The sequence below is a fragment of the Mesorhizobium sp. P2_A8 genome (assembly GCF_056404935.1).
The window spans coordinates 394556-437994 of record NZ_JBFUDB010000009.1 but is presented as its reverse complement, the minus strand read 5'-3'; the positions used below and the strand labels follow the sequence as shown (position 1 = coordinate 437994).

The following is a 43439-nucleotide window of genomic DNA, read 5'->3' as shown; positions in this document are numbered from 1 at the left end:
GGATGACATTGAGGCCGATGCCGCCGAGGCCGAAGACGACGGCGGTCGCGCCTTGCTCGACCTTGGCCGTGTTGATGACCGCACCGATGCCGGTGGTGACGCCGCAGCCGATGTAGCAGATCTTGTCGAAGGGCGCGTCGGGATTGACCTTGGCCAGCGCGATCTCGGGCAGCACGGTGAAGTTGGAGAAGGTCGAACAGCCCATATAGTGAAAGATCTTGTCCTTGCCGATCGAGAAGCGCGACGAACCGTCGGGCATCAGGCCCTGGCCCTGGGTGGCGCGGATCGCCGTGCACAGGTTGGTTTTCCGCGACAGGCAGGACGGGCACTGCCGGCATTCGGGCGTATAGAGCGGGATGACGTGGTCGCCCTTGTTGACGCTCGTGACGCCCTTGCCGACATCGACGACGATACCGGCGCCCTCATGGCCGAGGATGGCCGGAAACAGGCCTTCGGGATCGGCGCCCGACAGCGTGAACTCGTCGGTGTGGCAGATGCCGGTGGCCTTGATCTCGACCAGCACCTCGCCGTCGCGCGGACCGTCGAGGTCGACCTCCATGATCTCCAGCGGCTTTCCGGCGGCGACTGCGACTGCGGCGCGGGTTTTCATCAGGCAATTCCTCCAAAGGCGATTTTTGCGCAAGCTTTCAGGTTTTGTCTTGGCGATCAACAGCTAGCTGGTTCCAGGCATGGGCCAATACGGAGAATTTTAATCCCAAATCGATTGAAAGGTCGCGATTGACCCGGCCGGCTTGACCGCGCCGACACAGGCCATAAAAGGAACGGCCGACCCGAGGGATGACATTCCGCATGTTCACCAAGATCCTGATCGCCAATCGCGGCGAGATTGCCTGCCGTGTCATCAGGACGGCGCGCAAGATGGGCATCGCCACGGTTGCGGTTTATTCCGATGCCGATCGCGATGCCGTGCATGTCGAAATGGCCGACGAGGCGGTGCATATCGGGCCTTCGCCTGCCGCGCAGAGCTATCTCGTGCCAGAGAAGATCATCGCCGCCTGCAAGGAGACGGGTGCGCAAGCCGTGCATCCCGGCTACGGGTTCCTCTCCGAGCGGGCGGCCTTCTGTGAAGCGCTGGAAGCGGAAGGCATCGTCTTCATCGGCCCGAAACCACGGGCAATCAGGGCGATGGGCGACAAGATCGAATCAAAGAAGTTCGCCAAGGCCGCCAAGGTTTCCACCGTGCCCGGCTGGCTCGGCGTCATCGAGAATGCGGACCATGCCGAGAAGATCGCCGGCGAGATCGGCTATCCCGTGATGATCAAGGCCTCGGCCGGCGGCGGCGGCAAGGGCATGCGTATAGCCTGGAGCCAGTCGGAAGTGCGCGACGGTTTCGACCGGGCGCGCTCGGAAGCCAAGAGTTCGTTCGGCGACGACCGCGTCTTCATCGAGAAGTTCGTCGTCGATCCGCGCCATATCGAGATCCAGGTGCTGGCCGACGCGCATGGCAACGCGGTCTATCTCGGCGAACGCGAATGCTCGATCCAGCGCCGCAACCAGAAGGTCGCCGAAGAGGCGCCATCGCCGTTCCTCGACGCCAGGACACGTAAGGCCATGGGTGAGCAGTCGGTGGCGCTGGCCAGGGCAGTCGACTATCAGAGCGCAGGCACCGTCGAGTTCATCGTCGACAAGGACAAGAACTTCTATTTCCTTGAAATGAATACACGATTGCAGGTCGAGCACCCGGTGACGGAGCTCGTCACGGGTATCGATCTGGTCGAGCAGATGATCCGCGTCGCCGCCGGCGAAAAGCTCGCCTTGAAGCAAGGTGATGTGAAGCTGAACGGCTGGGCGGTGGAAAGCCGGCTGTATGCCGAAGACCCGTACCGCAATTTCCTGCCCTCGATCGGCCGACTGACGCGCTACCGGCCGCCGGAGGAAGGACAATTCGGCGACGTCGTCATCCGCAACGACACCGGCGTCACCGAAGGCTCCGAGATCTCGATGTTCTATGATCCGATGCTGGCCAAGCTGTGCACCTGGGCGCCAACGCGGCTCGCGGCCATCGACGCCATGTCGGAAGCGCTCGACAGTTTCGTCGTCGACGGCATCGAACACAACATCCCGTTCCTCGCCGCCCTGATGCAGCATCCGCGCTGGCGCGAAGGGGTGATATCGACCGGTTTCATCGCGGAGGAATACCCCGACGGCTTTGCGCCAATCGTGCCGAGCAACGATGAGAAAGCCGTGCTGGCATCGATTGCGACTGCGGTGGAACTGCTGCGCCGCGACCGGCTCGACCGGCTGGGAGGGCGGTTGGCGCCGCATTCAGGGGCGCTGAAGCGCGACTGGGTGGTGAAGATCGGCGAAGACTATCTGTCGGCGTCCATTCTCGAAGGCATGATTTCCATTCCGATGGAAATCGATCTGTCGATCGAGGGCGGCAAGGCGCTGACCGTTTCGTCCGACTGGCGGCCGGGCGACCTGATCTGGCGCGGCTCGGTCGGTCAGCGCAAGGTTGCCGCTCAGGTCAGGCCGGTTGCCAATGGCTTTCGCATTGCCTGGAAGGGCATGTCGGTGACCGCGCGCGCCATGCTGCCGCGTATCGCCGAACTTGAGAGGCTGATGCCGGAGAAAGTGGCCCCGGACACGTCGAAACTGCTGCTGTGTCCGATGCCCGGCCTGGTTGTGTCGATCGCCGTGTCCGAAGGCCAGGAGGTCAAGGCCGGCGAGACGCTGGCCGTGGTCGAGGCGATGAAGATGGAAAACGTGCTGCGTGCCGAACGCGATCTCGTCGTGTCGAAACTCAACGCCAAGCCGGGCGATAGCCTGGCGGTGGATGCGGTGATCATGGAATTTGCGTAAGGCGAGCCAGGCAGGGCACGGCAAGCCTGTGGTCGGCGGTCGTTTGTGCTGGACTGGCATCGCCGGGTCCCGGACAATATATCTCCATCGACTCAGGACCTTCACGCAGCATCATGGCCGACGAAAAACTTCCACGCGATCCCCTGAAGCGCGAAGCCGCGATCGCGGCCGCGCGGCCGGAGGCGCCGACACGGCCCTTCGTCCATCTGCGCGTGCATTCGGCCTATTCGCTGCTGGAGGGCGCCTTGCAGATCGGCAAGGTGGTGGCTCATGCGGTCAAGGATGAAGCCCCGGCGATTGCCGTCACCGACACCAACAATCTGTTCGGCGCGCTGGAATTCGCGCAGAAGGCGGTGAAGGACGGCATCCAGCCGATCATTGGCTGCCAGATCGCGCTCGCCTTTTCCGGCGAGAACAGCGATGGCCAGCGCGACCGCCGGCGGCAAGGTCCGGATATGCGGCCGGTCGTCCTGATAGCGGCGACCGAAGCCGGCTATTCCAATCTGGTCAGGCTGGTCAGCCGCGTCTACCTCGAAACACCGCCCGGCGAGGCGGTGCACCTGACCACCGAAATGATTGAGGGTTTTTGTGACGGGCTGATCTGCCTCAGCGGCGGGCCGCGCGGACCGATCGGCATTGCGCTCAAGGAAGATCGCCGCGATCTGGCCGAGGCACGGCTTTTGACCCTCAAGACGATGTTCGGCGACCGGCTCTATGTCGAGTTGGACCGGGTTTCCGGTTATGATCGAATGATCGAGAAATCCTCGATCGATCTCGCCTATGCCCATGAATTGCCGCTGGTCGCCACCAATGAGGCGTTCTTCTCGGCGCGCGACGATTATGACGCGCATGACGCGCTGATCGCGATCGCCGAGGGCTCGGTCGTTGCCGCCGACAACCGCCGGCGGCTGTCGCCGGACAATTTCCTGCGCAGCCAGGCCGATATGGCCAGGCTGTTCGCCGACCTGCCGGAAGCAATCGACAACACGGTCGAGATCGCGCTGCGCTGTTCCTACTATCCGAAGAACCGCAATCCGATCCTGCCGCGCTTCACCGGCGGCGACGTTGCCGACAATGACGCCGCCGTGCAGGCGGAAGCCGACGAACTGGCCCGCCAGGCGCATGAGGGGCTCGACGCGCGGCTGGCCGCGCACGGCCCGACCGCCGGCTACACGGTCGAGCAATATCGCGAGCGGTTGAATTTCGAGCTCGGCATCATCACCAAGATGAAGTTTCCCGGCTACTTCCTGATCGTTGCCGACTTCATCAAATGGGCCAAGGCGCAAGGCATTCCGGTCGGGCCGGGCCGCGGTTCGGGCGCAGGCTCCCTGGTCGCCTATTCGACGACCATCACCGACATCGACCCGTTGCGCTTCTCCCTGCTGTTCGAGCGCTTCCTCAATCCCGATCGCGTATCGATGCCCGACTTCGACATCGACTTCTGCCAGGATCGCCGCGAGGAGGTGATCCGCTACGTCCAGCAGAAATACGGTCGCGACCAGGTCGGCCAGATCATCACCTTCGGGACGCTGCAGGCCCGCGCCGTGCTGCGCGACGTCGGCCGCGTGCTGCAGATGCCCTACGGCCAGGTCGACAAGCTCTCCAAAATGGTGCCGCAGAACCCGGCCAATCCGGTCAAGCTCGCCGACGCCATCGCCAACGAGCCGCGCTTTGCCGAAGAGGCCGAGAAGGAGCCGATCGTCCAGACGCTGCTCGACATGGCGCAGAAACTGGAGGGCCTCTACCGCCACGCTTCGACACACGCCGCCGGCATCGTCATCGGCGACCGGCCGCTGTCGGAGCTGGTGCCGATGTACCGCGATCCGCGCTCGGACATGCCGGTCACCCAGTTCAACATGAAATATGTCGAGCAGGCCGGGCTGGTGAAGTTCGACTTCCTCGGCCTGAAGACGCTGACGGTGCTGGAGACGGCGGTCAAACTGATCCGCCGCCGCGGCATCGAGATCGACCTGGCGACGATCCCGCTCGACGATCCCGAGACTTACGCCATGCTGTCGCGCGGCGAAGTGGTCGGCGTGTTCCAGGTGGAAAGTGCCGGCATGCGCAAGGCGCTGATCGGCATGCGGCCCGACTGTATCGAGGACATCATCGCCCTGGTGGCGCTCTACCGGCCGGGGCCGATGGAGAACATCCCGACCTACAACGCCAGAAAGCATGGCGAGGAGGAGATGGCGTCGATCCATCCCAAGATCGACCATCTGGTAAAAGAGACGCAGGGCGTCATCGTCTACCAGGAACAGGTGATGCAGATCGCGCAGGAGCTTGCCGGCTATTCGCTCGGCGAAGCAGATCTTTTGCGCCGCGCCATGGGCAAGAAGATCCGCGCCGAGATGGACAAGCAGCGCGAGCGCTTCGTCTCGGGCGCGGTCGAACGCGGCGTCGCCAAGCCGCAAGCCGACTTCATTTTCGATCTGCTGGCCAAGTTCGCCGACTATGGCTTCAACAAGTCGCACGCCGCCGCCTATGCGGTGGTCTCTTACCAGACCGCCTATCTGAAGGCGCATTATCCGGTCGAGTTCCTGGCGGCGTCGATGACCCTCGACATGGGCAACACCGACAAGCTTGCCGATTTCCGCCAGGATGCGCTGCGCCTCGGCATCGAGGTTCTGGCGCCGTCGGTGATATCGAGCTTTCGTCCCTTCGAGGTCGGCGAGAACCGCATCTACTATTCGCTGGCCGCCCTAAAAGGCGTCGGCGACGCAGCGGTCGAGCACATCGTTGCCCAGCGTGGCGAAAAGCCGTTCAAGAACCTCGCCGATTTCTGCGAGCGGGTCGATCCCAAGATTGTCGGCAAGCGTGTCTTCGAAAGCCTGGTCATGGCCGGCGCGCTCGACTGTTTCGGCCATGACCGCGCTTCGATGATGGCTGGGGTGGAGCGGATGATGGGGCTGGCGTCGCTGGCGCAGCAGAATGCGGTCTCCGGCCAGCACGATATCTTCGGCGCCTCGCTCGGAGCGCAGTCGCAGGCGCTCAATCTGCCGGCGACGGACCCGTGGCTCGCCGCCGACCGGTTGCACCGTGAATTCCAGGTGGTCGGCTTCTATCTCTCCGCCCATCCGCTCGACGAATACAAGGCGGCCCTGCAGAAGATGCGGGTGCAGAACTGGGCCGAGTTTTCGGCGGCCGTCAAACGCGGTGCCGCCGCCGGCCGGCTCGCCGGCACGGTCACCACCAAGCAGGAGCGCAAGACGCGCACCGGCAACAAGATGGGCGTCGTGGCCTTTTCCGATACATCCGGCCAGTATGAAGCCGTGCTGTTTTCCGAAGGACTGGCGCAGTATCGCGACCTGCTCGAGCCCGGACGTTCCGTCGTCATCACCGTCGCGGCCGAGGACAGGCCGGAAGGCGTCAATCTGCGCATCCAGACGGTGCAATCGCTGGAGGACGAGGCAAGCCGCATCCAGAAAGCACTGCGTATTTTCGTGCGCAACGCGACGCCGATCGGCACGCTGGCCAGCCAGCTTGCGGTCAGGGGCGAAGGCCAGGTCAGCTTCGTGCTGATCAAGGAAGATGGCGAGGGGGAAATCGAGATCGAGCTGCCCAATCGCTACCGGATCTCACCGCAGATCGCCTCGGCGATGCGTGCCGTGCCGGGCGTGGTCGAAGTGGAGCTGGTGTGAACCCCGCCCTTGCGGGCCGGCGGCAGTCCGCCGCGTGGCTCTTGCCGCGAACGCCACCGCAATCGTCATGAAAGCGGCGGACAAGGACGGGTTGCCAGACAATTCAGCAATGGCGCGGTTACGCGACAAGCTGCGCAAGCTCTATCACGGACGCACCCCGGCGGCTTTCCGGTTCCAACTGGTATCTGTTGTCATCGACCTCGCGATCATTGCTTTCTTCATCGCGACGCCGGTTCTTCAGGACAAGCCGTCATTCCTCTGGCTCGACTATGCGGTGGCGGCGCTGGTCGCCGCCGACATGATTGCCCGGCTGCTGGCCTCCAACGACATGCTGCGGCTGATGAAACAGCCGACATCGTGGATCGATGCCTTCATCCTGCTGACGCTACTGATGCCGACCGCGCTGGCGAGCCTCGGCTTCCTGCGTATTCTGCGACTTTGGTCGCTGTCGCGCAGCGGATCGCTATGGCGGCATTTCGAGATGCGCGGCGTCAAGAAATGGCGCGAGGCAAGCCAGGCGGTCATCAACCTGTTGACCTTCCTGTTCGTCATCACCGGCTTCGTCTACACCTTCTTCTTCCGCACCGGGGCGGGGCTCGAGAACTATATCGACGCGCTCTATTTCACCGTCGCTACCGTGACTACGACCGGCTTTGGTGACATCGTCCTGCCCGGGATCGCAGGCAAGCTGACCGCGATCGCCACCATGATCATCGGCATTTCGCTGTTCGTCAGGTTGGCGCAGGCGCTGTTCCGTCCCAGCAAGGTATTCTTTCCCTGTCCGCAATGCGGGCTGCAACGGCACGAGCCCGACGCCGTCCATTGCAAGGCCTGCGGCCACCTCCTCAACATACCCGACGACGGCAATTGACCGGCTTGAGACCCATCCCGCCGGAGTACACAGGTTATCCGCTTAAAACTGCGGGCCACCTATCTGGCTGTAGTTGACGCCGCCGAAGCTGATGCCCGTCAGGCCGGGAGCCGCCATCTTGCGCTTGTGACCATCGCGGCAGTCGAACACGGGCCACTCCGTCTGTTTGCAAGGGATCTCGCGGCACATTCGGCTCAGGCAATCGCCCTCGGTGAGCAAGAACAGGCTGTTGCCAAGGCGCCGAACGGTACTTCCGTCATCGGAACGCCAAGTCCAGGGAATGCGCAGCGAGGAAATGAATTCGCCGACAAGGCCATCACTGGCAGAATGCGCGCCCAGACTTGTTCGATAATGCGACATGGACGCAGAATAGTCCGCCACAATTGTCGGGTTATAGCGGGAAGCCGCAGGATTATCCGACGCTAGAAGGTGCGTTCCCGCTTCGGCCTCCGCTTCGCCGGTGGCTACCAGCGCCGACATCAACAAAACAGCGACGATCACAAGAGGCATCGTTGCACCATCTCACGCTTGCTCTCTGTCTCCAGGAGCGTCTCATCCCGCCGCCCAGCTACAGGCAGCAACGTCAGATCAGGGCACGAAACTCTCGTAGACTCAATCTCTACCAGACCGGATCATGCTTTAGGACGCGGCGATCTTCGCCGGTTGTGGCGCTTTTCGATGCAGATTGAGCAGATTGCCCAGCAGGATCAGCAGTGCGCCACCGGCGGTGAAGGCGTCTATCCGCTCCTGATAGAGCAGCCAGCCGATCAGCGCCGACAGCGGCACGCGCAGGAAATCCATCGGCGAAATGACGGTGGCGTCGGCATAGGCAAGCGCCCGGGCCATGCAGAAATGCGACGACATGCCGGTAAAGGCGATCAGCAGGATCCATGGCCACAGCTCCAGCGCCGGGTTGCGCCACTCATAGAGCGCCGGGATGAGGCCGAGTGCCGATTGGATGATCAGCATCCAGAAGATGATGCGCACGACGCTGTCCGTGCGCGTCAGCGACTTGACCAGCACCAGCGATATGCCGAAACAGACGGCGGCACCGAGCACGACGAGGTGTCCCGGATCGACCGAGCCGACGCCGGGGCGCACGATGATCACCACGCCAATCAATCCCAGCACGATCGCTGCAAGCCTTGGCCGGGAAAGTCTTTCCCCGAGAAAAGTCACCGCCAGGATCGCCGTCCAGATCGGTGTGGTGAATTCGATCGAGATCAGCACCGCCAACGGGATCAGTGTCAGCGCGTAAAGCCAGGCCGCCTGGCCGGTATAGTGGACAACGTTGCGGGCCATGTGGGCAATGGGGCGCTGCGTTCGCATGGCTGCAAAGCCGCCGCTCATCATCACCAGCGGCAGAAGAATGAAAAAGCCGATCACCGAGCGCAGTTCCAGCACCTGGAAGACGTTAAGCTCGGCCGTCGTGGCGCGGCCGGCGACCGACATCGCCAGGAACGAGGCGATCGACAGTGCCATCCAGAACGCGGCCTTGGGGATGGAGGGGGTAGGGACCATGCCCGCTATCTCGCAGGCCGGGGCCCTTGCCGCAATTGCTAGCCGCTGCATTCTTCTAGGCCAGTCGCGATGCCTGGATGTTGCAAAACAGTCATGTTGCGATCGGAACCCTATACGGCAACAGGCGTTGAGCCTGGAGACTCTGCCGTGCCTTGCCTTGCAGGCCGTCCTGCCTTTTCCAAATCGACAAGGAGAGCTTCGATGAGATCATTCGCGCAATTCGGGCTTGCTGGCTGTCTGTTGGCCGCGGCTGGCACGGCACATGCCGACGAGGCCAAGTTTCTGCAGTCGTTCAATGGCAATTTCGCTGGCAAGGGCACTGTCCAGGTAACCACCGATGTGCCGAACGTTAGTGTATCCTGCAACTTCAAGTCGAATGCGACCTCAACCTCACTCTCGCTGGATGGCAACTGCCGCGGTCTCGTGCTGGTAACGCGGGCCATCAGTGCCAACTTGAAGGTCACGGGTGCGAAGTACAATGGCATCTATGTCGGGTCTCGCACCGGGCCGGCACAGCTGAATGGCAGCCGCTCGGGCAACGCGATCAATCTCGGCATTGGCTGGGCCAAGGAGGTCAACGGTGATCGAAAGGCGCGGATGACGGTTGAGAAGAACGGCGAGAACGGCATCCGGCTTACGGTCACCGACACCGACCCGAAAACCGGCAAGAGCGTGGTGACGAGCAGGATCGATCTGCAGCGTACCTGACCAGGGCGTTGTCGATATTCAGATGATGAGGGCCTCAAAATAGCGGGTTTCTGCGCTTCCGGTGCTCACGCGCCGGAAAGTACGCGCCGCCCCCGGTTCTCGAAACCCACCACTCTTGGCTCGGACTGATATGAAACTCAGTCCTCAAGCGGTTCCGGCGGATCGGCGTCACGGCCCTTGCCGAATGTATAGCCGGTTTCCACAGCCTTGCGGCCGAACTTGTCGCGCAGGGCATCGATGGCGCTTTCGGCCATGGCGCGTTTGCGCGACTGAACGTCCACCAGATCGGGGGGGTCGGCCTTGTCGTCGTCCGAGAGGTCGCTGACGCCGATGCCGAGCAGCCGATATTTCGTGCCGTCGGTTTCCTTGCGCAGAAGCTCCACCCCGGTCTGAAAGATTCGATCGGCGAGCCGGGTGGGGTCGCCGAGCTGCCGGTTGCGCGTGCGCAGCTTGAAATCCTGGGTCTTCAGCTTCAGCACCACGGTGCGCCCGGCGATGCCGGATTTCTTCAACCGTGCCGAGACCTTCTCTGAAAGCCCCCTCAACACCGCGACGAGCTCGTCGAGCGAAGCGATGTCGGTGTCGAAGGTGGTTTCGGCCGATACGCTCTTGGCATCCTGGTCGGGATCGACGCGGCGGACGTCCTCGCCGCGCGAAAGGCGGTGGAGCCGGTCGCCCATCGTGCCGTAACGGCGCATCAGGTCGCCACGATCCATCTGCTGCAGCTGACCGATGGTGCGGATGCCGTCGCGCTCCAGCGTGGCGTTGAACGCCTTGCCGACGCCCCAGATCATGGTCACAGGCTGCGCCGCCAGAAAGCCGACCGCCTCGGTCTCGCCGATGACCGAGTAGCCGCGCGGCTTGCGGAAATCGGACGCTATCTTGGCGAGGAACTTGCAGTAGGACAGGCCAGCCGAAACGGTGATGCCGATCTCCTTCTCCACCGCCAGCGCGAAGCGCGCCAGCACCACCGCTGGCGGCAGGCCGTGCAGCCGTTCGGTGCCGGCGAGATCGAGAAACGCCTCGTCGATCGACAGCGGTTCGACAAGCGGCGTCAGCGCCTGCATCATGGCGCGCACCTCGCGGCCGACGCGAACATATTTTTCCATGTTGGGGCTGATGACGACCGCCTCCGGACAGGCTTCGAGCGCCTTGAACATCGGCATTGCCGAGCGCACGCCCTGGATGCGGGCGATGTAGCAAGCGGTGGAGACGACGCCGCGCTTGCCGCCGCCGATGATCAGCGGCTTGTCCTTGAGCGCCGGATTGTCGCGCTTTTCGATCGACGCATAGAAGGCGTCGCAGTCGATATGGGCGAGATGCAGCCGGTAGAGCTCGGGATGGCGCGCCAGCCGGGGGCTGCCGCAGCGGTCGCAGCGGCGCGTCTGGCTGCGCTGAAACGTCAGGCAGTCGCGGCAGAAACCGTGATCGGGATTGTTGACAGGGGCTGCCATCGCTGCGAACATAAAGAGAACAGAGGCAATGGTACGACAGTGCAAGGCCAGCGACAAGGCTGGCCTGGGGAGAACGCATGAGCACGACCATAGCGCCGCTGGCCCCCGAACTCTGGGCCGATTTCGAGGATCTCTTCGGCAAGCAGGGCGCATGCTACGGCTGCTGGTGCACGCATTTCCGGCTGGCGCCGGCGATGCGCCGCGAGAGCAGCCGCGAACGCAACAAGGACCACATCAAGGCACGCATCGAAGCTGGCCCGCCGCCCGGCCTGCTGGCATTCGAGGACGGCAAGGCGGTCGGCTGGATGCAGATCGGACCGCGCGCCGACGTGCCCGAATGGAACAATCAGGGCAGGGGGTCTGCACCCGTCGATGCCGCCGACGCCATGGATCCGGCAGTCTGGGCGATCTCCTGTTTCTTCATCCGCACCAAGGCGCGCGGCAGGGGCATCACGCATCGCCTGGTCGAAGGCGGTATCGATTTCGCCCGCAAGAATGGCGCCCGGATGGTTGAAGCCTGTCCGATCGACCTGTCCCGCGATTCGCGTTCGATCGGGTTGTTCGTCGGCTCGTCGCGGGTGTTCGAGAAGGCCGGTTTCGAGCGGCTTGTGGAACGCAAGGCAGGCCGGCCGTTGATGCGGCTTGTGCTGTGACGAACTTTTCCGCCTTGGCATCATTGTTGATCTCACCTTGCGGTTGCAGCGGTAATTTCATACCAGACGAATGAAGCGTTCCTTCTAAAGCGCATGCGCTTTGGGTTTTTGTTTTTTGGATGTCGTTCTCCCAAACCGGGGGGTCCAGTTTTGGGCGACAGCATTAGGTCAAACGGAGAATTCACGTGAACCGTGCCCTGCCATTCGCTTTCCTTCTTGCATTGAGCGCGCCTGCTTTCGGCCAGACCGTCGATGGCCCGGGTGCGAAGCAATTGTCGGAAGACCTGTCCCGCTATGTCGGCAAACAGGCGCTCGACAAAGGCATCCTGAAGGTCTCGGCCGAGGGTGATGCCTACAAGATCGTGTTTGATTTCAAAGCGCTTGTCGGGTCACTGCCCGAGCAGAAGCTGCTCAAATTCGACGTTGCGCCCTATGCCCTGATCGTCAAGCCGCGCAGCGATGGATCCTGGGATGTCTCGATGGATTTTTCGCAAAGCGCCTCCTTCGAGTTCAACGGGCCCGAAGGTCTGCAAAGCACGCAGTTTTCGATCAAGGACGGCAAGGGTTCAGGCGTATACGACCCCAATCTGGCGGCCTTCACGAGCGGCACCAGTTCGATGGCCGGCATGACGATGGCATCGAAGGATGCCAAGCAGCACGTGGAAGCAAGCGCAGGGGCCGCCACTGCGACGATCGCCGCGACCAAGTCCGCGACTGGCGGCGTCGATTTCACAACCTCGCAAAAGGTGTCGAACTTCGTCGAAACGATCAATTTCGACGATCCCGAGAGCGGGTTGAAATTCCCGGTCAACGTCAAATCGCCGGAACTGTCGGTCGAGGCCAGCGGCAAGGGGGTGCGGACAAAGCCGCTGCTCGATCTCCTCGCATTTGCCGTGGCCAACGAAGACGAGGCGACGCTGAAGGCAAACCAGGCGCAGCTCAAATCGCTTCTGCTTGCCGCCTTGCCGGTTTGGGAACATGTCGAGGGAACCTACGGCTTCAAGGATTTCGCGGTGGAAAGCCCGGTCGGCAATTTCGGCGCGACGCAGCTCAGCACTGCGTTCGGGTCCGACGGCGTCGCCCAGAACGGCAAGATCACCTATGGCATCAAGGCATCGGGGCTGACCGTGCCGCAGCAGCTTCTGCCGAGTTGGAGTGTGGCGCTGCTGCCCACCGACATCGACCTGAACTTCGGCGGCGCCAACATCGATCTCGACAGTATGGCGAAGAAGGCGATCGAAGCCTTTGATCTCAATCAGGATCCGCCGCTGTCGGCTGATTTCGGCGACAAGCTCAAAGCCGACTTCATGGCCAAGACTCCGAAGGTCGTCCTCGGCCACAGCACCGTGAAGAACAAGGACACGGAGATTGCTCTGGAAGGTGAGATGACTTTCCCCGGCGAAAAGCCGGAGGCAAGCATGACGGTCGATGTCACCGGCTTCGACAAGCTTGTCGACGGCCTGCAGGCGGCGGCGAAGTCGGAACCGGAGGTGGCGCAGTACGTACCTGTCGCTCTCATGGTAAAGGGCTTTGGCAAGACGCTGCCCGATGGACGCATCGAATGGGTCGTCAACGCCAAGGCCGACGGTTCGGTGATGGTCAACGGCGTCATGGTGAAGCCGGCCGATCCGGCCGTGGACGATAGCGTCGATGATGAGGGCGGGGACGATGACAGTGGGGCCGATAGCGGCGGGGCGGGAGCGAAACTGAACCCTTGAGGGCTGGCTTCTACAATCCGAGCGCGCCCGCGATCAGTGGCGCGGCTTCATGCCAATCCTCGACGACGACGATGTCGTCCGGCACCGGCGTCAGGAAGGCGCGCAGCGAATTGTCGGCCATCAGATGGAACAGGCTGGCGTCGGCGACCGATTCCCTCACTGACGCCAGGTTGTGAGGCTGGTCGTCGACGAAGACCACCGGCCGGCCGGTCTTGCCGCGAAGCCTGGCCACCGCCGGTCCCTTGGCCATTTCAGTGGTCAGAAGCGGGTAGCTCAGCCCGAGAGCATCAAGATGAGCGCGCCGCACGGCACGGTGCCTGTGCGGCATGGCCGTCAGCAGAATGATCTCGGCGCGATCGCCCAGTCCCGCCAGGGCATCCGCGGCGCCGTCGGTGATGCTCTGCCAGTCGGCTTGGGCGTCAAAGAAATCGCCCAGAAGTGCCGTGACTTCGGGCTGTTCGATCAGGCGACCGCTCGCCGTCTCGGCGATGTTGCCGGTCAGGCGGAACGAGGCCAACGTCAGGCCGAAACCGCGCGCCTTGAGGAAATGCGGGAAGGGGCGGATGAATTCGAGCACGACGTCGTCGACGTCGAGCACCAGCAGCGGACGGTCGTCGGCTGCCAGTTCCTCGATCTGGCGCGCGGTTTCGGGGTCATCGCTCATACGGAATGCTCATGGTTGTCGTCGCCCAGCGGCAGTGCCCGCAAGGCCTTGCCGACAGCGGCCGGCGGCGTGCCGGTTTCCTCGGCAAAGCGCATCAGCGTTGGCTCGTGGGCGAGAATGAACTGCAGGACGCCGGCCAGGAATCCCGGTTCGCTGGCAGCCTTGCGGATCGAATGCGCCTCGATGCCGGTGATCGCCAGAAAGCGCGGCAACAGCTCCGGATCGGAGGCGACGAAGCCCAGAGCCTTGACGGCAATGTTTTCCGCTTCTTCACGCATTGACGCTGCGTTTGCCATCACTACCTTCGGTGTGTGGAATGAGTCTCTCCCGCAGTAATGGCAAGAGATGCTTGCGGCAAGCCATTAGAGCGGCGCCCGAGGTGGAATCCAGACAGGCTTTTCGCACGGTGGATTTCCGTTTCGTCAATCATATTGCCGTAAAGTGAAGCAGGGTTTGGTGCGTCTTGAGCTGGACGCATTACGGTCGCCTTCGAGCGGAAGGCGGTCGGGACGGGATATCGATGCCGAAGAAGGTCATGATCGTCGAGGACAATGAGCTCAATATGAAGCTCTTTCGGGACCTCATCGAAGCAAGCGGTTACGAGACCGTGCGCACCCGCAACGGTTTGGAAGCGCTCGATCTGGCGCGCTTGCACCGGCCCGATCTCATCCTGATGGATATCCAGCTGCCTGAAGTTTCGGGGCTGGAGGTGACCAAATGGCTGAAGGAGGATGACGAACTGCACGTCATCCCGGTTATCGCGGTCACCGCATTCGCGATGAAAGGCGACGAGGAACGCATCCGCCAGGGTGGCTGCGAGGCCTATATATCCAAGCCGATCTCGGTGCCGCGTTTCATAGAAACCATCAAATCCTATTTGGGTGATGCGTGATGTGCCCTTTAAGCCGAGCCGGAGCTTTGTGACATGACTGCACGGATCCTCGTCGTCGACGATATCCCTGCCAACGTGCGGCTGCTGGAGGTTCGGCTGCTGGCCGAATATTTCGAGGTGCTGACCGCCACCAACGGGCCGGATGCCATCGAGACCTGCGAGAACGGCAAGGTCGATGTCGTGCTGCTCGACGTGATGATGCCCGACATGGACGGCTTCGAGGTCTGCCGGCGGCTGAAGAGCGACCCGGCGACATCGCACATTCCGGTGGTGATGATCACCGCGCTGGACCAGGTTTCCGACCGCGTGCGCGGGCTCGAGGCCGGTGCCGATGATTTTCTGACCAAGCCGGTCAACGACCTGCAGCTGATGACGCGCGTCAAGAGCCTGGTCCGGCTGAAGTCGCTGACCGACGAGTTGCGGCTGCGCGCCTCGACGACGCGCAACATCGGCATCGAAGAGCTTCTGAGCCGCAATTTCGCCTCCGACGACACGACGCCGAAAGTGCTGTTGATCGATGAGCGCACATCCTCGGTCGAGCGCATCCAGAAGATGCTGCGCGACCGCGCAGACCTCGACGTCACCAGCGATCCGCATGCCGGCTTCTTCCAGGCCGCCGAGACGTCCTACGAATGCGTGATGATCTCGACGGCCTTTGCCAATTTCGATCCACTCCGGCTCTGTTCGCAGTTGCGCTCTCTCGACCGCACCCGTTTCGTCCCGATTATCCTGCTGGCGGAGGCGGGCGAGGAAGAGCGCATCATCCGTGGCCTCGAGCTGGGCATCAACGACTATCTGATGCGGCCGATCGACCAGCAGGAACTGACGGCACGGTTGCGCACCCAGGTGCGCCGCAAGCGCTACAACGACCAGCTACGCGCCAGCGTTACCCAGACCATCGAAATGGCGGTGACCGACGGGCTGACCGGGCTGCACAACCGCCGCTATCTCGACAGCCATCTGCAGACGCTGTTTGATCGTGCCGTGGCGCGGCGGCGGCCGCTGTCGGTGATGATCACCGACCTCGACCGCTTCAAGTCGATCAACGACGCTCACGGCCATGACGGTGGCGACGAGGTGTTGCGGGAATTTGCGCGACGGCTGCGCAAGAATGTCCGCGGCATCGACCTTGCCTGCCGCTTTGGCGGCGAGGAGTTCGTCGTGGTGATGCCGGACACCGACGGCACGGTGGCCGAGAAGGTGGCCGAACGCATCCGCGCCGAAATCGCCCAGTCGCCTTTTGCCATCGGCCCGGATGGCAAGACGATCGAGGTCACCGTCAGCGTCGGCGTGTCGTCGGTGCTGAAGGGGGTGGACACGGTGGGGGCGCTTATGAAACGCGCCGACCTCGCGCTCTACGAGGCCAAGAGCGGCGGCCGCAACCGCGTCGTCGCCAAGGCGGCGTGACCGTCCAGACAAGATTATCCAGTCAACCCGATAGGGTTACCCGTTTACCTTAATCCAAGCGATTCCCGAGCCTTGGTTAAGAAATGGTTGATTTTCATAAGCTCTTGCGCAAGTGTGCTGGTCAAGACGAAGCCGGCACGAGGGTAGACAACCGGTTCGATCTCCAGAATACCCCATGATGCTCAGGTCCGCCGCATCTCCTGGGTCCGTGGGGTCGGCCGGCCGGCGCTGGCACATAGTGGCCTCCTCGTACCGCTGCCAACCGCCGACCGGCCCCCACCTTTCCAAAAGGACATCAGAGCTCCGTGCCAAGGCACGGAAGACTCTGCGTTTTTGCGCTTAAAATCCGGATATCGTTTTTGGGACTGCGACGGCGATAGGCATACCGCATCGCCTGTTACTGCGTGACAGGCCTGTTTGTGGCAGCCGACAATGGAGGGGAATGGTACCCCTCCATTTCATACATATGGCGCACAAGGGGCTTGCGGCAAGACCCGGCTCCTCCCGTAGAACCGCGACCCAGGCCAGGGTACGCAAAACGAGAGTTGCGATAATGATTTCAGATCATGCGGTGGTGATCGCCGGGGGCGGTCCGACGGGATTGATGCTGGCGGGCGAACTGGCGTTGGCAGGGGTCGACGTCGCCATTGTCGAACGACGGCCCGACCAGAGGCTTGCCGGCCTGCGCGCCGGCGGCCTGCATGCCCGAACCATCGAGATGCTCGACCAGCGCGGGATTGCCGATCGGTTCCTCGAGCAGGGCCAGTTGGGCCCGGCCTTGGGCTTCCACATGATCCGTTTGGATATCAGCGACTTCCCAACCCGGCACAACTATCTGTTGGCGCTGCGGCAGAACCACATCGAGCGCATCCTGGCCGAATGGGTCAGCGAGTTGAAGGTGCCGATCTATCGTGGACACGAGGTTGCGGGGTTTACCCAGAACAACAGCCGGGTCGATATCGACCTGTCCAACGACCACCGTTTGCAGGCGAAATATCTGGTCGGCTGCGACGGAGGCCGCAGCACCATTCGCAAGGTGGCTGGTATCGAATTCGCCGGATGGGATCCGACGATGAGCTGGATGATCGCCGAGGTCGAGATGTCGGAGGAGCCGGCATGGGGCTTTCGCAGCAACGCCTTCGGCATTCATGCCTTAGGTAAAATCGAGGAGGGCGGACGGGTAGGCGTCGTTTTGACCGAGCCGCGATTGATGACCAGCGGCGAACCCACGCTGCGCGACCTCAGCGAGGCGTTGGTTGCCGTCTACGGCACCGACTACGGGGTCCACAGTCCGACCTGGCTCTCGCGCTTCACCGACATGACGCGGCAAGCTGCGACTTACCGCGACAGGCGCGTGCTGCTGGCGGGCGATGCGGCGCACATCCACCCGCCGATGGGCGGGCAGGGCCTCAACATCGGCGTGCAGGATGCAGTGAACCTGGGGTGGAAGCTGGCCCAGGTGGTCAAGCGGACATCGCCGGAAAGCCTGCTGGATACGTACCACGCCGAGCGCTACCCGGTCGCTGCCCGTGTCTTGCAGAACACGATGGCGCAGGTTGCGCTTCGGCGTATGGACGACCGCAGCAAGGCCATGGGCGATATCCTTTCCGAGCTACTCGGCATGGACGAACCGCGCAAACGAATGGCCGCTGAAATGTCCGGGCTGGGTGTCCATTACGACTTCGGCGAGGGGCATCCACTGCTCGGACGGCGAATGCCCGACCTCGACCTTGTGACGGCCGATGGTCCGCTGCGCGTCTTCACCTTGCTGCACGACGCCCGGCCGGTTTTCCTCAACCTTAGAAACGCCGGTGATTTCGACATCGCGCCGTGGGCGGATCGGGTCCGGCAGGTCGACGCCGTGTATTCCGGTGCGTGGGAGCTTCCGGCCCTCGGTGTGGTCGAGGCACCGGCCGCCGTGTTGGTCCGGCCCGACGGATATGTAGCCTGGGTAGGGGATGGAACGCATCCGGGACTTGCCGAGGCGCTGACCGCCTGGTTCGGACGGCCCGCCGCGGGGCCGCGGGCACAATGAGGCCGGCTCACGTAACCTGTTGAAATTGCATCGCGTCGTAACTCACGGTGGAAAAGTCTGCTGACAACCGATTGACAGGATGTTCCGCATGTGCAGAAATTGGTTGGACCATTGGACCACTTGGAGGATTTGTGGACCAGAACAGCCTGCCACCCATTCAGACGACGGCGCGCGATGACGCCGTGCTGAAGGCGTTGGTGGGGTTTGTTCGCGCCGAAGCCTTGCAGCCTGGCGAGCGGCTGCCAACCGAGCGTATTCTGGCCGAGCGGCTGAAGGTCAGCCGCAACACCGTGCGCGAGGCGCTGACTCGTTGGGAAGGGCTCGGTCTCGTCGAGCGCCGGCAAGGCAGCGGCACCTATCTCAAGGCGGCCGTTTCGCACGACATGCTGCATATGCCGCTGACGCTGGCGGGCGGCAATGATTTCACCAGCCTGATGCAGACACTGGAAATCCGCCGCGCGCTGGAGGCGGAGGCCGCCGCACTCTGCGCCGAACGCGCCAGCCAGACCGACATCGCCGAGATCGCGCGCAAGCTCGACATCATGGAGCAGGCGTTTCGCACGCGCGACGGCATGTCGTCGGAAGAGGACTGGGAGTTCCACCAGGCGATATACCGGGTCTCGGGCAATCCGCTGTTCGAGCAGATCATCGCCGCCATGCACGAGCTGTTCCACCGCTTCTGGGAGCATCCACTCGGCGTGCGCGACTTCGGCCATGCCAGCTTTCCCTACCACCGCACCATCTACGAATGCATCGCCGCCCGGGACCCGCAGGGCGCCCGCGCCGAAGCGCTCAAGCTGATCGCCACCGTCGAGGACGATCTGAAGCGCGGTGCGGCCAAACTCAAACTTTCGAGCCAGACATGAACGAGCATCCATCCGGTTTCGATCACGACTATCTCGCCGAGGCGGCAACGCTCTTGGCGCATGACGAGCCATTCCCGGGCGGTGCGGTGGTGCCGCCGATCTACCAGACCTCGCTGTTCACTTTCGCCAGCTATGCCGAAATGGCCGACACTTTTGCCGGTAAACGAAAGCAGCCGATCTATTCGCGCGGCGACAATCCGACGGTGATGGAGTTCGAGGCGCGGGTGGCCGCGCTCGAGGGCGCTGAGGCCGCGCGCGGCTTTTCCAGCGGCATGGCGGCGATCAGCGCCACCGTGCTTGCGTTCGTTGGCGCCGGCGAGCGCATCGTGGCGGTGCGGAACTGCTACGGCGATGCCTACCGGCTGTTCGAACGACTGTTGCCGCGGCTCAACATCAAGGTCGACTACGTCGATGGCTCCGATCCGGACGCGGTGGCGGCGGCACTTCCCGGCGCCAAGTTGCTATACCTGGAAAGCCCCACCTCGATGATGTTCGAGTTGCAGGACATCGCACATCTGACGCGGTTGGCCAAAGAGCAGGGCATCGTCACCAGCATCGACAATTCCTGGGCGACGCCGGTGTTCCAGAAGCCGATCGCGCACGGCGTCGACTTGGTGCTGCACTCGGCCTCGAAATATCTCGGCGGCCACAGCGACACCGTCGCCGGCGTCGTGGCGGGTTCGGCCGCTCACATCAAGCATATCAACGAGCAGACGTACTCCTATCTCGGCGGCAAGCTGTCGCCGTTCGAGGCCTGGCTGCTGCTGCGCGGCCTGCGCACGCTGCCGCTGCGCCTGCCGCACCACATGAAGAGCGGCATGACCATCGCCGAACGGTTGAAGGCGCATGCCAATGTCGAGCGCGTCAACCATCCCGCCTATTCGAACCATCCCGGCAAGGCGACGTTGGCCGGTTACGCCGGGCTGTTCTCGTTCGAGGTGACGGACGACATCGACATCCCCGTCTTCGTCGATGCGCTCAAATATTTCCGCATCGGCGTCAGCTGGGGCGGGCATGAAAGCCTGGTCGTGCCTGCCAAGGCGTCGCTGGAGCAGACGCCGGGACTGAATTCGATGGCGCGCTTCGGCGTCAGCCCCCGAACCATCCGCTTCAATGTCGGATTGGAGAGTGTCGAAGATCTCTGGGCGGACGTCGCCCAAGCCTTCGAAAAAGCCAGAAAATAACAAGCGGGTTCAAAATGGGAGTCTTGAACATGAAAAAACTGACCGTCATGCTTGCCACCGTTGCGGGGCTGGCGATTTCCGCCGGAAGTGCTGTGGCCGATTCGACCCTCAAGATGGTCGAAGTCATCACCAGCCCGCCGCGCACCGAATTCCTGAAGAAACAAATCGCCGAGTTCGAAACCGCCAATCCCGGCATCAAGGTCGAGCTGATCTCGCTGCCCTGGGGCCAGGCTTTCGAAAAATTCCTGACCATGGTGCAGGCCGGCGATACGCCCGACATTGTCGAGATGCCGGAACGCTGGATGGGCCTCTATGCCAACAACGCCCAACTCGAGGATCTCGGCCCCTACATGGCCAAATGGGACGACGCCAAGACGCTCGGCGAGCGCGCCAAGCAGTTCGGCTCGACGGTCAACAACACCCAGTTCATGATCCCCTACGGCTATTATGTGAACGCGCTGTTCTGGAACAAGAAGCTGTTCAAGGAGGCTGGCCTCGACGGCCCGCCGGCGACGCTCGACGATTTCGTCGCCGATTCCAAGAAGATCTCGGCACTGCCCGGCAAATATGGCTACTGCCTGCGCGGCGGTCCGGGCGCCTTCAACGGCATGCACATGTTCATGAACATCGCCGCCGGCAAGGGCGGCTATTTCAACGAGGACGGCACCTCGACCATCAATGACGAAGGCTCGGTGAAGGGCCTACAGATGCTGGCCGACATGTACAAGGGCGGCCTGGCGCCGAAGGATGCGGTGAGCTGGGGCTTCAACGAGACGGTCACCGGCTTCTACTCCGGCACCTGCGCCATGCTCAACCAGGATCCGGACGCGCTGCTCGGTATCGCCGACAAGATGAGCGCCGACGACTTCGCCGTGGCGCCCTTGCCGGTCGGCCCGAGCGGCAAGTCCTATCCGACCCTCGGCTATGCCGGCTGGGCGATGTTCGCCAACTCGCAGCACAAGGACGACGCCTGGAAGCTGATGGCAACGCTGCTCTCGCCCAAGGACAATCTGGAATGGGCCAAGGAAGTCGGCGTCGTCCCGATCCACAACGGCGCCGACCAGGACACTCACTTCAAGACCGAGCAGTTCAAGGGCTGGTTCACGGAGCTGAGCGACACCTCCAAATATGAAATGGTGACGCCGCCGACGCATCTGGAGAATCTCGGCAATTTCGTCGACCAGGTGGCGATTAAGAACTTCCAGGAAGTGCTGCTTGGTCAGAAGACGGCCAAGGACGTCGCCGACCAATGGGCTGCCTTCCTGACCAAGGAACAGCAGGACTGGTTGGCGAAGAACAAGAAATAGCTCTTCATCCTTCTCCCCGTTTTGCCAGGAGAAGGATGCCCCGATAGGGCCGGATGAGGGGCGGCACAGGCTTCCGCCAAGTTAGCGCTGCCTCTCATCCGCCTGCCAGCTTTCGTCGCTCGAAAAGCCAAGCAATTGGCTTTTCGTCCGCTGCGCGGACCGCTCCTCAACTCCCGTGAACGGGAGAACGGCGCTTTTCACCAGCCCCAACGCTTCCTGGAGCCAATCCACAGCCAATGACCTATGCCGTGTCCGAAATACGATCCGCCAGCAAGCCGCGCCGCAGGTGGCTATCACATGGCGCTATCGAACCATGGCTCTATCTCAGCCCGGCCATCCTCCTTCTGGTCGTCGTGCTTCTGGTGCCGCTGGTGATCGGCATCAGCTACTCCTTCCGCAAGTTCTCGGCCTTCAAGTCGGAATATGTCGGGCTCGGACAATATCAGGCGATGCTGTCGGATCAGGTGCTGGGGCAGGCGTTGGTCAACACGCTGTGGTGGACTGTCGCCAGCCTGTTCTTCCAGTTCTTCCTCGGTCTCGGCCTGGCCCTGCTGCTCGACAAGCCATTTCCGGGCCGCAAGGTGGTGCAGGCCCTGGTGTTCCTGCCCTGGGCGGTGCCCTCCTTCCTGTCGGGTCTGACCTGGGCCTGGCTGTTCAATCCGATCATCGGTCCGCTGCCGCACTGGCTTTTCGCGCTGGGGCTGAAGGCCGAACCGACAAATGTTCTGTCCGATCCTTCAACCGCCATGTGGGGGCCGATCGTCGCCAATATCTGGTTCGGCATTCCGTTCTTCGCCATCACACTGCTGGCGGCGCTGAAGTCGATCCCGTCGGAATTGCATGAGGCGGCGGCGATCGACGGCGCTTCGCCATGGCAGCGCTTCACTAAAGTGACGCTGCCGTTCCTGGCGCCGACCATTGCCATCACCGTGATGTTGCGCACCATCTGGATCGCCACCTTCGCCGACCTGATCTTCGTCATGACCGAGGGCGGGCCTGCCGGCTCGACCAACACGGTGCCGGTCTACATCTATGTCAGCGCCTTCAAATCGCTGGACAAGGGCTATGCCTCGGCGGTGGCCGTGCTGCTGCTCGTCCTGCTCATTGCCTATGCGATCGCGCTGATCGGCATCCGCCGCTCCCTGGTGAGGCACGTCTGATGATCGCAGGACGCTCAGCCTCGCAGCGGTTTTTCGGCGGCATCGGCCTCTACGCCGCTATCGCCGCCTATGTGATATTCGCCCTGTTCCCGATCTACTGGACGCTGAAGATCTCGGTCACGCCGGAGCGGCTTCTCTATTCCGAAGGCATCACCTTCTGGCCGTCGCACATGACGTTGCAGAACTTCGTCACCGTGCTCGAAGCCACCGATTTCCCGCGCTATTTCCTCAACAGCGTCATCGTCTCGGTCTCGACGGCGGGACTGGTGACGGTGATTGCCACGCTCGCCGGCTATGCCATGTCGCGCTTCACCTTTCGCGGCAAGGCGGCGCTGGCGCTGATGTTGCTGCTGACCCAGACCTTTCCGCTGGTGATGGTCATTCCGCCGATCTACCGCGTCATGGGGCAGATCGGCCTGATCAACAGCCTGACCGGGCTGATCATCATCTACACCGCCTTCAACACCGCCTTCGCCACCTTTCTGATGCAGTCCTTCTTCGACGGCATCCCGAAGGACCTGGAAGAGGCTGCGATGATCGACGGCTGTACGCGCGCGCAGGCAATGCGCAAGGTGATTGTGCCGCTGACGCTGCCCGGCATGGGAGCGACGCTGGGCTTCGTCTTCACCGCCGCCTGGAGCGAGCTCCTTTTCGCGCTGATGCTGATATCCAGTGACGACCAGAAGACCTTCGCGGTCGGCCTGCTCACCTTCATCGGCAAATTCGCCGTCGACTGGGGGCAGATGATGGCGGCGTCGATCCTGGCGCTGATCCCGGTCTGCATCTTCTTCGCCTTCCTGCAACGCTATCTCGTCACCGGCCTGACCGCTGGCGCCGTCAAAGGATAGATCGATGGCCTCTGTTACGCTCGAAAAGGTCCGCAAGGATTATGGCTCAGTCCGCGTCCTGCACGCGGTCGACCTTGAGATCGCCGACGGCGAGTTCGTCGTCCTGGTCGGCCCGTCAGGCTGCGGCAAGTCCACGCTTTTGCGCATGATCGCCGGCCTGGAGGAGGCTTCCGGCGGCGAGATCCGCATCGGCGAGCGGCTGGTCAACGATGTCGCGCCGAAGGATCGCGACATCGCCATGGTGTTCCAGTCCTACGCGCTCTATCCGCATATGGATGTGTCGAAGAACATGGGTTTCAGCCTGATGCTGAAGAAGGCTGCTAAGTCGGCGATCGACACCCGGGTGGACGGTGCCGCCAAGCGGCTCGGGCTCGAAACTTTCCTGCAACGCCTGCCGCGCCAACTGTCCGGCGGCCAACGCCAGCGCGTCGCCATGGGCCGCGCCATCGTGCGGGATCCCAAGGTGTTTCTGTTCGATGAACCGCTGTCGAACCTCGACGCCAAGCTGCGCGTCCATATGCGCGCCGAGATCAAGGCGTTGCACCAGCAGCTGAAGACCACCTCGGTCTACGTCACCCACGACCAGATCGAGGCGATGACCATGGCCGACCGCATCGTCGTCATGCATGACGGGCTGATCCAGCAGGTCGGCGCGCCGCTGGATCTCTATGACCATCCGACCAACATGTTCGTCGCCGGCTTCATCGGCTCACCGGGCATGAATTTCCTGCCGGCGGCGGTTCGAAAGGGCGATACGTTGGTGGCTGTGCTGGCCGATGGTCAGGCGCTGCGCCTGCCGGACGGAATGCCGCTAAAGGACGGTGACGTCATCACCATCGGCCTGCGGCCCGAGCACATCAGGCTGGCGGATGACGGCGCACTGCAGGGCGAGGTTGGGGTGGTGGAGCCGCTCGGGCTTTCGACGCAGTTCTACGTCAAGCTGGCCGGCCAGCAGCTCTGCGTCTTTGCCATGGGCCGTGCCGGCGTGAAGCCCGGCGACATGGTGCGATTGTCTGCCGATCCGGCGTCGCTGCATCTGTTCGATCCGAAAAGCGGTGATCGCATTGGATAAGGGCCTGCGGCCAACCATGAAAACAAAAACGCCGCCCAATGGGCGGCGTTTTGGCATTTTCGGAGAAACCAGATTACTTGATCTTGGTTTCCTTGAATTCGACGTGCTTCTTGGCGACCGGGTCGTACTTGCGGAACGACAGCTTGTCGGTCTTGGTACGGCTGTTCTTGCTGGTCACGTAGAAGAAACCGGTGTCGGCGGTCGACAGAAGCTTGATCTTGATGTTTGCGGCTTTGGCCATGATCTCAGTCCGTTATGTTCGTGGGGTTTTGGCCGCTGGAGCACGGGAAAACACCCGGACGCGGGAAACTTGGCGCGACACATAAAGAACGTGCCTGGAAAGTCAAGCCCGGCAGGCCCTCGTTGGCCCAGCGGAGCCGGCCTGTGGCTTCAAATCATGCGATTTCCGCCGCGGATACCGCAACCTTCTTCCAGTCTCCGGTCGAGTTCCACCAGCGATTCGGATTGGCGCGGTCGTCCAGCCCCTTGGAACGGCTGGCCAGGATCGGCTGAATGCGCATCACCGGCTCCTGGTAGGAGTGCGCCTGGAAAATCGCCTCGACGACGCGTGCGGCCAGCGCCTGGTCGTCGGGCAGTTCGAACGAAACCTCCACCGTGCCGGGGCGTCGCCGCATTTCGGTTTCGGCGCCGGCGGCCGCACCGTCAAGCGGCCTGTAGCGTTCGATGCCATGCGCCGACTGATAGGCATTGCGGTCATATTTGCCCATCGCCAGCGGCGCTATCGCCACCACCGCGTCCATGATGCGGTCGACGTCGGCGGCCGGCGCCTGGAAGGTCACGAGCAGGAGCAGTGTCATTCGCAACGAGGTGGTTTCAAAGCCGCTGTCGATCATCAAAGTATCCTCAACTTCAGGTGTTTTGAGGCAACCTTATAACCGGGGGCTGCTGACATGGTTCTGTCAGCAGCCTGTCATCGCACCACGCTGAAATACAGGACGCGTGGTGCCGCGCTACAGGAGGATCTTGCGGATCACCCGGACGCTGACCAGGGCGATGTAGGCGGCGAAGAACAGGCCGAGCGACCAGCCGAAACCGGACGGACCGAACACGTCCATGCCGATGCCGATCGCTTGCGGGCCGAGCACCATGCCGACGCCGTAGCAGAGCACGAAGGCGGCGTTGGCGGATGCCAGTTCGTGGCCGGAAAGCTGCGAGCCGAGATGGGCAAGGCCGATCGTGTACATGGCAGCGACGACGCCGCCCCAGATGAACAGAAGTGCCGCCATCAGGTGCCAATTCTGCGCAAACAAGGGCATGAAGACCGTGCCGGCAAGGCCGACGGTGGCGCAGGCAATCAGCAGATAGCGGCGGTCGCTGACGCGGTCGCTGATCATGCCGATCGGGATCTGCAGCAGTACGTTGCCGAGGCCGATCATGGTCAGCAGAAGGGCTGCGTCGGCCTCGGAATAGCCGATTCGGTTGCCGTAGATCGGGAACAGCGCAAAGCCGCCGGTTTCGACAGCGCCGAACACCAGCACGGCGGCGGTCGCCGACGGCACCAGCCAGATGTAGCGCAGGAAATTGCTGGTTTCGCCGTCGGAGGAGATCGACGGGCTCTCGTTGCGCGCCGCCAGAACCGGTATGGCGGCCAGTGTCACCAAACCAATGATGACGCCGAACGGCCTGAAGCCGGAACTGCCGAGATGGGCGAACAGCCAGGGTCCGGCGGCAAAACCGAGCGACAATACGGTGGCGTAAATGCCGAGGACAAGGCCGCGCCGGTGCGGCGGCGCCGAGGTGCTGATCCAGAATTCAGACAGAATGAACAGCACCGTCAGCGCTATATGCAGCACGATGCGCAGCGGAAACCACATCCAGAAATCCGGCGCGAAGTGAAAGCCGATGAAGGCCAGGGCGCCGGCGGCGATCATGGCGACCATGGTCCAGGCAACGCCGAAGCGCACCGCGAGCGGCGTGGCCAGCGGGGCACCGGCAATCGAGGCCAGGCCGGCGACAGCGGTGTTGAGGCCGATCATTGAAGCCGAATGGCCGCGCGTTTCGAGAATGACGCTAAGCAGCGGCATGCCGAGGCCGATGGCAATGCCGACGACGCTGATCGACGAGATCGCCGCCACCATCGGCAGCCAGTGTACGCGTTCGTCGCCCTGTGGTTGGGTATCGACCGTCATGGGATGTCTGAATACTCGATGTTCTACAGAATTTCGCGGGTGAAGTGGTTGCGGACAAGCCGGTAGAAGGGCACGGGACCGCCCGGACGCAACAGCGGATCATGGGCGAGGCGCTTTTCCAGTTCGTCCAGGATCATTCGGGTGATGTCGGGTATGTCAGCTTCCCTGGCCTTGGCCAGCGGCAGCCAGACCAGCTCTTCGAGTTCGTTGGTCGGACCGCCCCCCGGCAGTTCGACGGCGACATCGTCGCGCCAGGCGCTGAAGAAACGCGTGTCGAAGCGGCGCACCCGATTGGGCGGCGTGACGGCGCGCGCGACGAAACGCAGCATATCGAGAGAGGGTTGCACCTCGTGCTCGGCAAAGCCCTGCCAATCGGGCCTGGAAGTGGCGAAAGCACCTTTGCGGCCGATCAGCATCCCGGCTTCCTCATAGGTCTCGCGGATGGCCGACAAGGCGATGGCACGGGCCCGTGCGGCGCTTGTGCGGCCTGGCCCCGCGATCAACTTTGCTTCCTGCTCCGGATGCAATGCGGCAGCGACCGGGATGCGGCTGTCGGCAGGGTCGGTACGGCCACCGGGAAAGACGAATTTGCCTGGCATAAAGGCATGGCTGGCGTGACGGCGGCCCATCAAGACCTGCACCGCATCGCCCTCGCGGTCGAGCAGGATCAGGGTCGCCGCGTCGCGTGGGCGGATAGGCCGGTCGCTATGAGCGATCATGCTCCGCTCGATCCTGTCGACTTCCGCCTTGGCCATACCGTCCATGCGCAGGACCTAGCGGAAACTTCTGGCAAGCGAAAGTAGCCTTTCACGTCGGTATGTTGCACCAGCGAGTGTAGCCAACTTTTGACCTAGACCCCGGGATGGGGCTCGATCACATCCTGCTCGCCACCGAATCCGTGCATATAGAACGCCCATTGCAGTCCGATGACGGCACCCTTTACCGGCTGCAGCAGCGCCACCGCCAAGATGATGGTCAGCGGTACCCAGATGGCGATGTGCTGCCAGGTGGACAGAGTCGATGTCGCCTCGACGGCCATGAAGGCGCCGAGCACGATGTGGCCCACAATGACGATGACGAGATAGGCCGGAAGGTCATCGGCGCGATGGTGGTGCAGTTCCTCGCCGCAAACGCTGCATTTATCGACGGTCTTGGTGAAGGCGCGAAACAGCTTGCCTTCGCCGCAATGCGGGCAACGGCCGAGCATGCCGCGCTTCATCGCCGTCCACAGCGGGCGGGCGGCCCGGCCCGAGTGATGTTCTCCGCCGAAAACCTGTTCTTCAATGGCTGTTGTCATCATCGTCTCCTGCCGCGCGAACCCGGTCGCGATTGCGACGCGCGGGCGCGGCCCTTGGCCTTGTGAAACGACCGCTTGGAGCCCGGCAAAGGCTTGGGGTCGGTCAACATCTCGAACCGCATCGCGCCGGCCATTGGTGCCACCTCGACGAGCCGGACCTCGACTCGGTCCGCGAGCTGGTAGCCTTTGCCCGAGCGTTCTCCGAACAGGGAGCGGGCCGCTTCGTCGTATATATAGTAATCGCCATTCAATGTTGACACCGGGATGAAACCATCCGCGCCATACTGCGGCAATTGGACAAATAGTCCCGATTTGGTGACGCCGGAGATGCGGGCGTCGAAGCGGTCGTCAACGCGCTCGGCGAGATAGGCGGCGATCAGCCGGTCGACGGTGTCGCGCTCGGCCGCCATGGCGCGCCGTTCCGTGCCTGAGATCAGCACTGAAACGTCTTCGAGCCGCGCTTCCTCGTCCTGCGTCAGCCCGCCTGGGCCAAGGCCGAGTGCGGCAATAAGTCCACGATGCACGATCAGGTCGGCGTAACGGCGGATCGGCGAGGTGAAATGCGCGTAGCGCTTCAGGTTGAGGCCGAAATGGCTGATGTTCTTGGGCGAATATTCGGCCTGGCTCTGCGAGCGCAGCACCACTTCGTTGACCAGGCCTTCATTGTCGGCGCCGCGCACGCGCTCCAAGATGCCGTTGAACTGGCTTGGCCGCATCTGCGCGCCGCGCGCCAGCGACAGGCCAAGCGTCTGCAGGAACTCGCGCAGCGATTCCTGCTTGGCCAGCGAAGGCGCGTCATGGACGCGGTAGACCAGAGCCTGCTTCTTCGCCTCCAGCGTCTCGGCGGCGGCGACATTGGCCTGGATCATGAATTCTTCGATCAGCTTGTGAGCATCGAGCCGGTCCGGCACGATGACGCGATCGACGGTGCCATCCGGTTTGAGCAGGATCTTGCGCTCCGGCAGGTCGAGTTCGAGCGGCTGGCGGCCGTCGCGGCCACGCTTCAGGATCGCATAGGCGTCCCACAGCGGCTTCAGCACGGTGTCGAGGATCGGACCGGTCTTGTCGTCCGGCACGCCGTCAATGGCTGCCTGCGCCTGTTGGTAGGCAAGTTTCGCCGCCGACTTCATCATGACGCGGTGGAAGGAGTGCCGGAGTTTGCGGCCATCGGCCGAAAAAACCATGCGCACGGCGAGCGCCGGCCGGTCCTGGCCTTCGCGCAGCGAGCAGAGATCGTTGGAGATGCGCTCGGGCAGCATCGGCACGACGCGATCCGGGAAGTAAACCGAATTGCCGCGTTTCAGCGCTTCGCGGTCGAGTGCCGTGCCATAGCGGACATAGGCGGCGACATCGGCGATGGCCACCGTGGCGACCACGCCGCCCGGGTTATTCTCGTCAAGGTCTGGTGTGGCGAAGACAGCGTCGTCATGGTCCTTGGCGTCGGCCGGATCGATGGTGACCAGCGGAAGGTCGCGCCAGTCCTCGCGGTGATCCATCGTCGCCGGCTTGACCGCTTCGGATTCGGCGATGACATCGGCCGGAAAGATATGCGGAATGTCGTGGGCATGGATGGCGATCATCGAGACCGCCTTTTCGCTGGTCAGCGAACCCAGCACGTTGAGCACCTTGGCTCTTGGCAGCCCATAGCGGGAGGCGCGCGCGGGCTCGACCTCGACCAGGTCGCCATTCCTGGCGCCGTTCTGGAACTCCTTGTCGACGATCAATTCGGGCTGGCGCCGTTCCACCGGCTCGATACGGAAGGTGCCGTCCTGCAGGATGCGAAAGACGCCGAGAACCGCATCGCTGCGCTTCTCGAAGATCTTCATCACCCGCCCGGTGTAGGCGGGGCCCGTCGCTTCGTTGGTCGGGAAGGTTTTGGCCAGCACGCGGTCGCCGATGCCAGGTGCCGGGCCATTGCTGCTGCGCGAGATCCGAATGGAGACAACCGGCGGCTCTCCCGTACTGACGGCTTCCGCCGGATGCGCCAGCAAAATGCCGTCGCCGTCGCGGCCAAAAATGTCGAGCACGGCGACGTGGGGCAGGGCGCCGACGCGGGCCAGTTGCTTGCGCTCCTTGGTCAGGACGCCTTCGTCCTGCAGGTCGCGCAAGATATCCTTCAGCCAGATGCGGTCGTCGCCGCGCAGCGCGAACGCCTTGGCGATGTCGCGTTTGCCGGCGCGATCGGGATTTTCGGCGATGTAGCGCAGGATTTCGTCACGGGACGGCCTATAGTCGTCCTTGACCTTGGCCCTCGTGTCGGCGGTGCGCGGATCGCCGTGGCTTCTACCGGTGATCCTGCGCGCCACGCTGTCCTACCCTTTTTTCTTCGCGGCCGGCTTCTTGGCCGCCGTTTTCTTGGCTGTTGTTTTCTTGGTTGCCGGGGCGTTGGCCGCTGCCGCCTTGCGGAACGGCTTCTTGCCGCCGCCGCCCTTGGCTTCCTTCTCGGCAATCAGCGCCAGCGCGTCCTCGACCGTCACCGATTGCGGATCCTTGCCCTTGGGCAGGGTGGCATTGACCTTGCCGAAATTCACGTAAGGCCCGTATTTGCCGTCACGCACGACAATCTTGCCGCCGCCGTCTGGATGATCACCAAGCTCCTTGAGAGCTGCCGGTGTGCCGCCATTGCGGCCGCCCTTGCCCTTCAACTGCTTCTCGGCGATCACCGACACGGCGCGGTTGAGCCCAATCGAGAACACGTCCTCGATGCTGTCGAGATTGGCGTAGGTGCCGTCATGCAGCACGAACGGGCCGTAGCGCCCGAGCCCGGCGGAGATCATCTTGCCGGATTCGGGATGCTGGCCGACATCACGCGGCAGCGACAGCAGGGCGAGCGCCTTCTCGTGGTCGACGGTTTCGGCCGTCCAGCCCTTGGGCAGGCTGGAACGCTTGGCTTCCTTGCCATCGCCACGCTGCAGATAGGGGCCGAAGCGGCCGCTGCGCAGCGTGATTTCCTCAGACGTATAGGGATCCTTGCCAATGACCTTGGTGCCGTCCTCGCCATTGCCGTTCTCGCCATTGGGATTGGCGGCGTCGCCGAGCTGGCGGGTGAAGGAGCATTCGGGATAGTTCGAGCAGCCGACAAAGGCGCCGAACTTGCCGAGCTTCAGCGACAGATTGCCGGTGCCGCATTTCGGGCAGATGCGGGGGTTGGAGCCGTCTTCTCGCGCGGGGAACACCAGCGGTGCCAGTTCCTCGTTGAGCGCATCGAGCACGTCGGTGACGCGCAGCTCCTTGATGTCGGCGACGGCGCCGGAAAAGTCCTTCCAGAAATCGCGCAACACGTCCTTCCAGGCGAGCTTGCCGTCCGAGATCTCGTCGAGCTTTTCCTCGAGAGACGCGGTGAAGTCGTATTCGACATAGCGCTTGAAGAAGCTTTCGAGGAAGGCCGACAGCAATCGACCCTTGGCCTGCGGCACCAGCCGGCGCTTGTCGATGGTGACGTAATCGCGGTCCTCGAGCGTCTTCAGGATCGCCGTGTAGGTCGACGGCCGGCCGATGCCGAGCTCTTCCAGCTTCTTGATCAGCGAGGCTTCGGAGTAACGCGGCGGCGGCTCGGTGGTGTGCTGGGTGGCGTTGATCGCCTGGCGGGCAAGCTGCTCGCCGGCGCGGATCTCGGGCAGACGACGATTTTCCTCGTCTTCCGAATCGTCGTCCTTCTGGTCGGTGTAGGCGGCGATGAAGCCGTCGAAGCGAACGACCGAACCGATGGCGCGAAGCTCGGCGGTGCGGGCGCCATTGACCGCCTCGATCTCGGCTGTTGTGCGTTCGATCTCGGCCGGCTGCATCTGGCTGGCGATGGCGCGCTTCCAGATCAGTTCATAGAGCCTCATCTGGTCGGAATCGAGATATTGCCTGACCGATGCCGGGGTGCGCATGAAGTCCGTCGGACGGATCGCTTCGTGTGCTTCCTGCGCGTTTTTGGCCTTGGCGGTATATTGGCGCGGCTTTTCCGGCAGGTACTTGGGGCCGAATTCCTTGGCGATGGCGTCTCGGGCGGCCGAAATCGCCTCGGGCGCCATCTGCACGCCGTCGGTTCGCATATAGGTGATCAGGCCTGTGGTTTCGCCGCCGATCTCCATGCCTTCATAAAGGCGCTGCGCGACCTGCATGGTGCGGCTGGCCGAGAAGCCAAGGCCCGATGAAGCGGCTTGCTGAAGCGTCGAGGTGGTGAAGGGCGGACCGGGATTGCGCTTGGTGGGCTTGGCTTCCACCGACACCGCCTTGAAGGTCGCGCCTTCGAGCATCGACTTGATGTCGTCGGCCTGCGCCTTGTTGGAAATGTCGAGCTTTTGCAGCCTCTTGCGATCGAAGGCGGTCAGTTTCGCTTCGAAATTCTCGCTGCGCGGTGTGCCGAGGAGGGCGGCGATCTGCCAGTATTCCTCGCGGATGAAGCGCTCGATCTCGGATTCTCGATCGCAGACCAGACGCAATGCGACAGACTGGACGCGGCCGGCCGAACGGGCGCCTGGCAGCTTGCGCCACAGCACCGGCGACAGCGTGAAGCCGACGAGATAGTCGAGCGCCCGGCGGGCGAGATAAGCATCGACCAGCGGCGCATCGATCTGGCGCGGATTGGCCATCGCTTCCAACACCGACGACTTGGTGATGGCGTTGAAGACGACGCGGCTGACCGGCTTGTCCTTCAGCGCGCGCTTCTGCTTCAGCACTTCCAGCACGTGCCAGGAAATCGCTTCGCCTTCACGATCCGGATCGGTGGCCAGGATCAGGCCGTCGGCATCCTTGACTGCCTTGGCGATGTCGGCGAGCCGCTTGCCCGAGGCGGTGTCGACCGCCCAGGACATGGCGAAATCCTCGTCCGGCCGCACCGATCCATCCTTGGCCGGCAAATCGCGGACATGGCCGAACGAGGCCAGAACTTTGTAGTTCTTGCCGAGGTATTTGTTGATTGTCTTCGCCTTGGCCGGCGATTCGACGACGACGACGTCCATGAGGTCTCATATCAGCTGTGATGCGGCAGAAGAATTCCGCTGCGCGCGACGAAATCTCGTTCTATTTGCCGCTCACATGGCCGCGCTTTTGCATCCGGTCAAGGGGAAGCGCCCAAATTGCAGGGCTGTCCGCAGCAATACACTCTTTGAGTGTATGGAGAAAATCACAGAATTTTGGCTTGGGGAGATGGCGGTCCCGAGTCAGTGGAAACGACCCGATTCATTTTTCCACCGAGTCGACGAAAAGCGGCTGGGGTATCGCAGGGGCCGACGCCGTGACAGGCTGATTGATGCTGGCCGCCAGGCTCTTGGAGGGACATCCGGCGGCCAGCCAAGTCCCGCCAGCGGCAGGACCCGGATTGAGAACTTAGTCGGCCTTGACGATGTGCCAGACCTCGCCGACACCGTCGCCGGTCACATCACCGGCCTTCTTGTCCTTGATGAATGTATAGACCGGCTTGCCGTCATAGGCCCACATCTTGGTGCCGTCGGTACGGTCGACGATGCTCCATTCGTCGTCCGCCTTGGCGCCGGCCTCGGCTTTCAGCGGCGGCCAGTTGGTGGCGCATTTGTCGTAGCAGTTGGTCTTGCCCTTCTCATCCTTGTCATAGGTATAAAGCGTCATGCCGTTGGCGTCGGTGTAGATCTTGGTGCCATTGACCTCGGCTTCCTTCCACGCATCGGCGGCGAAGGATGCGGCGGTGCTCAGCAAAAGCGCGGCCAACCCGACTGTGATCGTTTTCATGGAAATCTCCCTGGGTGATCGAGAAGCGCGCGGAAAATCGCGGCCTCTCTGTGTCAACGCATCTGAGCGGCCGGTTCTTCCCGCAATTTTCTTCGCCAGGGCGACGACTTGCCACGCAATGGTGATTGGCAGACAGGCCTGCGCGTCGCTATATCAGCGCCAATACGTCGGAGCGTCAGGAATGGCATTGGACATCGGCTATGTCAGCGCGGTCGGGGCGGGCGCGATCTCGTTCCTGTCGCCCTGCGTGTTGCCGCTGGTGCCGCCCTACCTCTGTTACATGGCCGGCGTATCGGTCGACGATTTCCGTGGCAATGCGGGTGCGACGGCGCGCGAAGGCGCGCGCGGTGCGCTGCTCTATTCTTCTATCGCCTTCGTGCTTGGCTTCTCGACGGTGTTCGTCGCGCTCGGCGCCGGCGCTTCGACCATCGGCCGGCTGCTGCGCGTCTGGCAGGAGCCGCTGGCGATGGGCGCCGGCGTGCTGATCATCCTGATGGGCCTGAATTTCCTCGGCATCTTGCGCATTCCGCTGTTGTCGCGCGAGGCGCGCTTCCAGTCGCAGGGAAAGCCCGCAAGTGCGGTCGCCGCCTATGTCATGGGATTGGCCTTCGCCTTTGGCTGGACGCCGTGCATCGGCCCGGTGCTGGGGCCGATCCTGACGCTGGCCGGCGGCCGCGAGACGGTGGGCGAGGGCGCATTACTGCTCGCCGCCTATTCGCTCGGCCTCGGTATCCCGTTCCTGATCGCGGCGCTGTTTTCCGGCGCCTTCATGCGCTTCCTCGGAAAATTCCGTGTCCATCTCGGTCGTGTCGAGCAGGCCATCGGCGCATTGCTGGTCGTCGCCGGCGTGTTTTTTCTCACCGGTGGTGTCCAGTCCGCATCCTACTGGCTGCTGGAGAATTTTCCGGGGCTGGGGCGGCTGGGTTAATCTCTTTGCCCAAATACGAAAAGCGCGCGCCGTGGACCTGCTGATTAAGAGTTAGCTGCTCTACGATCTCACCGGAATTTAACCGCATTGGTGCAGCATGGCGCCACTGCTATCCTGTTTTGATTCCCAACCCTTTTCCTATGGTTGTCCGTCCATGAGCCAGAGATCCTGCCTGTCCGTCATTCTCGCCGCCGGCGAAGGCACGCGCATGAAGAGCGCGATCCCGAAGGTGCTGCACCAGATAGCCGGTCTGCCGATGGTCGCTCATGTGGTGAAGGCGGCGGAGGCTGCGGGTGCCAGCAGCCAGGCGCTGGTGATCGGCCATGGCGCTGACGAGATGCGCAAGGCCGCGGCAAAATTCGCGCCGAAGGCCGAGACCTTCGTGCAGGAAAAGCGCCTCGGCACCGCGCATGCGGTGCTCGCGGCGCGCGATGCGATATCAAAGGGTTACAACGATGTCCTGGTGATGTTTGGCGACACGCCATTGATCGACGCCGACGCGCTCACCGTGGCGCGGCTGAAACTGGCTGAAGGTGCAGCCGTCGTAGTCATCGGTTTCCGCCCACCCAATCCGACCGGTTATGGCAGGCTGATCGAAAAAGCCGGGAAGCTGATCGCCGTCCGCGAGGAGAAGGACTGCAGTGCGGACGAAAGGAAGATCGGCTTCTGCAATGCCGGCATGATGGCAGTGGCCGGCAGCCGGGCGCTGGCGCTGCTCGACGCTGTCGGCAACAACAACGCCAAGGGCGAGTATTATCTTACCGACATCGTCGAGATTGCCAGCGCGCAGGGTCTCGATGTCGTCGCCACCGAAGCCAGCTTCGAGAGCGCACTGGGCATCAACAATCGCGCCGAACTGGCGCAGGCCGAGGGCATCTGGCAGGCGCGCCGCCGCCATGACGCGATGCTGTCGGGTGTGACGCTGATTGCGCCGGAAACCGTGTATTTCTCGCACGATACCGAGATTGGTGCCGACACGATCGTCGAACCCAATGTCTGGTTCGGCCCAGGCGTGAAAATCGCCACCGGCGCCAAGATCCATGCCTTCAGCCATTTCGAAGGCGCCACGATCGCCTCGAATTGCGAGGTCGGACCATTCGCTCGGTTGCGGCCGGGTGCTGACCTGAAGAACAAGGCCAAGGTCGGCAATTTCTGCGAGGTCAAGCAGGCGACCATCGAGGAGGGCGCCAAGGTCAACCACCTGACCTATATCGGCGATGCCCGCGTTGGCGCGGGCGCCAATATCGGCGCCGGCGCGATCACCTGCAATTACGACGGCTACTCGAAATTCTTCACCGACATCGGCGAGGGCGCCTTTGTCGGCTCGAATTCCTCGCTGGTGGCGCCTGTCAGCATCGGCAAGCGCGGCTATATCGCCTCCGGCAGCGTCATTACCGAAAGCGTGCCGGACGACGCGCTGGCCTTCGGCCGCGCCCGCCAGAAGACGATCCCGGGCAAGGCCAAGGAACTGCGCGAGCGTTTTGCTTCGGCCGCGGCGGCGAAGAAGAAAGCTGCCGGCGCAGACCATTAGCGGTTAGCCGGTCATGTCCTTCTCGAAGGCGGCGGTCACCTCGATCTTGCCGACGATTGCCTTGTTGAAATCATCGAGGTCTTCGGCGGGTATCCAGTATTCCAGATGCGCCTTGCTGCCGGCATGCTCGACCCGGTAGCGGTCGAGAAAACTTTTGAGCACAGTAAACCGCGTCACGAATCCTGCTCCGCTGGCCGGAACGTTCCAGTCGCGCGCGATCTGCACGGCATAGGCTTCCGACAGGACCGGATAGAAGATCGGCTGTTCTGGCAGGCGCGGCGGCTAAAAAACCGAATGATTGCAGTAACCGGATTGCAAGAGCGGTCTGTCATGGTGCATGCGTGCAGAAGCGTTCCGTTACAACGGACGAAATGCAACGTGACTTTCGCGGCGGGCCGGCCATCCCTAAATAGTGCTGGTTTTCCATGGGGAATTGGGGGCTGTCTGCATGTGCGGTATCGTTGGAATCGTCGGCCACTCGCAGGTTGCGCCGCTCATCGTCGACGCGCTGAAGCGGCTCGAATATCGCGGCTATGACTCGGCTGGCGTCGCCACCATCGAGCATGGTCAGCTTGCCCGCCGCCGCGCCGAAGGCAAGCTGATCAACCTTGAGCGCCGGCTCAAGGACGATCCGCTCGACGGCACGATCGGCATCGGCCACACGCGCTGGGCAACGCATGGTGTGCCCAACGAGACCAATGCGCATCCGCATTTTTCCGACGGCGTTGCCATCGTCCACAACGGCATCATCGAGAATTTCGCCGAACTGCGTGACGAGCTGATCCGCGATGGCTATTCTTTTTCATCGCAGACCGACACCGAGGTCGTCGCCCATCTGGTGGCGCGAGAACTGGCCAAGGGGTTGCCGCCGGTCGAGGCCGCGCACGAGGCGCTGAAGCGATTGGAAGGCGCCTTCGCGCTGGCCATCATGTTCAGGGGTGACGAGGACCTGATCGTCGGCGCCCGCAACGGCCCGCCGCTGGCTGTTGGCCATGGCGATGGCGAGATGTTCTTGGGCTCCGATGCCATCGCGCTCGCGCCGTTCACCAATTCGATCACCTATCTCGAAGATGGCGACTGGGCGGTGGTGCGCCGCGCAGGCGTTACGATCTTCGACATTGACGGCAGACAAGTCGAGCGCAAACGTCAGCAGTCGCTGTCGACCAGCTTCATGGTCGACAAGGGCAACCGGCGCCATTTCATGGAGAAGGAAATCCATGAACAGCCCGAGGTGATCTCGCACACGCTGGCGAACTATCTCGACTTTGTCGGCGGCGTGTCCAAGCCGCTCGACCTGCCTTTCGATTTCGCCAAGATCGACCGGCTGGCGATTTCGGCCTGCGGAACCGCCTATCTCGCCGGCCTGATCGGCAAGTACTGGTTCGAGCGCTACGCCCGTCTGCCGGTCGACATCGATGTCGCCTCGGAGTTCCGCTACCGCGAAATGCCGCTGTCGAAGAACGATGCTGCCTTCTTCATCTCGCAATCGGGCGAGACCGCCGACACGCTGGCGTCGTTGCGCTACTGCCGCAAAGCGGGGATGAAGATCGGCGCCGTCGTCAATGTGCGCGAATCGACCATGGCGCGCGAATCCGACGTGGTGCTGCCGACGCTCGCCGGCCCGGAGATCGGTGTCGCCTCGACCAAGGCCTTCACATGCCAGCTTTCGGTGCTGGCATCGCTTGCCGTGCGCGCAGGCGTGGCGCGCGGCACGATTTCACGCGAGCAGGAAAAGACATTTGTGCGCGAGCTGTCGGAAGCGCCGCGCTATGCCAACCAGGTGTTGAAGCTCGACCATCAGATCGAAAAGATCGCGCGCGACCTCGCCCACTACAAGAACGTGCTTTATCTCGGCCGCGACACCAATTTCCCGCTGGCCATGGAAGGCGCGCTGAAACTCAAGGAAATCTCCTATATCCACGCCGAGGGCTATGCCGCGGGCGAACTGAAGCACGGGCCGATCGCCCTGATCGACGAGAACATGCCTGTCATCGTCATCGCGCCGCATGACCGCATTTTCGAAAAGACCGTCTCGAACATGCAGGAAGTGGCGGCGCGCGGCGGCAAGATCATCCTGATCACCGATAGCAAGGGTGCGGCACTTACGAGCGTCAAGACGATGGAGACGATCGTGCTGCCGGACGTGCCGGAAATCATCTCGCCGATCATCTATGCGCTGCCGATCCAGATGCTTGCCTATTTCACCGCCGTGTTCATGGGCACCGATGTCGACCAGCCGCGCAATCTGGCGAAATCGGTGACGGTGGAATAGGCGCCTCCAAAAACTTCGCAGTTCCAAAAGCGCCTTCAGACCGAGTGATGGCATTTGCATCACAGCGGCTGTTTTTCTTTTTGAGCATGATCTTTTTGTGAAAACCGGTTCCCACTTTTCGGGATCATGCTCTAATGTTGCGCTGCAACCCGCGCCCCGGTGAACCATGTCCGACGCTCCCAAGACCTCCGGCATGACCCGGCTGAGGAACTATTTCCTCACGGGCTTCGTCGTCTGCGCGCCGCTGGCGATCACCGCCTATATTGCCTGGTCGTTCATCGGCTGGGTCGATTCGTGGGTGAAGCCCTATATTCCGGCACGCTATAGTCCGGACAGCTACCTGCCGTTTCCGGTCCCGGGGTTCGGGCTGATCGTCGCGCTGATCCTGATCACGTTGATCGGTTTTCTGACGGCCAACATTGTCGGCCGCGCCATCGTCAACTTTGGCGAGCGGCTGCTTGGCCGCATGCCGCTGGTGCGCGGCATCTATGGCTCGCTGAAGCAGATTTTCGAGACCGTGCTGTCGAACAAGGGCGACATGTTCCGCCAGGTCGGGCTGGTCGAATATCCGCGCAAGGGCGTGTGGTCTCTGGTTTTCGTCGCCAGCGAGAAGGAAACCGAGATCAACCAGAAGCTCGATCAGGAAGGCGATCCGCTGATCGCCGTGTTCATGCCCTGCACGCCCAATCCGACCACCGGATTCCTGATGTATGTGCCGAAGTCCGACATCGTGCTGCTCGACATGACGATCGAAGATGGCGCCAAGCTGATCGTCTCGGCCGGACTGGTGGCGCCCGAGGTCAAGCAAATGGTCGTCGTGAACGGCGAGCCAATTAATGGAGAGCTTGCCAACCCGTCGGTTGCCGCCCTGGCTCAGCCGGCGCGCAGGAGCCGGACGGCTTCGTCGCGACCGAACAAATAAAGCAACAGGCGCAACGCCTCGCCCCGCTCGGATTGCAGCTCAGGGTCGCGTGACAGGATCAGCCTGGCATCATCGCGGGCAGCCTCCAAAAGGTCGGCATGCGCCTCGATACGCGCCACCTGGAAACCAGGCGTGCCGGACTGGCGGGTGCCCAGCAGTTCGCCTTCGCCGCGCAGCTTCAGGTCCTCTTCGGCGATCAGGAAACCGTCCTCGGTCTCGCGCATCACCGACAGCCGGCGCTTTGCGGTCTCGCCGAGCGGGTCCTTGTAGAGCAGCACGCAGGAGGACTTGATGTCACCGCGCCCGACGCGGCCGCGCAATTGGTGCAACTGGGCGAGGCCAAAGCGCTCGGCATGCTCGATGACCATGACGGTGGCATCTGGCACGTCGACGCCGACCTCGATCACCGTGGTGGCGATCAGGATGCGTGTCTCGCCCTGCTTGAAGGCGCGCATCGCCTCGTCCTTGTCGGCGCCCTTCATGCGGCCGTGGACGAGACCGATGCGGTCCCCGAACAACGGTTTGAGAGAGGCAAAACGGTCCTCGGCCGACATCAGCTTGATCTCTTCGGATTCCTCGACCAGCGGACAGATCCAGTAGATCTTCTGGCCGCCGGCAACCGCGTCGACCATGCGGCCGACCAGTTCATCGAGTCGCTCGAGCGGCAGCGTTACGGTGCGGATCGGTTGCCGGCCGGCCGGTTTTTCCGTCAGCTTCGACACATCCATGTCGCCGAAGGCGGTCAATACCAGCGTGCGCGGGATGGGCGTGGCCGTCATCACCAGCATGTCAGGCGCATCGCCCTTGGCGGTGATGGCAAGCCGCTGATGGACGCCGAAGCGATGCTGCTCGTCGATGACGGCGAAGACCAGATCGTGGAATGTGACCGTCTCCTGGAACAGCGCGTGGGTGCCGACGACGATGTCGATCTCGCCGCTCGCCAGGCCGGCCAGCGTCTCGGTGCGCTCGCGACCTTTCTCGCGCCCCGTGAGGATAGCGATACGCAGCCCGACTTTGGCGGCAAGCGGCGCGATCGTCGCCAAATGCTGGCGCGCCAGGATTTCGGTCGGCGCCATCAGTGCTGCCTGGCCGCCGGCCTCGACCGCACGCGCCATGGCCAGCAGCGCGACGACCGTCTTGCCGGAGCCGACATCGCCTTGCAGGAGCCGCAGCATGCGCTCGGGATCGGCGAGATCGGCATTGATTTCGGCGAGCGCGAATTCCTGGCTGGCGGTCAGCGAATAGGGGAGTGCGGCGCGCAGTTTCTCGACGATGCTGCCGTCGCCGACCAGAGGACGGCCGGACAGGCGGCGGATTTTTGCCCGCACCAGCGCCAGCGAGACCTGGCCCGCCAGCAATTCGTCATAGGCAAGGCGTCGCCACGCGGCGCCATCGATGGCGACATCGATCGGGTCGGCCGGATTGTGAATGCGGGCGAGCGCATCGCCAAAGGGGGCAAAACTGTGCCGGCGCATGAAGGCGCCGTCCTGCCATTCGGCCAATACGGGCAAGCGCGCCAGTGCCTGGCCGATCGCCCGGCGCAGCACCTTGCCCGAGAGCCCGGCGGTGAGCGGATAGACCGGTTCGACGAGCGGCAGGTTTTCCGCTTCGCTGGCCAGCGCGATGTGGTCGGGGTGGACCATGGTCGGGCGGCCGTTGAACCATTCCATGCGGCCCGAGACCACGACATCTTCGCCTTCGGGCATTGCCTTTTCGAGATAGGAAGCATGGGCATGGAAGAAGGTCAGTGCGATCTCGCCGGTGTCGTCATGGGCGTAGACCCGGTAGGGCACCGACCTGTTGCCGCGCGGCGGCGGCTGGTGGCGGTCGATGCGCACCTCGAGTGTGACGATCGCGCCCTCGGGTGCGAGCGCGATGCCAGGCCGGTTGCGGCGGTCGATGACGGTGTGCGGCAGCACGAACAGAAGGTCGCCGGCGCGTGCTGCGCGATCACCGAGATCGGCCGCGACCACTTTCTCGATCAGGGTGCCGACCTTCGGTCCGACGCCGGCCAGCGAGGTGATCGGGACAAACAGCGGATCGAGGATGGAAGGACGCATGATGTCAGCTTATGTCGCGACGGCTGCAGCGCAAGGCTGACAGCCCCTTCTATCCACGCTATATGCGCCGCAGCAAGTAAGGACGCGGCACAATGACCGGAACGACACGATCAAGCGAGGGGCTCGACGCCCACCGCCGCAAGCTTTTGTTTCGTTCCTGGCATCGCGGCATGCGCGAGATGGACCTGATCCTCGGCACCTTCGCCGACGCCCAGATCGGCGCCTTGACCGGCGAGGAAATCGACCAATATGAGCGGCTCCTCGACATTCCCGACACCGAATTCCTGCCCATGGTCACCGGCGAACGTCCGGTTCCCCGGGATGTCGATTGTGCCGTCCTGCAAAAGATCCTGGCTTTTCGCCACTCCATGACATTCTGAACACATGCAATTCCAGGAAAAGTGCGAAGCGGTTTTCCATCCGGAAATGCGACAGACAAGACAGTGATTTCATGAGCCTCATTCCCAAAATCGGCCTGCCGAAAGGCCGCGCCGGCCAGTTCATCGTCGACGGCGTCGCCGACGGCTACGAAGCCTTTGCGCTGGTGCAGGCGGCACTCGAGATCGCACCCGACAAGCCGGTGCTGTTCGTGGCGCGTGACGGCCAGCGCCTGCCGGCGATCATCGAAGCATTGTCCTTTGCGGCCCCCGGCCTTCCCGTCTTGGAACTGCCGGCCTGGGATTGCTTGCCCTATGACCGCGTCTCGCCCGGCTCGGATGCCGCCGCCAAGCGCCTCGATGCGCTGACCGCCATGATCGCGCTGGCGAAGAAGCCACACCGCGCCGTCATCCTCACCACCGCCAATGCGCTGCTGCAGCGTATTCCGCCGGCGGAACTGGTCGAGGCACAGACCTTTCATGCCAGGCCCGGCAACCAGATCGACATGAATGTGCTCATATCGCGGCTGGAAACGTCCGGTTTCGAGCGCGTGCCGACCGTGCGCGGCATCGGTGAGTTCGCCGTGCGCGGCGGCATCCTCGACCTCTTCGCCCCCGGCTGGACCGAAGCGCTCAGGCTCGACTTCTTTGGCGACACGCTTGAATCGATCCGGGTGTTTGACGCAGGCACCCAGCGCACCACCGGCCAGCGCAAGTCGATGGCACTGCAGGCGATGAGCGAGGTGGCGCTGACGCCGGAAACCATCAGCCGCTTCCGCCGCTCCTATATCGAAGCCTTTGGCGCACCGCAGCGCGACGACGGGCTCTATGCTGCGGTCAGCGAGGGCAGGCGGTTCGCCGGCATGGAGCACTGGCTGCCGTTCTTCTACGAGCGGCTGGAAACCGTGTTCGACTATTTGCCGGACACGCCTGTTGTGTTTGATCATCTGGCGCATGAGGCGCTCGCCGAACGCCACACGCTGATCCTCGATCACTACGAGGCGCGCAAAAAGCAGGCCGACAGCGCGCTGAAGGATGCCGTGCCCTACAAGCCGGTGCCGCCGGACCTGCTCTATCTCTCGCCGGAAAACCTGATTGCCTCGCTCGGACCGCGCGAGGCGATCGACTTTACGCCCTTCGATGCGCCTGACGCTGGGGCGAAAAAGGTCTACCACGCCGGTTCGCGCCATGGCCGCAGCTTCGCTGGGGAACGCGCCGACCCCAGCATCAATGTCTTCGATATCGTCGTCAAACACATCGCCGACGAGCGCGCTGCGCGCCGTCGGGTCGTCATTGCCGGTTGGACCGAAGGCTCGCTCGACCGGCTTGGCCAGATCCTCAGCGAGCACCACCTCGGCAATCTCAAGCAGGTTGCCACGCTGGC

37 protein-coding genes (1 of these 37 cut by a window edge) are annotated in these 43439 nt (G+C 62.9%); 21 read left to right on the top strand and 16 right to left on the bottom strand.

The window, feature by feature from the left end; all coding sequences use genetic code 11:
• The coding region (locus tag AC1D10_RS27235; protein WP_477277368.1) for an alcohol dehydrogenase catalytic domain-containing protein at window positions 1-610 on the bottom strand (610 nt) is incomplete at its 3' end.
• A gap of 200 nt (window positions 611-810) precedes the next feature.
• Here AC1D10_RS27235 and AC1D10_RS27230 point away from each other — a divergent pair.
• The 3 genes from AC1D10_RS27230 to AC1D10_RS27220 all read left to right on the top strand — a co-directional run bounded on the left by AC1D10_RS27230 (window position 811) and on the right by AC1D10_RS27220 (window position 7335).
• Window positions 811-2823, top strand: coding sequence for an acetyl-CoA carboxylase biotin carboxylase subunit (locus AC1D10_RS27230; RefSeq protein WP_477277366.1), 2013 nt, complete (start codon window positions 811-813; stop codon window positions 2821-2823).
• 113 nt (window positions 2824-2936) lie between these two features.
• Entirely contained in the window at window positions 2937-6464 is a 3528-nt protein-coding gene (gene dnaE, locus AC1D10_RS27225) for a DNA polymerase III subunit alpha (RefSeq protein WP_477277364.1), read from the top strand.
• Window positions 6465-6531: 67 nt separating this feature from the next.
• The gene (locus AC1D10_RS27220) at window positions 6532-7335 is read left to right on the top strand and encodes a potassium channel family protein (protein WP_477277398.1); all 804 of its coding nucleotides are present in this window, start codon (window positions 6532-6534) and stop codon (window positions 7333-7335) included.
• Between the two features lie 42 nt (window positions 7336-7377).
• Here the strand turns inward: AC1D10_RS27220 and AC1D10_RS27215 are convergent, their stop codons facing one another.
• Window positions 7378-7845 carry a hypothetical protein gene (locus AC1D10_RS27215; protein ID WP_477277362.1) on the bottom strand — a complete coding sequence of 156 codons (468 nt, stop codon included), beginning with the start codon at window positions 7843-7845 and terminating at the stop codon, window positions 7378-7380.
• Window positions 7846-7974: 129 nt separating this feature from the next.
• Window positions 7975-8856: a DMT family transporter gene (locus tag AC1D10_RS27210; protein ID WP_477277360.1), complete on the bottom strand. Its 882-nt coding sequence runs from the start codon at window positions 8854-8856 to the stop codon at window positions 7975-7977.
• A gap of 201 nt (window positions 8857-9057) precedes the next feature.
• On the opposite strand from AC1D10_RS27210, the gene AC1D10_RS27205 reads away from it, so the two are divergent.
• Window positions 9058-9564 (top strand): hypothetical protein, encoded by a 507-nt coding sequence (locus AC1D10_RS27205; RefSeq protein ID WP_477277358.1) that lies wholly within the window; start codon window positions 9058-9060, stop codon window positions 9562-9564.
• 137 nt (window positions 9565-9701) lie between these two features.
• Here AC1D10_RS27205 and AC1D10_RS27200 read toward each other — a convergent pair whose 3' ends face one another.
• Entirely contained in the window at window positions 9702-11030 is a 1329-nt protein-coding gene (locus AC1D10_RS27200) for a DNA polymerase IV (RefSeq protein WP_477277356.1), read from the bottom strand.
• Window positions 11031-11095: 65 nt separating this feature from the next.
• Between AC1D10_RS27200 and AC1D10_RS27195 the strand changes: the two genes are divergently transcribed.
• A complete protein-coding gene (locus tag AC1D10_RS27195; protein ID WP_477277354.1) occupies window positions 11096-11671 on the top strand; it encodes a GNAT family N-acetyltransferase in 576 nt (191 codons plus the stop codon).
• 185 nt (window positions 11672-11856) lie between these two features.
• Window positions 11857-13389 (top strand): hypothetical protein, encoded by a 1533-nt coding sequence (locus AC1D10_RS27190; protein WP_477277352.1) that lies wholly within the window; start codon window positions 11857-11859, stop codon window positions 13387-13389.
• A gap of 10 nt (window positions 13390-13399) precedes the next feature.
• Here the strand turns inward: AC1D10_RS27190 and AC1D10_RS27185 are convergent, their stop codons facing one another.
• Both AC1D10_RS27185 and AC1D10_RS27180 read right to left on the bottom strand, forming a co-directional pair.
• Window positions 13400-14053, bottom strand: a complete 654-nt coding sequence (locus AC1D10_RS27185; protein ID WP_477277350.1) for a hypothetical protein — start codon at window positions 14051-14053, stop codon at window positions 13400-13402.
• Window positions 14050-14349, bottom strand: coding sequence for a DUF3572 domain-containing protein (locus tag AC1D10_RS27180; protein ID WP_477277348.1), 300 nt, complete (start codon window positions 14347-14349; stop codon window positions 14050-14052). Before AC1D10_RS27180 ends, AC1D10_RS27185 begins: the two co-directional genes overlap by 4 nt.
• Before the next feature lie 239 nt (window positions 14350-14588).
• On the opposite strand from AC1D10_RS27180, the gene AC1D10_RS27175 reads away from it, so the two are divergent.
• The 9 genes from AC1D10_RS27175 to AC1D10_RS27135 all read left to right on the top strand — a co-directional run bounded on the left by AC1D10_RS27175 (window position 14589) and on the right by AC1D10_RS27135 (window position 24824).
• A complete protein-coding gene (locus tag AC1D10_RS27175) occupies window positions 14589-14945 on the top strand; it encodes a response regulator (RefSeq protein WP_281035958.1) in 357 nt (118 codons plus the stop codon).
• Window positions 14946-14978: 33 nt separating this feature from the next.
• Window positions 14979-16352, top strand: coding sequence for a PleD family two-component system response regulator (locus AC1D10_RS27170; protein WP_477277345.1), 1374 nt, complete (start codon window positions 14979-14981; stop codon window positions 16350-16352).
• A 553-nt stretch (window positions 16353-16905) separates the two neighbouring features.
• Window positions 16906-18387, top strand: a complete 1482-nt coding sequence (locus tag AC1D10_RS27165; protein WP_477277343.1) for an FAD-dependent monooxygenase — start codon at window positions 16906-16908, stop codon at window positions 18385-18387.
• Between the two features lie 131 nt (window positions 18388-18518).
• Complete coding sequence (locus tag AC1D10_RS27160) at window positions 18519-19253, top strand: FadR/GntR family transcriptional regulator (protein ID WP_477277342.1); 735 nt, start codon at window positions 18519-18521, stop codon at window positions 19251-19253.
• Window positions 19250-20437, top strand: a complete 1188-nt coding sequence (locus AC1D10_RS27155) for a PLP-dependent transferase (protein WP_477277340.1) — start codon at window positions 19250-19252, stop codon at window positions 20435-20437. The genes AC1D10_RS27160 and AC1D10_RS27155 overlap by 4 nt, the downstream gene beginning before the upstream one ends.
• Window positions 20438-20466: 29 nt before the next feature.
• Window positions 20467-21744, top strand: coding sequence for an ABC transporter substrate-binding protein (locus AC1D10_RS27150; RefSeq protein WP_477277338.1), 1278 nt, complete (start codon window positions 20467-20469; stop codon window positions 21742-21744).
• Between the two features lie 236 nt (window positions 21745-21980).
• Window positions 21981-22904, top strand: coding sequence for a carbohydrate ABC transporter permease (locus AC1D10_RS27145; RefSeq protein ID WP_477277336.1), 924 nt, complete (start codon window positions 21981-21983; stop codon window positions 22902-22904).
• On the top strand, window positions 22904-23752 hold the full coding sequence (locus AC1D10_RS27140; RefSeq protein ID WP_477277334.1) for a carbohydrate ABC transporter permease: 849 nt from the start codon (window positions 22904-22906) through the stop codon (window positions 23750-23752). The genes AC1D10_RS27145 and AC1D10_RS27140 overlap by 1 nt, the downstream gene beginning before the upstream one ends.
• A gap of 4 nt (window positions 23753-23756) precedes the next feature.
• Window positions 23757-24824 (top strand): ABC transporter ATP-binding protein, encoded by a 1068-nt coding sequence (locus AC1D10_RS27135; protein ID WP_477277332.1) that lies wholly within the window; start codon window positions 23757-23759, stop codon window positions 24822-24824.
• Between the two features lie 73 nt (window positions 24825-24897).
• On the opposite strand, the gene rpmG is transcribed toward AC1D10_RS27135, so the two are convergent.
• The 8 genes from rpmG to AC1D10_RS27095 all read right to left on the bottom strand — a co-directional run bounded on the left by rpmG (window position 24898) and on the right by AC1D10_RS27095 (window position 33965).
• On the bottom strand, window positions 24898-25065 hold the full coding sequence (rpmG, locus tag AC1D10_RS27130) for a 50S ribosomal protein L33 (protein ID WP_006201775.1): 168 nt from the start codon (window positions 25063-25065) through the stop codon (window positions 24898-24900).
• Between the two features lie 154 nt (window positions 25066-25219).
• Window positions 25220-25678 carry a YqfO family protein gene (locus tag AC1D10_RS27125; protein WP_477277330.1) on the bottom strand — a complete coding sequence of 153 codons (459 nt, stop codon included), beginning with the start codon at window positions 25676-25678 and terminating at the stop codon, window positions 25220-25222.
• Window positions 25679-25795: 117 nt separating this feature from the next.
• On the bottom strand, window positions 25796-26974 hold the full coding sequence (locus AC1D10_RS27120; RefSeq protein ID WP_477277328.1) for an MFS transporter: 1179 nt from the start codon (window positions 26972-26974) through the stop codon (window positions 25796-25798).
• A gap of 23 nt (window positions 26975-26997) precedes the next feature.
• The gene (locus AC1D10_RS27115) at window positions 26998-27738 is read right to left on the bottom strand and encodes an NUDIX hydrolase (RefSeq protein ID WP_477277326.1); all 741 of its coding nucleotides are present in this window, start codon (window positions 27736-27738) and stop codon (window positions 26998-27000) included.
• Window positions 27739-27824: 86 nt separating this feature from the next.
• On the bottom strand, window positions 27825-28271 hold the full coding sequence (locus AC1D10_RS27110) for a DUF983 domain-containing protein (protein ID WP_477277324.1): 447 nt from the start codon (window positions 28269-28271) through the stop codon (window positions 27825-27827).
• Complete coding sequence (rnr, locus tag AC1D10_RS27105) at window positions 28271-30577, bottom strand: ribonuclease R (RefSeq protein ID WP_477277322.1); 2307 nt, start codon at window positions 30575-30577, stop codon at window positions 28271-28273. Before rnr ends, AC1D10_RS27110 begins: the two co-directional genes overlap by 1 nt.
• Before the next feature lie 6 nt (window positions 30578-30583).
• The gene (gene topA, locus AC1D10_RS27100) at window positions 30584-33220 is read right to left on the bottom strand and encodes a type I DNA topoisomerase (RefSeq protein WP_477277320.1); all 2637 of its coding nucleotides are present in this window, start codon (window positions 33218-33220) and stop codon (window positions 30584-30586) included.
• Between the two features lie 367 nt (window positions 33221-33587).
• Window positions 33588-33965 (bottom strand): COG4315 family predicted lipoprotein, encoded by a 378-nt coding sequence (locus tag AC1D10_RS27095; RefSeq protein ID WP_477277318.1) that lies wholly within the window; start codon window positions 33963-33965, stop codon window positions 33588-33590.
• Window positions 33966-34146: 181 nt separating this feature from the next.
• On the opposite strand from AC1D10_RS27095, the gene AC1D10_RS27090 reads away from it, so the two are divergent.
• Window positions 34147-34893 (top strand): cytochrome c biogenesis CcdA family protein, encoded by a 747-nt coding sequence (locus tag AC1D10_RS27090; RefSeq protein ID WP_477277316.1) that lies wholly within the window; start codon window positions 34147-34149, stop codon window positions 34891-34893.
• A gap of 154 nt (window positions 34894-35047) precedes the next feature.
• Entirely contained in the window at window positions 35048-36424 is a 1377-nt protein-coding gene (gene glmU / locus AC1D10_RS27085) for a bifunctional UDP-N-acetylglucosamine diphosphorylase/glucosamine-1-phosphate N-acetyltransferase GlmU (protein WP_477277314.1), read from the top strand.
• A 3-nt stretch (window positions 36425-36427) separates the two neighbouring features.
• Here glmU and AC1D10_RS27080 read toward each other — a convergent pair whose 3' ends face one another.
• Entirely contained in the window at window positions 36428-36697 is a 270-nt protein-coding gene (locus tag AC1D10_RS27080; protein ID WP_477277396.1) for a hypothetical protein, read from the bottom strand.
• A gap of 175 nt (window positions 36698-36872) precedes the next feature.
• Between AC1D10_RS27080 and glmS the strand changes: the two genes are divergently transcribed.
• A complete protein-coding gene (glmS, locus tag AC1D10_RS27075) occupies window positions 36873-38696 on the top strand; it encodes a glutamine--fructose-6-phosphate transaminase (isomerizing) (protein ID WP_477277312.1) in 1824 nt (607 codons plus the stop codon).
• Between the two features lie 166 nt (window positions 38697-38862).
• On the top strand, window positions 38863-39618 hold the full coding sequence (locus AC1D10_RS27070; RefSeq protein WP_477277311.1) for a DUF502 domain-containing protein: 756 nt from the start codon (window positions 38863-38865) through the stop codon (window positions 39616-39618).
• Here the strand turns inward: AC1D10_RS27070 and recG are convergent.
• A complete protein-coding gene (gene recG, locus AC1D10_RS27065; protein ID WP_477277309.1) occupies window positions 39570-41678 on the bottom strand; it encodes an ATP-dependent DNA helicase RecG in 2109 nt (702 codons plus the stop codon). The two genes, AC1D10_RS27070 and recG, sit on opposite strands and share 49 nt — an antisense overlap.
• Before the next feature lie 92 nt (window positions 41679-41770).
• Here recG and AC1D10_RS27060 point away from each other — a divergent pair, with 92 nt between their 5' ends.
• Complete coding sequence (locus tag AC1D10_RS27060; protein WP_477277307.1) at window positions 41771-42058, top strand: succinate dehydrogenase assembly factor 2; 288 nt, start codon at window positions 41771-41773, stop codon at window positions 42056-42058.
• A 71-nt stretch (window positions 42059-42129) separates the two neighbouring features.
• Window positions 42130-43439, top strand: the start of a protein-coding gene (gene mfd, locus AC1D10_RS27055; protein WP_477277305.1) for a transcription-repair coupling factor. Its footprint extends 2182 nt past the window's final position; the window shows 1310 of its 3492 coding nt (coding positions 1-1310); it begins with the start codon at window positions 42130-42132; its stop codon lies off the right edge, out of view.

Coding starts and splice junctions, on each gene's coding strand:
- AC1D10_RS27070 (WP_477277311.1), top strand. CDS start 38,863: ATGTCCGACGCTCCCAAGACCTCCGGCATGACCCGGCTGAGGAACTAT.
- AC1D10_RS27180 (WP_477277348.1), bottom strand. CDS start 14,349: ATGGCAAACGCAGCGTCAATGCGTGAAGAAGCGGAAAACATTGCCGTC.
- AC1D10_RS27175 (WP_281035958.1), top strand. CDS start 14,589: ATGATCGTCGAGGACAATGAGCTCAATATGAAGCTCTTTCGGGACCTC.
- AC1D10_RS27210 (WP_477277360.1), bottom strand. CDS start 8,856: ATGGTCCCTACCCCCTCCATCCCCAAGGCCGCGTTCTGGATGGCACTG.
- AC1D10_RS27090 (WP_477277316.1), top strand. CDS start 34,147: ATGGCATTGGACATCGGCTATGTCAGCGCGGTCGGGGCGGGCGCGATC.
- AC1D10_RS27115 (WP_477277326.1), bottom strand. CDS start 27,738: ATGGACGGTATGGCCAAGGCGGAAGTCGACAGGATCGAGCGGAGCATG.
- AC1D10_RS27170 (WP_477277345.1), top strand. CDS start 14,979: ATGACTGCACGGATCCTCGTCGTCGACGATATCCCTGCCAACGTGCGG.
- glmS (WP_477277312.1), top strand. CDS start 36,873: ATGTGCGGTATCGTTGGAATCGTCGGCCACTCGCAGGTTGCGCCGCTC.
- glmU (WP_477277314.1), top strand. CDS start 35,048: ATGAGCCAGAGATCCTGCCTGTCCGTCATTCTCGCCGCCGGCGAAGGC.
- AC1D10_RS27165 (WP_477277343.1), top strand. CDS start 16,906: ATGATTTCAGATCATGCGGTGGTGATCGCCGGGGGCGGTCCGACGGGA.
- AC1D10_RS27195 (WP_477277354.1), top strand. CDS start 11,096: ATGAGCACGACCATAGCGCCGCTGGCCCCCGAACTCTGGGCCGATTTC.
- AC1D10_RS27120 (WP_477277328.1), bottom strand. CDS start 26,974: ATGACGGTCGATACCCAACCACAGGGCGACGAACGCGTACACTGGCTG.
- AC1D10_RS27230 (WP_477277366.1), top strand. CDS start 811: ATGTTCACCAAGATCCTGATCGCCAATCGCGGCGAGATTGCCTGCCGT.
- AC1D10_RS27155 (WP_477277340.1), top strand. CDS start 19,250: ATGAACGAGCATCCATCCGGTTTCGATCACGACTATCTCGCCGAGGCG.
- AC1D10_RS27145 (WP_477277336.1), top strand. CDS start 21,981: ATGACCTATGCCGTGTCCGAAATACGATCCGCCAGCAAGCCGCGCCGC.
- AC1D10_RS27150 (WP_477277338.1), top strand. CDS start 20,467: ATGAAAAAACTGACCGTCATGCTTGCCACCGTTGCGGGGCTGGCGATT.
- AC1D10_RS27215 (WP_477277362.1), bottom strand. CDS start 7,845: ATGCCTCTTGTGATCGTCGCTGTTTTGTTGATGTCGGCGCTGGTAGCC.
- AC1D10_RS27095 (WP_477277318.1), bottom strand. CDS start 33,965: ATGAAAACGATCACAGTCGGGTTGGCCGCGCTTTTGCTGAGCACCGCC.
- recG (WP_477277309.1), bottom strand. CDS start 41,678: ATGCGTCCTTCCATCCTCGATCCGCTGTTTGTCCCGATCACCTCGCTG.
- AC1D10_RS27140 (WP_477277334.1), top strand. CDS start 22,904: ATGATCGCAGGACGCTCAGCCTCGCAGCGGTTTTTCGGCGGCATCGGC.
- AC1D10_RS27200 (WP_477277356.1), bottom strand. CDS start 11,030: ATGTTCGCAGCGATGGCAGCCCCTGTCAACAATCCCGATCACGGTTTC.
- AC1D10_RS27125 (WP_477277330.1), bottom strand. CDS start 25,678: ATGATCGACAGCGGCTTTGAAACCACCTCGTTGCGAATGACACTGCTC.
- topA (WP_477277320.1), bottom strand. CDS start 33,220: ATGGACGTCGTCGTCGTCGAATCGCCGGCCAAGGCGAAGACAATCAAC.
- AC1D10_RS27205 (WP_477277358.1), top strand. CDS start 9,058: ATGAGATCATTCGCGCAATTCGGGCTTGCTGGCTGTCTGTTGGCCGCG.
- AC1D10_RS27185 (WP_477277350.1), bottom strand. CDS start 14,053: ATGAGCGATGACCCCGAAACCGCGCGCCAGATCGAGGAACTGGCAGCC.
- AC1D10_RS27060 (WP_477277307.1), top strand. CDS start 41,771: ATGACCGGAACGACACGATCAAGCGAGGGGCTCGACGCCCACCGCCGC.
- AC1D10_RS27135 (WP_477277332.1), top strand. CDS start 23,757: ATGGCCTCTGTTACGCTCGAAAAGGTCCGCAAGGATTATGGCTCAGTC.
- AC1D10_RS27110 (WP_477277324.1), bottom strand. CDS start 28,271: ATGACAACAGCCATTGAAGAACAGGTTTTCGGCGGAGAACATCACTCG.
- dnaE (WP_477277364.1), top strand. CDS start 2,937: ATGGCCGACGAAAAACTTCCACGCGATCCCCTGAAGCGCGAAGCCGCG.
- rpmG (WP_006201775.1), bottom strand. CDS start 25,065: ATGGCCAAAGCCGCAAACATCAAGATCAAGCTTCTGTCGACCGCCGAC.
- AC1D10_RS27220 (WP_477277398.1), top strand. CDS start 6,532: ATGAAAGCGGCGGACAAGGACGGGTTGCCAGACAATTCAGCAATGGCG.